The sequence below is a fragment of the Streptomyces sp. CA2R106 genome (genome assembly GCF_037034245.1).
GTDB lineage: Bacteria > Actinomycetota > Actinomycetes > Streptomycetales > Streptomycetaceae > Actinacidiphila.
Window position 1 is genome coordinate 57672 of record NZ_JBAGKC010000005.1, and the last position, 56921, is coordinate 114592.

General features: G+C 73.5%; 48 protein-coding genes and 1 riboswitch (1 of these 49 only partly in view). Of the genes, 26 read left to right on the plus strand and 22 right to left on the minus strand.

Translation table 11 applies throughout. The features are described 5' to 3' along the window. The 4 genes from WA788_RS09675 to WA788_RS09690 all read right to left on the minus strand — a co-directional run. Nucleotides 1-151, minus strand: partial view of an ABC transporter ATP-binding protein gene (locus WA788_RS09675; protein ID WP_335974306.1) — the 5' end (the start) only. The gene continues 920 nt to the left of window position 1, outside the view; 151 of the gene's 1071 nt are visible here — the first part of the coding sequence; it begins with the start codon at nt 149-151; the stop codon falls past the left edge of the window. After that, entirely contained in the window at nt 148-1161 is a 1014-nt protein-coding gene (locus WA788_RS09680; RefSeq protein WP_335974309.1) for an ABC transporter permease, read from the minus strand. The genes WA788_RS09675 and WA788_RS09680 overlap by 4 nt, the downstream gene beginning before the upstream one ends. Before the next feature lie 97 nt (nt 1162-1258). Continuing rightward, nucleotides 1259-3001 (minus strand): ABC transporter substrate-binding protein, encoded by a 1743-nt coding sequence (locus tag WA788_RS09685; protein WP_335974312.1) that lies wholly within the window; start codon nt 2999-3001, stop codon nt 1259-1261. Nucleotides 3002-3104: 103 nt separating this feature from the next. Beyond that, nucleotides 3105-4103 carry an ABC transporter permease gene (locus tag WA788_RS09690; RefSeq protein ID WP_335974315.1) on the minus strand — a complete coding sequence of 333 codons (999 nt, stop codon included), beginning with the start codon at nt 4101-4103 and terminating at the stop codon, nt 3105-3107. A 325-nt stretch (nt 4104-4428) separates the two neighbouring features. Here WA788_RS09690 and WA788_RS09695 point away from each other — a divergent pair, with 325 nt between their 5' ends. Beyond that, on the plus strand, nt 4429-5961 hold the full coding sequence (locus tag WA788_RS09695; RefSeq protein ID WP_335974318.1) for a DUF885 family protein: 1533 nt from the start codon (nt 4429-4431) through the stop codon (nt 5959-5961). A 51-nt stretch (nt 5962-6012) separates the two neighbouring features. On the opposite strand, the gene WA788_RS09700 is transcribed toward WA788_RS09695, so the two are convergent. After that, entirely contained in the window at nt 6013-6741 is a 729-nt protein-coding gene (locus tag WA788_RS09700; protein ID WP_335974322.1) for an enhanced serine sensitivity protein SseB C-terminal domain-containing protein, read from the minus strand. A gap of 185 nt (nt 6742-6926) precedes the next feature. Beyond that, complete coding sequence (locus WA788_RS09705) at nt 6927-7697, minus strand: enhanced serine sensitivity protein SseB (protein ID WP_335974325.1); 771 nt, start codon at nt 7695-7697, stop codon at nt 6927-6929. 123 nt (nt 7698-7820) lie between these two features. Further along, nucleotides 7821-7939: riboswitch (glycine riboswitch) on the plus strand. A gap of 197 nt (nt 7940-8136) precedes the next feature. Here WA788_RS09705 and gcvT point away from each other — a divergent pair. The 4 genes from gcvT to WA788_RS09725 all read left to right on the plus strand — a co-directional run bounded on the left by gcvT (nt 8137) and on the right by WA788_RS09725 (nt 12635). Further along, a complete protein-coding gene (gcvT, locus tag WA788_RS09710) occupies nt 8137-9252 on the plus strand; it encodes a glycine cleavage system aminomethyltransferase GcvT (RefSeq protein WP_335974328.1) in 1116 nt (371 codons plus the stop codon). 184 nt (nt 9253-9436) lie between these two features. Next, nucleotides 9437-9817, plus strand: coding sequence for a glycine cleavage system protein GcvH (gene gcvH, locus WA788_RS09715; protein WP_335974330.1), 381 nt, complete (start codon nt 9437-9439; stop codon nt 9815-9817). Nucleotides 9818-9829: 12 nt separating this feature from the next. Beyond that, on the plus strand, nt 9830-11104 hold the full coding sequence (gene glyA / locus WA788_RS09720) for a serine hydroxymethyltransferase (protein ID WP_335974334.1): 1275 nt from the start codon (nt 9830-9832) through the stop codon (nt 11102-11104). Nucleotides 11105-11249: 145 nt separating this feature from the next. Beyond that, nucleotides 11250-12635, plus strand: a complete 1386-nt coding sequence (locus WA788_RS09725) for an L-serine ammonia-lyase (protein ID WP_335974338.1) — start codon at nt 11250-11252, stop codon at nt 12633-12635. Between the two features lie 104 nt (nt 12636-12739). On the opposite strand, the gene WA788_RS09730 is transcribed toward WA788_RS09725, so the two are convergent. Next, complete coding sequence (locus WA788_RS09730; protein ID WP_335974343.1) at nt 12740-13123, minus strand: MerR family transcriptional regulator; 384 nt, start codon at nt 13121-13123, stop codon at nt 12740-12742. 63 nt (nt 13124-13186) lie between these two features. Between WA788_RS09730 and WA788_RS09735 the strand changes: the two genes are divergently transcribed. Beyond that, nucleotides 13187-13981: an SDR family NAD(P)-dependent oxidoreductase gene (locus WA788_RS09735; protein ID WP_335974348.1), complete on the plus strand. Its 795-nt coding sequence runs from the start codon at nt 13187-13189 to the stop codon at nt 13979-13981. 344 nt (nt 13982-14325) lie between these two features. On the opposite strand, the gene WA788_RS09740 is transcribed toward WA788_RS09735, so the two are convergent. Beyond that, nucleotides 14326-15099 carry a glycosyltransferase family 2 protein gene (locus WA788_RS09740; RefSeq protein WP_335974352.1) on the minus strand — a complete coding sequence of 258 codons (774 nt, stop codon included), beginning with the start codon at nt 15097-15099 and terminating at the stop codon, nt 14326-14328. Between the two features lie 569 nt (nt 15100-15668). Here WA788_RS09740 and WA788_RS09745 point away from each other — a divergent pair. Then, nucleotides 15669-18857 carry a ricin-type beta-trefoil lectin domain protein gene (locus WA788_RS09745; protein WP_335974355.1) on the plus strand — a complete coding sequence of 1063 codons (3189 nt, stop codon included), beginning with the start codon at nt 15669-15671 and terminating at the stop codon, nt 18855-18857. 78 nt (nt 18858-18935) lie between these two features. Here WA788_RS09745 and WA788_RS09750 read toward each other — a convergent pair whose 3' ends face one another. Continuing rightward, nucleotides 18936-19841, minus strand: coding sequence for a LysR family transcriptional regulator (locus WA788_RS09750; RefSeq protein WP_335974361.1), 906 nt, complete (start codon nt 19839-19841; stop codon nt 18936-18938). 354 nt (nt 19842-20195) lie between these two features. Between WA788_RS09750 and WA788_RS09755 the strand changes: the two genes are divergently transcribed. The 5 genes from WA788_RS09755 (at nt 20196) to WA788_RS09775 (ending at nt 24865) form a co-directional block, all read left to right on the plus strand. Further along, nucleotides 20196-21242 (plus strand): ABC transporter substrate-binding protein, encoded by a 1047-nt coding sequence (locus tag WA788_RS09755; protein WP_335974365.1) that lies wholly within the window; start codon nt 20196-20198, stop codon nt 21240-21242. Between the two features lie 211 nt (nt 21243-21453). After that, nucleotides 21454-22005 carry an NADPH-dependent FMN reductase gene (locus WA788_RS09760; protein ID WP_335974367.1) on the plus strand — a complete coding sequence of 184 codons (552 nt, stop codon included), beginning with the start codon at nt 21454-21456 and terminating at the stop codon, nt 22003-22005. Between the two features lie 2 nt (nt 22006-22007). Continuing rightward, the gene (locus WA788_RS09765) at nt 22008-22787 is read left to right on the plus strand and encodes an SDR family oxidoreductase (protein ID WP_335974369.1); all 780 of its coding nucleotides are present in this window, start codon (nt 22008-22010) and stop codon (nt 22785-22787) included. A gap of 41 nt (nt 22788-22828) precedes the next feature. Further along, a complete protein-coding gene (locus tag WA788_RS09770; protein ID WP_335974371.1) occupies nt 22829-23998 on the plus strand; it encodes a DUF3500 domain-containing protein in 1170 nt (389 codons plus the stop codon). A gap of 9 nt (nt 23999-24007) precedes the next feature. After that, nucleotides 24008-24865, plus strand: a complete 858-nt coding sequence (locus WA788_RS09775) for a fumarylacetoacetate hydrolase family protein (protein ID WP_335974373.1) — start codon at nt 24008-24010, stop codon at nt 24863-24865. 23 nt (nt 24866-24888) lie between these two features. Here WA788_RS09775 and WA788_RS09780 read toward each other — a convergent pair whose 3' ends face one another. Next, nucleotides 24889-25830, minus strand: coding sequence for an SDR family oxidoreductase (locus WA788_RS09780; RefSeq protein ID WP_335974376.1), 942 nt, complete (start codon nt 25828-25830; stop codon nt 24889-24891). Between the two features lie 234 nt (nt 25831-26064). On the opposite strand from WA788_RS09780, the gene WA788_RS09785 reads away from it, so the two are divergent. Continuing rightward, nucleotides 26065-26907 (plus strand): helix-turn-helix transcriptional regulator, encoded by an 843-nt coding sequence (locus WA788_RS09785; RefSeq protein WP_335974381.1) that lies wholly within the window; start codon nt 26065-26067, stop codon nt 26905-26907. 54 nt (nt 26908-26961) lie between these two features. Here the strand turns inward: WA788_RS09785 and WA788_RS09790 are convergent, their stop codons facing one another. After that, nucleotides 26962-27855: a LysR family transcriptional regulator gene (locus tag WA788_RS09790; protein ID WP_335974385.1), complete on the minus strand. Its 894-nt coding sequence runs from the start codon at nt 27853-27855 to the stop codon at nt 26962-26964. A gap of 145 nt (nt 27856-28000) precedes the next feature. On the opposite strand from WA788_RS09790, the gene WA788_RS09795 reads away from it, so the two are divergent. From WA788_RS09795 to WA788_RS09815, 5 genes are all read left to right on the plus strand, one after another. Beyond that, a complete protein-coding gene (locus WA788_RS09795; RefSeq protein WP_335974389.1) occupies nt 28001-28753 on the plus strand; it encodes an amino acid ABC transporter ATP-binding protein in 753 nt (250 codons plus the stop codon). Between the two features lie 205 nt (nt 28754-28958). Further along, a complete protein-coding gene (locus WA788_RS09800; RefSeq protein ID WP_335974392.1) occupies nt 28959-29933 on the plus strand; it encodes a glutamate ABC transporter substrate-binding protein in 975 nt (324 codons plus the stop codon). A 4-nt stretch (nt 29934-29937) separates the two neighbouring features. Continuing rightward, the gene (locus WA788_RS09805; protein ID WP_335974396.1) at nt 29938-30585 is read left to right on the plus strand and encodes an amino acid ABC transporter permease; all 648 of its coding nucleotides are present in this window, start codon (nt 29938-29940) and stop codon (nt 30583-30585) included. Beyond that, a complete protein-coding gene (locus WA788_RS09810; RefSeq protein WP_335974400.1) occupies nt 30582-31580 on the plus strand; it encodes an amino acid ABC transporter permease in 999 nt (332 codons plus the stop codon). The genes WA788_RS09805 and WA788_RS09810 overlap by 4 nt, the downstream gene beginning before the upstream one ends. Nucleotides 31581-31881: 301 nt before the next feature. After that, nucleotides 31882-32622 (plus strand): class II glutamine amidotransferase, encoded by a 741-nt coding sequence (locus WA788_RS09815; RefSeq protein ID WP_335974403.1) that lies wholly within the window; start codon nt 31882-31884, stop codon nt 32620-32622. Between the two features lie 91 nt (nt 32623-32713). Here the strand turns inward: WA788_RS09815 and WA788_RS09820 are convergent, their stop codons facing one another. From WA788_RS09820 to WA788_RS09855, 8 genes are all read right to left on the minus strand, one after another. After that, nucleotides 32714-33031 carry a hypothetical protein gene (locus WA788_RS09820; RefSeq protein ID WP_335974406.1) on the minus strand — a complete coding sequence of 106 codons (318 nt, stop codon included), beginning with the start codon at nt 33029-33031 and terminating at the stop codon, nt 32714-32716. An 83-nt stretch (nt 33032-33114) separates the two neighbouring features. Beyond that, nucleotides 33115-34464 (minus strand): protoporphyrinogen/coproporphyrinogen oxidase, encoded by a 1350-nt coding sequence (locus tag WA788_RS09825; protein ID WP_335974410.1) that lies wholly within the window; start codon nt 34462-34464, stop codon nt 33115-33117. Next, on the minus strand, nt 34461-36095 hold the full coding sequence (locus WA788_RS09830; RefSeq protein WP_335974414.1) for a class I adenylate-forming enzyme family protein: 1635 nt from the start codon (nt 36093-36095) through the stop codon (nt 34461-34463). Before WA788_RS09830 ends, WA788_RS09825 begins: the two co-directional genes overlap by 4 nt. Beyond that, nucleotides 36092-37156: a UbiA family prenyltransferase gene (locus WA788_RS09835; RefSeq protein WP_335974416.1), complete on the minus strand. Its 1065-nt coding sequence runs from the start codon at nt 37154-37156 to the stop codon at nt 36092-36094. The genes WA788_RS09830 and WA788_RS09835 overlap by 4 nt, the downstream gene beginning before the upstream one ends. Before the next feature lie 93 nt (nt 37157-37249). Beyond that, nucleotides 37250-39028 carry a class I adenylate-forming enzyme family protein gene (locus tag WA788_RS09840; protein WP_335974419.1) on the minus strand — a complete coding sequence of 593 codons (1779 nt, stop codon included), beginning with the start codon at nt 39026-39028 and terminating at the stop codon, nt 37250-37252. Beyond that, nucleotides 39025-40749 (minus strand): CoA transferase, encoded by a 1725-nt coding sequence (locus WA788_RS09845; RefSeq protein ID WP_335974424.1) that lies wholly within the window; start codon nt 40747-40749, stop codon nt 39025-39027. The genes WA788_RS09840 and WA788_RS09845 overlap by 4 nt, the downstream gene beginning before the upstream one ends. Next, on the minus strand, nt 40746-41591 hold the full coding sequence (locus tag WA788_RS09850; RefSeq protein ID WP_335974428.1) for a class I SAM-dependent methyltransferase: 846 nt from the start codon (nt 41589-41591) through the stop codon (nt 40746-40748). Before WA788_RS09850 ends, WA788_RS09845 begins: the two co-directional genes overlap by 4 nt. Before the next feature lie 78 nt (nt 41592-41669). Further along, on the minus strand, nt 41670-42173 hold the full coding sequence (locus tag WA788_RS09855) for a hypothetical protein (RefSeq protein WP_335974430.1): 504 nt from the start codon (nt 42171-42173) through the stop codon (nt 41670-41672). A 363-nt stretch (nt 42174-42536) separates the two neighbouring features. Here WA788_RS09855 and WA788_RS09860 point away from each other — a divergent pair, with 363 nt between their 5' ends. Further along, complete coding sequence (locus tag WA788_RS09860; RefSeq protein ID WP_335974438.1) at nt 42537-43787, plus strand: nucleotide sugar dehydrogenase; 1251 nt, start codon at nt 42537-42539, stop codon at nt 43785-43787. A 110-nt stretch (nt 43788-43897) separates the two neighbouring features. Here the strand turns inward: WA788_RS09860 and WA788_RS09865 are convergent, their stop codons facing one another. Continuing rightward, nucleotides 43898-45073, minus strand: a complete 1176-nt coding sequence (locus tag WA788_RS09865; protein WP_335974442.1) for a DegT/DnrJ/EryC1/StrS family aminotransferase — start codon at nt 45071-45073, stop codon at nt 43898-43900. Next, nucleotides 45070-46365 carry a DegT/DnrJ/EryC1/StrS family aminotransferase gene (locus WA788_RS09870; RefSeq protein ID WP_335974446.1) on the minus strand — a complete coding sequence of 432 codons (1296 nt, stop codon included), beginning with the start codon at nt 46363-46365 and terminating at the stop codon, nt 45070-45072. The genes WA788_RS09865 and WA788_RS09870 overlap by 4 nt, the downstream gene beginning before the upstream one ends. A 326-nt stretch (nt 46366-46691) precedes the next feature. Between WA788_RS09870 and WA788_RS09875 the strand changes: the two genes are divergently transcribed. Genes WA788_RS09875 through WA788_RS09900 form a run of 6 tightly spaced genes read left to right on the plus strand, consistent with a single transcriptional unit; the run spans nt 46692 to nt 53437 of the window. Then, nucleotides 46692-47870: a Gfo/Idh/MocA family oxidoreductase gene (locus tag WA788_RS09875; RefSeq protein ID WP_335974450.1), complete on the plus strand. Its 1179-nt coding sequence runs from the start codon at nt 46692-46694 to the stop codon at nt 47868-47870. Next, nucleotides 47860-48864 (plus strand): sugar phosphate isomerase/epimerase family protein, encoded by a 1005-nt coding sequence (locus WA788_RS09880; protein WP_335974454.1) that lies wholly within the window; start codon nt 47860-47862, stop codon nt 48862-48864. The genes WA788_RS09875 and WA788_RS09880 overlap by 11 nt, the downstream gene beginning before the upstream one ends. Next, on the plus strand, nt 48861-51515 hold the full coding sequence (locus WA788_RS09885) for an Ldh family oxidoreductase (protein WP_335974458.1): 2655 nt from the start codon (nt 48861-48863) through the stop codon (nt 51513-51515). Before WA788_RS09880 ends, WA788_RS09885 begins: the two co-directional genes overlap by 4 nt. Then, on the plus strand, nt 51515-52522 hold the full coding sequence (locus WA788_RS09890; RefSeq protein ID WP_335974462.1) for a Gfo/Idh/MocA family protein: 1008 nt from the start codon (nt 51515-51517) through the stop codon (nt 52520-52522). Before WA788_RS09885 ends, WA788_RS09890 begins: the two co-directional genes overlap by 1 nt. Then, nucleotides 52516-52980 (plus strand): DUF6917 domain-containing protein, encoded by a 465-nt coding sequence (locus WA788_RS09895; protein WP_335974464.1) that lies wholly within the window; start codon nt 52516-52518, stop codon nt 52978-52980. Before WA788_RS09890 ends, WA788_RS09895 begins: the two co-directional genes overlap by 7 nt. 25 nt (nt 52981-53005) lie before the next feature. Continuing rightward, nucleotides 53006-53437: a carboxymuconolactone decarboxylase family protein gene (locus tag WA788_RS09900; RefSeq protein ID WP_335974465.1), complete on the plus strand. Its 432-nt coding sequence runs from the start codon at nt 53006-53008 to the stop codon at nt 53435-53437. Nucleotides 53438-53465: 28 nt separating this feature from the next. Here the strand turns inward: WA788_RS09900 and WA788_RS09905 are convergent, their stop codons facing one another. After that, on the minus strand, nt 53466-55013 hold the full coding sequence (locus WA788_RS09905) for an FG-GAP-like repeat-containing protein (protein WP_335974468.1): 1548 nt from the start codon (nt 55011-55013) through the stop codon (nt 53466-53468). A 204-nt stretch (nt 55014-55217) separates the two neighbouring features. Between WA788_RS09905 and WA788_RS09910 the strand changes: the two genes are divergently transcribed. Beyond that, nucleotides 55218-56612, plus strand: coding sequence for a helix-turn-helix domain-containing protein (locus WA788_RS09910; protein WP_335974472.1), 1395 nt, complete (start codon nt 55218-55220; stop codon nt 56610-56612). The last annotated feature ends 309 nt before the right edge of the window (nt 56613-56921 follow it).

Here is a 56921-nt window from a genome sequence, read left to right on the forward strand (position 1 = left end):
CGCGCGGCAGGTCGAAGCTGATGCCGTCGACGGACTTCACCAGGCCGTCGTCGGTGTCGAAGTGGATGCGCAGGTCGCGCACCGACAGGTACGCGTCCTGCGCGGCGGGCGGCTCTTGCGGGGTTTTCAGCAGCCTGTCGGCGGAACTCACGAGTACCTCACGCGGGGGTCGAGAACGGCGTAGGCGAGGTCCACCAGCAGGTTGCAGACCACGACGAAGAAGGCGACCACCAAGGTCACGGCCATCACGATGGGCAGGTCGTTGGCGGTCACGCCCTGGATGGCGTAGGCGCCCATGCCCGGCAGCGAGAAGACCTGCTCGGTGATGACCGCGCCGCCGACCAACAGCCCGAAGTCCATGCCGAAGATGGTCACGATCGGGGTGAGCGTGGAGCGCAGCGCGTGCTTGACCACCACGTCCCGCTCGCGCAGGCCCTTGGCGCGCGCGGTGCGGATGTAGTCCTCGCCCATCGTCTCCAGCATGCCCGCCCGGGTCAGCCGGGCGTACAGCGCGGAGTACAGGAAGGCCAGGCTGCACCAGGGCACCAGCAGGTTCCACGCCCAGTCGGCGGGGTTGTCGGTGAACGACACGTAGCTCATGCCGTTGCTCCACAGCGGCCACTGCACGGTGAAGACGCTCAGCGCGAGGATGCCGGTGAAGAAGATCGGCAGCGACACGCCCATCAGGGCCACGCCCATCGACAGCCGGTCGATGATGGTGCCCCGCTTGAGCGCGGAGACCACGCCGACCGCGACACCGGTGATCACCCAGATCACCGCGGCGCCGATGGCCAGCGAGAACGTCACCGGGATACGGGACTTCAGCTGCGGCCACACCTCGACGTGGCTCTTGAAGGAGTAGCCGAAGCAGGGTGCGTGGCAGTGCACCGGGTCGGGGCCGTAGTGGTAGTCGGCGCCGGCCACCAGGCCCTTGAGGAAGTGCCAGTACTGCTCGTAGAGCGGCAGGTCGAAGCCGAGGTTCCTCTTGATCGCCGCGACGGCCGCCGGGTTGGCGTCCTTGCCCACGTACTGCGTGGCGAGCTGGGTGGTGGTCTGGCCGCCGATGCGGGGCACGAGGAAGAAGATCGCGAAGGTGATCATGCTGACCACCAGCAGGAGCACGATCGCGGCGAACACGCGACGGATGAAGTAAGCGGTCACGGCCGTTCCGGCTGGCGTCCGCCCGGCCCGGATCGCGGGCCGGACCGGGCGGACGCCGGAGCCTTCACCTGCCTTTCGGTGCGTAGGAGCCTTGCGGCTACTTCGAGGAGCCCATCAGCAGGTAGTCGTACATGCCCAGGTACGCCTGGGTGACCGTCACGTTGGTGGCGGAACTCGGGCGGTAGAGCAGGTTCTTGCGGTAGATCAGCGGCACCACGGAGGCGTTCGCCATGACCATCTTGTCGATGTCGCCCCAGGCCTTGGTGCGGGCGGCGGCGTCGGTGTTGGAGATCGCCGCGGCCAGCGCCTGGTTGATCTTCGGGTCGTTCAGCTCCATCAGGTTGTTGCCGCCGGACGGCTTGATCGCGCCGCCGTCGACGATCTGGTCCAGGAAGCCGTAGCCGGTGGGCCAGTCGGCGCCCCACGCCATCATCATCATGCCGACGTCGTGCGAGTGCACGTAGTCCGGGACGCCCGCGTAGTTGGAGAAGTACTTGTCGGCGGGGAAGGTCTTGATGTTGACGGTGATGCCGACCTTCTTCAGCGCCGCCTGGATGGCGGTGGCGCCGTCCACCTCGGGCTGCCGGTCGCTGCGCGCGGTGAGCGTGGTGGTGAAGCCGCCTGGCTTGCCGCAGGCCGCGAGCGCCGCCTTGGCCTTGGCCACGTCGCCGTTGTTGCCGGCGGTCGGGTACTCGTCGAACTTGGTGTAGCCGTTCACCGACGGCGGCAGCAGCGTGGTGGCGACGTCGCCCTTGACCGCGCCGCCCTCGGCGTTGACCACGGAGGTCTTGTCCACCGCGTACTGCACGGCCTTGCGGCAGTTGATGTTGTCGAACGGCGCCACGTGCAGGTTGAGCGCCATGTACGAGGTGGCGCCGGCGATCGCGTCGTCGGTGTGCGAGAGCTGGTTCTTGTTGCCCAGGATCTTCGACTGCGTCTCGGCCTCGACGCCGGTGCCCTGGAGGTCGACGGTGGCGTTGTCGGCCATCAGGTCGTTGTCGATGGTGCGCTGGTTGATGTTGAACTTCAGCACGTACTTGTCGGGCAGCGCGGTGCGGATCGGGTCGGTGGCCTTGCTCCACTCCGGGTTGCGCACCAGCGTGGCGCCCTTGCCCTCGGAGTAGGAGGCGAACTTGTACGGGCCGGTCGACTGGATGTGCTGCACGTAGGTCGCGCCGGTGTCCTTGGACTGCTCGACCGGCGCGGTCTGCGAGAACGTCGCCAGGTAGTCGAAGTCGGCGAACGGCTTGGCCAGGTGGAAGATGATCGTCTGGTCATCAGGCGTCTCTATGGACTTCAGCCCGTCCGGGCTCTTGTCCTTGTACGGGCCCTGGTACGTGCTGTCGTCGGCCAGGTAGCTCTTGAAGTACACCGGGCCGTTGGACATCACCTCGGGCGCGAAGTTGCTGCGCTCGATCGCGTACTTGACGTCCTTGGAGGTCACCGTGGTGCCGTCCTGGAACTTCACGCCGGTGCGCAGGTGGTACGTCCAGGTCTTGGCGTCGGCGCTGGCGGTGCCGAGCCCGGTCGCCAGGTCGGGGACCACCGTCAGGCCGGCCTTGCCGGCCGCCGGCTTGAAGGTCAGCAGCGAACGGGCGTAGAGCCGGGAGAAGTCCTGCACCCAGCCGTAGTAGGTGTTGCCCGGGTCGAGCGAGTCGGGGCCGCTGGAGTGGTCGGCCGTGACCGTCCCGCCCTTCTTCGTCGACGCGTTGACGATCGACGTGAGCGCCTGGTCCTTCTTGCCGGAGCTCTTGCTGCCGCCCGAGCCGCCGCAGGCGGACACACCGAGTGCCATCGCCAGACCGAGCGCGATGGCGGAGGTCACCTTTCTGGTGTTCATACCGGGTTACGCCCCTCACTTCCTATGGAGTCGCCGGGTCGGTCGCGGTGCGCCGCACGGCACACGGGGTGCCACCCGGGGTTCGATGGGTGTCCCTGCGGGATCACTTGCTGCGCGGGTCCAGGGCGTCCCGCAACCCGTCGCCGAACAGGTTGAAGGCCAGCACCGTGATGAAGATCGCCAGGCCGGGCACGAACATGTACTGCGGGTCGGACTGGTAGACGTCGACCGCGCTGGTCAGCATGCCGCCCCAGGACGCCTGCGGCGGCGCGATGCCGACCCCGAGGAAGCTCAGCGCGGCCTCGAACAGGATGTTGGTGGGGATCAGCAGGGTGGAGTAGACCAGGATCGGCGCCACCAGGTTCGGCAGCAGCTCGCGGAAGAGGATGAACGGCCCGCGCGCGCCCATGCCGCGGGCGGCGTCGACGAACTCGCGCTCGCGCAGGCTGAGGGTCTGGCCGCGGACGATCCGCCCCATGTAGGGCCAGTTGAAGAAGCCGATCACGAAGATCAGCACGCAGATCCGCAGCGGCAGCCCGCTCAGCCCGAAGGCGCCGTCCTGGAGCGAGGCGGAGATGGAGATCGCGAAGAGCAGCAGCGGGAAGGCGAGGAACACGTCCATCAGCCGGCTGATCAGGCTGTCCACCCAGCCGCCGTAGTAGCCGGCGATGATGCCGAGCACGGTGCCGATCACGTTGGACAGCACGGTGGCGCCGGTGGCCACCAGCATGGAGATCCAGGAGCCCTCGACGATCCGGGCGAGGATGTCGCGGCCGAACTTCGGGTCCACGCCCAACGGGTGGGACCAGCTCATCCCGCCCCAGCCGCCCTTGGGCGCCAGCAGTTCGGGGTCGACCAGGTTCTGGTGGAAGGCGTTCGGGTCGAGGTTGAAGACCATCTCGATCGGCTTGGCGAGGATCGCCAGCAGCACCAGCAGCACCACCACGACACCGCCGGCCATCGCGACCTTGTCGCGTCTGAGCCGGCGCCAGGCTATCTGCCCGAGCGAACGGCCCTCGATCATGCCTCGCCCGGCCCCGCTCAGGACGGCCTCCGGGTCTGCCGCCGCCTGTCCGGAGGTGGTCTCGATAGGTGCGGTCATGGCGTTTTTGCCGACCCCTCTCGCCGGTGGTGACCGGCGCGCGCCCGCCGCGGTAGCGGCTTCCTCGTCACTTGGTGCCTGTGGTGCTTCGGTTGCGTACGAAACGGCCGTCACCCGCAGTGAACGCTCTTCGTGATCATGCGTGCGACGTGCGTATCCACTACGCGCATTGCGGTTGGGACATGTCAACGCCAAGGCGTCTTGCCGCTGGATTCTTCTTCCGGTCGGCGATCACCCGCCAGACCCCACGGAGAAGGGATGCGCAACTGTGATGTGGGTGGTTCTTTCATCGTTACCGACGCGTACCTCGGGGTACGGTCACCAGATGGACGAACGGCTGCGCGCGGTCTGCGACCTGATGGTGCCCCAGGCCCGCGAGATGTCGGGCCTGCACGAGTACGACGGACAGGTGCAGGACCTCTCCCCCCAGGGGGTGCGCGCCGGCCTGGCCGCGATGGCCCGCGCCGCCCGGAGCGCCGGACCGCTCCAGGACCCGCACGACGAGGCCCACTTGGCTGTCTTCGAGGAGTCACTGCGGGTGCAGTACGGCGAGTTGGAGCTGCACCGCCGCGACCCCTACCCGCACCTGTCCAACCTCGAACTCGCCTGCTACGACCGCGAGTACGCCCCGCGCGCCGACCGCAGGAAGGCCCGCAAGGCGCATCTGGCGCGGTGGCCGGACGCGGTGGACGCCGCGCTGGCCTCGCTGGACCGGGTACGGGCCCCGGTCGCCGAGGCGCTGCTCGGGCCGGTGCTGGGACTGGCCGCCGACCTCGACCCGGACGGCGGCAAGGTGGAGCGGTCCGCACTGCGCGCGCACGCCCGGCTGGAGGGCCACCTGCGGCACGTCGCCGAGCACGGCGACCCCGACCCGCGGCTCGGCGGGCGGGCCCTGGCTGCCTTGATGGGAGCTCAGGAGGGCCTTCGGGTGGATCTGACCGAGCTGGCCGGGCAGGCCGACAAGGAGCGCGTCCGGCTCACCGAACTGCTCACCGACGCCTGCCGCGTCCTCGACCCGGGCCGCGGCGTGGACGAACTCCTGCCGGGGCTGCTCGCCGACCACCCGGGCGCCGACGGCGTCATCGCCGAGGCGGCCCGGCTCACCGAGGAGGCCGTGGAGTTCACCCGGGAACGGGGCCTTGCGCCCTACGTCGACGGCGAGTGCCTGGTCGGCCCGGCACCCGCCTCCCGGCGCTGGGCGATGGCCATGATGACCTGGTCCGCGCCCGCCGAGGCCGACGCGCCCTCCTGGTACCACGTCACCCCGCCCGAGCCGGACTGGCCGGCCGACGAGCGCGAGGAGTGGCTGACCGTCTTCAGCCGCACCAGCCTGCCGTCCATCACCCTCCACGAGGTCGCGCCCGGCCACTTCGCGCACGGCCGCGCCCTGCGCCGCGCCCCCTCCCCGGTGCGGCGGCTCCTGCACAGCCTGTCCTTCGCCGAGGGCTGGGCGCACTACGTCGAGGAGGTCTGCCTCGACGAGGGCTTCCGCGCCCGCGACCCGCGCTTCGCGATCGGCGTCGCCCTCGAAGCGCTGGTCCGCGTCACCCGGCTCACCTGCGCGATCGGATTGCACACCGGGGCGCTGTCGCTGGAGGAGGCCGCGCGGTACTTCGTGCGCGACGCCCACCTGTCGCCGGCGGCCGCCGCCGCGGAGGCGCGGCGCGGCACCTTCGACGCCGGGTACGGCCGCTACACCTGGGGCAAGCTGGAGATCCTGCGCACCCGCGCCCGCGCGCAGCGCGCCTGGGGCGCCGAGTTCACCCTGCCCCGCTTCCACGCCGCCCTGCTGCACCTGGGCAGCCCGCCCCTGGGCCTGCTGGACGCGGCGGTCCACCCGCCCGGCCCGGCCGCGTGATCGCCGCTGTACAGCCGCCGCACAGCCGCCGCTTGATCGCCGCGCAGTCGCCTAGCGGTCGAAGAAGGGCCGGCCGAACGTACGCATCCACAGCGCGACCGGGTCGTACGGGTCGGCCATGGCGACCGTGGAGACGGCCACCGAGTCGGGCACCCCGCCGACGGCCTGCTGCATCATCAGCCGGACGGACTCCACGGCCTGCCCGGCCCCCTCGTAGAGCTCGACGCCGATCGCGAGGTAGGGCTCGCCGAGCACCGGCTGCACCCACGCCTGGCGCAGCGCGCGCACCGCGGAGGTGCGGTGCGCCGCCTGGGCGAGCAGCGCGTAGAACTGGGGCATCTGGAGCGAGGGTTCGCCGATCTGGAGCGGCCCGGCGGGCAGCAGGTCCAGGCCGACCGCGATCCGGCGCAGGTCGGCCCAGGGGATGCCGAGGCCGCCGCCGGCGCTGTGCGGGTTGAGCCAGAGTCCGGACCGGTCCGGGAAGAGGGTCTGGGCGATGTCCCGCCCGGAGACCACTTCGTGCTCGCGGTTCCACCCGCTGGCGGCCAGTTCCCGCGGCGAGGTGAAGCACGGCGCGTAGCCGTAGCCGCCGATCTCCATCGTGCCGTACTGCGCGTCGGGCGTGCCGGGGGCGCCCTGCCACAGCAGCATCCACACCTGGCCCTCGGCGAGTGACGCGAGCAGGTTCTCGTATGCGTCGAACCGGCCGGGTGCCACCTGGAGCAGCATCTGCTCCACATGGCCGGCCTGCGCCGCACCGCCTTGCGCGCCCGCGATCACGTGGGACCGCCCCTTTCCCTTCGTACTGCTCTTCGCACGACATCAAACCAGGTCGAGTGTGCCCAGCGGTATGCCCGCCGACTCAAACCGAACCGGCTATAGACGCGGTATACGACCGCTGAACGCGTGCGCCGAGCCGCACCTGCCGTGGCCCTGCCCCGTGCCGTGCCGTGCCGTGCCCGGGCTCAGTCGCGGGCGAAGAACGGCCGCACCGTCTCCAGCATCCAGTCCCCCACCGGGTCCTGCGCCACGTCCAGCAGGATCAGGTGCACCGGCCACGGCGGCTGGGCCGCACCCATCGCCCGGCCGAGCGCGTCCATCGCGGCCGACCGGTCCGCCTCGGTCCAGCGGTCCAGCTCCACGCCGACGAACAGCGCCGGCGGCTCCTCCTCCACCACCGCCAGGGCCCGCCGGCCGCTCAGCACCACCGAGGTGACCGCGAACTCGCCGGCCGCGGCGGCCAGGAAGTCCACCGGCTCCTCGTCGTGGTCCGGCTCCCACAGCCGCACCCGGGCGCCGGGCGGCGCGTCGCCGCCGCGCACCCCGGCGAACGCCGCCTGGCGCTCGCCCTGCGCCGGGCGGCACAGCTCGGCCACCGCGGCCGGCGGCAGCGGCACACCGACCGCGCCCCCGGGGTTGACGGCGATCCCGACCAGCGGCGGCAGCCCGCGGGCGAACTCGTGCACCGGCGCGACCGTGCAGGGCATGCCGTCCGCGGCCTGCCGGAACTGCTGCTCGGAGCTGAACACCGGCACGTAGGGCGCGCCGCCCAGCACGACCGTCGGCAGGTCCAGGCCGGCCGCCTCGCGCGAGCCGCCGTTCGGCAGCGGCACCCACACCCGGGACCGGCCGAGCACCTCCAGCAGCCTGGGCGTGGCCGAGGGGTTGCCGAGGCTGGCGCTCAGCACCTCTTCCAGCTCGTTCGCCGGCCATGTGTACGGCGCCGGATTCTCCATGTCCACCCTTGTCCGCCCGAGTACCGCGTCTGTAGCGTCGTGCCCCGGAAACCCTAACGGCTGCCGGGGGCCGCGCACCCTGGGCATGCAATGATGAAGCCGACAACTTGCATACCGGCCGTTCGAGGCCGCGCGGGAGAGTCCCGGACCGGTGCACGCGACCTGCTCGCGGGCGGCGGGCCGGGCGCCGAAGGAGCAAGTCCTCCCTTGAATCTCTCAGGCACAGATACCGCGCGGGCGAGGCAGATCTGAAAAGCGGCGGAGCCGTCGGCGCACCCCTGGGGGTGCCCGCCCGGCCCCGCCCACCCAAGGTGCAAACCGTGACCCGCCGGTGCGGGGTTCACGGTGAACCTCTCAGGTTCCGATGACAGATGGGGAGCATCCGATCCGTCGTCCCCTTTCTCTCTTCACCGAGACCGAGCCTGGGAGCCCGTCACCGATGAGCGAACCCCGCCGTACCGCGCTCGACGCCCTGCACCGCGCCCTCGGCGCGACCATGACCGACTTCGCCGGCTGGGACATGCCGCTGCGGTACGCCAGCGAGCGCGAGGAGCACCAGGCGGTGCGCACCCGCGCCGGCCTGTTCGACCTGTCGCACATGGGCGAGATCACCGTGACCGGCCCGCAGGCGGGCGAGGCGCTGGACCACGCCCTGGTCGGCCACCTGTCCGCGCTGGCGGTGGGCCGGGCCCGCTACACGATGATCTGCGCGCCCGACGGCGGCATCCTCGACGACCTGATCGTCTACCGGCTGGGCGCGCAGGAGTTCATGATCGTCGCCAACGCCTCCAACGCGCAGACCGTGCTCGACGCGGTCGCGCTGCGGGCGGCGGGGTACGACGCGCAGGTCCGCGACGACCGCGAGGCGTACGCGCTGCTGGCCGTCCAGGGCCCGCAGGCCCCGGCGATCATGAAGGCGGTGACCGACGCCGACCTGGACGGGCTGAAGTACTACGCCGGGCTGCCCGGCACCGTGGCCGGGGTGCCGGCGCTGATCGCCCGTACCGGCTACACCGGCGAGGACGGCTTCGAGCTGTTCGTGGCGCCGGGCGACGCCGAGCGGCTGTGGCAGGCGCTCACCGAGGCCGGCGCGCCCGCGGGCCTGGTGCCGTGCGGGCTGTCCTGCCGGGACACGCTGCGCCTGGAGGCGGGCATGCCGCTGTACGGGCACGAGCTGACCGCCGCGGTGACGCCGTTCGACGCGGGGCTGGGCCGGGTGGTCAAGTTCGACAAGCCCGGGGACTTCGTCGGGCGCGCCGCGCTGGGCGCCGCCGCCGAGCGGGCCGCCGACCTGCCGCCGCGCAAGCTGGTCGGGCTGGTGGCGCGGGGCCGCCGGGTGCCGCGGGCCGGCTACCCGGTGACCGACGCCTCGGGCACGGTGATCGGCGAGGTCACCTCGGGGGCGCCGTCGCCGACCCTGGGCAAGCCGATCGCGATGGCGTACGTGGACGCGGCGCACGCGGCGCCCGGCACACCGGACGTCGCGGTGGACATCCGCGGGACGCGGGAGCCGTACGACGTCGTGGCACTGCCGTTCTACAAGCGCGAGCGCTGAGCGCGGGGCACCGGCGCGAGCCGGGGCCCCGGCACTGACCGCGGGGCTCCGGCACCGGCTGGCGCCCGAACCGGCCGGGACCCTGGCGCCCCGCCCCCGCCCCCGCCCCCGCACCCCCACCCTTACCTTTCCGTTTGCCGTGCCGCGCACGCGAGCACCCCTGCCGATCCGGGAGAATCCACCCATGAGCATCAACCCTGAGCAGCTTCGCTACAGCAAGGAGCACGAGTGGCTGTCGGCCCCCGCCGACGGCGCGGCCACCGTGGGCATCACCTCGCACGCCGCCGACGCGCTCGGTGACGTGGTCTTCGTCCAGCTCCCCGAGGTGGGCGCGACGGTGACCGCGGGCGAGACCTGCGGCGAGCTGGAGTCCACCAAGTCCGTCAGCGACCTGTACTCGCCGGTCGGCGGGGAGGTCACCGAGGTGAACCAGGACGTGGTGGAGGACCCGTCGCTGGTGAACTCCGCCCCCTTCGAGGGCGGCTGGCTGTTCAAGGTGAAGGTGGCCGAGGAGCCGTCCGACCTGCTGTCCGCCGCCGAGTACGACGCTTTCATCGAGAGCTGAGGGAACCCCGCGATGTCGCTGCTGAACCAGTCCCTGCACGCGTTCGACCCCGACGTGGCCGCGGCGGTCGACGCCGAGCTGCGCCGCCAGCAGTCCACGCTGGAGATGATCGCGTCCGAGAACTTCGCGCCGGTCGCCGTGCTGGAGGCGCAGGGCTCGGTGCTGACCAACAAGTACGCGGAGGGCTACCCGGGCCGCCGCTACTACGGCGGCTGCGAGCACGTCGACGTGATCGAGCAGCTCGCGATCGACCGGGTCAAGGCGCTGTTCGGTGCCGAGAGCGCCAACGTGCAGCCGCACTCCGGTGCCCAGGCGAACGCCGCCGCGATGTTCGCCCTGCTCAAGCCGGGCGACACCATCCTCGGCCTGGACCTGGCGCACGGCGGGCACCTGACCCACGGGATGAAGATCAACTTCTCCGGCAAGCTGTACCAGGTCGCGGCCTACCACGTGGACGCCGAGACCAACCTCGTCGACATGGCCGAGGTGGAGCGGCTGGCCAAGGAGCACCGCCCGCAGCTGATCGTGGCGGGCTGGTCGGCCTACCCGCGGCAGCTGGACTTCGCGGAGTTCCGCCGGATCGCCGACGAGGTCGGCGGGTACCTGATGGTGGACATGGCGCACTTCGCCGGGCTGGTCGCGGCCGGGCTGCACCCCTCCCCCGTGCCGTACGCCGACGTGGTCACCACCACGACCCACAAGACGCTCGGCGGCCCGCGCGGCGGGGTGATCCTGGCCAGGGCGGGCCTGGCGAAGAAGATCAACTCGGCGGTCTTCCCCGGGCAGCAGGGCGGCCCGCTGGAGCACGTGATCGCGGCGAAGGCGGTGGCGTTCAAGGCCGCGGCGACCGACGAGTTCAAGGACCGCCAGACCCGTACCCTGGAAGGTGCGAAGATCCTCGCCGACCGGCTGACCCGGCCCGACGTGGCGGAGCTGGGTGTGTCGGTGCTGTCCGGCGGCACCGACGTGCACCTGGTCCTGGTGGACCTGCGCAACTCCGCCCTCGACGGCCAGCAGGCCGAGGACCGGCTGCACGCGGTCGGCATCACCGTCAACCGCAACGCGGTCCCGAACGACCCGCGGCCGCCGATGGTGACCTCGGGGCTGCGGATCGGTACGCCCGCGCTGGCCACGCGGGGCTTTCGCGCCGACGACTTCCGCGAGGTCGCCGACATCATCGCGGCGACGCTCACCGCGTCGCCGGCCTTCCCGCCGTCGGAGGTGGAGCCGCTGCGCAAGCGGGTCACCGCGCTGGCGGAGAAGCACCCGCTGTACCCGGCGCTGTAGCCGGGCCGGCCGGGGTGGCGGGCGGCCGTGCCCGCCACCCCGGCAGCAGCACCCCGCCGTCCCGGCGGCAGCACCGCCCGCCGCGCGCGGCCGCAGCACCACCCTGCGGACAACGGCGTCCGCGAACCCCAGGAGCAATGACACCGTGGCTATCTCCGTCTTCGACCTGTTCTCCATCGGCATAGGGCCCTCCAGCTCGCACACCGTCGGCCCGATGCGGGCGGCGAACATCTTCGTGCACCGCCTGAAGAACGAGGCGCTGCTCACCCACACCGCGTCCGTGCGCGCCGAGCTGTTCGGCTCGCTCGGCGCGACCGGGCACGGCCACGGCACCCCGAAGGCCGTGCTGCTGGGCCTGTCCGGCCATGCGCCGCGCACCGTGGACGTCGAGACCGCCGACGACGAGGTGGCCCGTATCCGCGCCGAGCGGCGGCTGCCGCTGCTGGGCACCCACGAGGTGCCCTTCGACCCCGACGCCGACCTGGTGCTGCACCGGCGCCGCTCCCTGCCGTACCACGCCAACGGAATGACGCTGGCGGCGTACGACGCGGCGGGCGCGACGCTGCTGGCGAAGACGTACTACTCGGTGGGCGGCGGCTTCGTGGTGGACGAGGACGCGGTCGGCGAGGACCGGATCAAGCTGGACGACACGGTGCTGCGGCACCCCTTCCGCACCGGCGACGAGCTGCTGCGGTTGTCCCGGGAGACCGGGCTGTCGATCTCCGCGCTGATGCTGGAGAACGAGAAGGCGTGGCGTGGCGAGGCGGAGATCCGGGCCGGGCTGCTGGAGATCTGGGAGGTGATGCGGGCGTGCGTGGAGCGGGGCATGACGCGTGAGGGCATCCTGCCCGGGGGGCTGAAGGTGCGGCGCCGCGCGGCGCAGTCCGCCCGGCAGTTGCGGGCCGAGGGCGACCCGTCCACCCGGGCGATGGAGTGGATCACGCTGTACGCGATGGCGGTCAACGAGGAGAACGCGGCGGGCGGCCGCGTGGTGACCGCGCCCACGAACGGCGCCGCCGGGATCATCCCGGCCGTCCTGCACTACTACCTGCAGTTCGTCTGCTCGCCGTCCACGTCCGCCGCGGACCGGGACGACGCGGTGGTGCGCTTCCTGCTGGCCGCCGGCGCGATCGGCATGCTCTTCAAGGAGAACGCCTCCATCTCCGGCGCCGAGGTCGGCTGCCAGGGCGAGGTCGGCTCCGCCTGCTCCATGGCCGCGGGCGGCCTCGCCGAGGTCCTGGGGCTCACCCCGGAGCAGGTCGAGAACGCGGCGGAGATCGGCATGGAGCACAACCTCGGGCTGACCTGCGACCCGGTGGGCGGGCTGGTCCAGATCCCCTGCATCGAGCGCAACGGCATGGCCGCGGTCAAGGCGGTCACCGCCGCCCGTATGGCGATGCGCGGCGACGGCCGCCACCACGTCTCGCTCGACAAGGTCATCAAGACCATGAAGCAGACCGGCGCGGACATGAAGGTCAAATACAAGGAGACCGCCCGCGGCGGCCTGGCCGTCAACGTCATCGAGTGCTGACGGCGTAGGCCCTGACCTGCGGGTTCCCTCCTATCAGCCCTGTCGGAGCCTTCCGGGCTGGTACGTCGGAAAGTCCCTCGGAAGTCCCCCGCCGCGCCGTCGTGTCATGCGGAGCAGGGAGGTTGGGCGCCGAGGCCGACGGGGGTCGCGGCACCGGAGAGGTAGCGGTCGAGCATCTCTCGGCGCTGGGCGATCTGCTGCTCCTGGCGGGTGAGTTCGTCCCGGACCTCGCGGACGCGGGCCAGGAGCCGGGTGCAGTCGCCCGCGGGCGGCACCGGGGCGGTGCAGGGCAGGATGTCCCGGATGAGCTGGGAAGGCAGTCCGGCGCGGTAGAGGTCCTGGATGAAGGCCACCTGGCCCACCGCGTCGTCGCCGTACTCCCGGTAACCGTTGGAGCGGCGGTCGCTGGAGAGCAGCCCCTGGCCCTCGTAGTAGCGCAGCGAGCGGGCGCTGACCCCGGTGGCCCTGCTCAGTTCCCCGATGCGCATGCCCTTCCCTCCATCCGGCTCAGCTTGACATTGACGTTAATGTCAAAGTTTACCGTTCCGGACATGAAGAGCAACGCAGACGAAGAGGCCACGCGGCGCACCGCGGTCGTGACCGGCGCCGCGACGGGCATCGGGGCCGCGATCACCGAGCGGCTGGCGGCACAGGGCACGCGGCTGGTCCTGGTCGCGCGGGACGGGGCCCGCCTGGAGGCGGCAGCCGGGCGACTGCGCGCCGAGCACGGCGCCGAGGTGTCGGCGCTCGCGCTTGACCTGTCGCGGCCCGGTGGGCCTTCCCGGCTGGCGGAGTGGCTGGCGGGTGCGGGCCTCGACGTGGACGTCCTGGTCAACAATGCCGGCGCGAGCCTGCTGGGGCCGGTCGCTGGCAGCGATCCCGCGCGGCTTCGGAGCCTGGTCGACCTCAACGCCGGAGCGGTGGCGGAGCTGACGGCGCTCCTGCTGCCCGCCATGGTCTCCCGGGGAACAGGAGCGGTCGTCAACGTCGCGAGCACCGGTGCGTACGCGCCCGCCCCGTACCTGGCGGCCTACGCGGCCTCGAAGGCGTTCGTCCTGTCCTTCACCCAGGCGGTGTGGGCCGAGACGAAGGAGACGGGCGTACGGGTCGTGGCGGTCAGCCCCGGGCCGACCGAGACCGCGATGAACCCGCGGCGCATACCGGGCAAGCGCGAGCCGGGTTCCGTGGCGGACACGGTCATGACCGCCCTGGCAGGCCGGGGCCCCGCAGTCGTCGACGGCCGCCTCAACGCGTTCCAGACCTTCGTCTTCGGCCGCCTGCTGTCCGCGTCGGCAGCCGCCCGGATCGCGGAACGCTCCCTGCGCAAGGCGGCACTCGGGACCTGAGGCACGTCGCCCACCGCGGATCGCCGGCGCCCACGGGCAGCAGCACGACGGGCCGCTCTCCGAGCAGGTCACAGCCGTGAGGCCGCCGGCCGGAAACGGCGTGGCACGGGCAGGCCCCGCGCTGCGGAGGAGACGGACGCGATCCCGGAACTCCGGCACGTCCCCTAGGCAGCCGCAGCCGTCCGGCGGGGTCCCTCGGTCAGCCAGGACACGTCCACATCGGCTCGAGGGGTCGCGTGCTGGGCGGGCCTGCGGGGCGGCGCTTCAGCGAAAGAGCGGGCGGAGTCGTTCGGGCTCGACACGTTGCCCGGGCGGTTGGCCGGGGGGCTGGCGGGGCCCTGGGGTCAGATGCGGGATTTGCGCAGGGAGTGCCAGGCCGCGCCGGTCAGGGAGCGGACGGAGCGGGAGACGGAGAGCTGCTCGTGGTCCCGGTAGAGGGACCAGTTGTAGGGGACCAGCGCCATCTTGTTGGAGGAGAGCGATCCGGCGCGGCCGGCCCGGTAGAGGGCCAGGGGCTCCTGGAGGCCGCGGGCGGGGGTGCCGTCGCGCATGATGGACAGCCACAGCGCGTAGTCCTGGCGCTTGGGCATGTCCGGCATCAGCCGGGCGCCCAGGACGTTGCGGTCGTACATCGCGGTCAGGGCGCCGATGTGGTCCTGGGTGAGCATCGCGCGGTAGTCGACCTGCTCGCGGGCCCGGACCACGCGGTCGGTCGGGGTGAAGTCCGCGGCTTCACCGTCGTACTCGGCGTCCACCTTGTAGTACGAGGTGAAGGTCAGGGGCGTCCCCGCGGTCGCCGCGAAGGCGACTTGCCGCTCGGCCTTGGTCGGCAGCCACATGTCGTCGCTGTCGAGGAAGGCGATGTAGTCGCCGCGGGCCCGGGCGATGGCCTGGTTGCGGGCGCGGGCCGCGCCCCCGCGGCCTTCCGACGCCTCCGGGCGGACCCGCTCGTCCTGCCGGGCGAAGTCCTGGAGCAGGTCCATCGACTCGTCGTCGGACGCGTCGTCGGTCGCCAGCAGTTCCAGATCCGTGTGCGTCTGCGCGAGCACCGACCGGATCGAGGCGCCGAGCGTGGCTGCCGAGTTGTACACGGGCATCACGACGGACACCAAGGGCATGGGTGCCCCCTTCTTCTCAGGCAACAACGACGTGCGTCCAGGCAGGGGAAGTGTAGTCCGCGGCCCATGCCCGCCCGCAGCCGGACCGTACCCCGGGGGTGGAGCCGGGCGGGCAGCCCGGCGCGGCCGCGTGTGTCCGGTGCGCTGCGCCCGGCCTTGGTCGCGCTCGGTCACCGCCGAGGGCGGGAGGGGGCCGGCGGACCCTCCCCCGCCCAGCACCGCGGCCGTGCCGTTTCCACCGCTCGGAGGAGCAGGAGAGGAGCAAGAGAGGAGCAGGAGAGGAGCAAGACGCGTGCCGTTCCGGTCTCTTGACGGTCTTCATCGGCAGGACATAGCGTGAGCGTCCGCCGGGCTCCGGCGCCCCCAGCAGGCCGTTCGACCTCCCGCCGGAACCGGACGGGACGGCCCGCAGAGTGACGCTCCGTCAGCGAAGGACTCCTGAGCCCTGCTCAGCGCGACTGTCTCGCCGCGTCCGCACGCGGCACCGATGTGCGGCCCGGGCGCCGCCGTCCGCCGGCCGGCCCGTGCCCCGTCTCTCAGGGCGTACCTCATTCCAGAGGAGCATTCCTATGGGCATCAGACCCAGCCGTTCCGCCCGGCCTGCCCGTCCGCCCGCGCTCAGAAGGAGCGCGGGCTTCGTGCTGGCCCTCGGATGTCTGCTCGGCGGCATGGTGGCCGCACCGGCGTCCTCCGTCGCGAAGTCGGCCGACGGCGGCAATGGCAACGGCAACGGCAACGGCAGCAGCAGCTGGGTACTGAGCACCACCGACACCGCGGACAACTACTCCCCCACCTTCGTCGGCAACGGCTACCTCGCCGCACGCGTGCCCGCGGCCGGCGAGGGCTACTCCAGCGCTCCCGTGGTCACGCAGTCCGAACTCGCCGGCCTCTACGCCGCCCCCGCGGGCCAGTACGAGCGGCGGGCGAGCCTGCCGACCTGGACCACGCTCGGCTTCGGCCGCGCCTCGGCCGCCTCGGACGCCTCGGACGTCTACGGGGTGCCCGGCGCATGGTCCTGCGCGTTCGACCAGATCTGCCCGGCCAGGGACGGCGCGATCTCCGGCGGGGCGTTCGTCGAGACCTCGCACGGCGGATCGGTGGCCGGCGGCTACCTGGCCGGCCTGAACACCGACAACACCCCGACGGTCGGCGCGACCGACACCCTCACCGTCCGCGACGCCCCGGCCGGACCGGCCGTGCTGGACGTGCGCTACTCCAACGGCAGCGGCAGCCCGCAGACGGTCCACCTCGGGGTGAACGGCACCCTCCAGCAGCTGACCCTGCCGCCCACCGCCGACTGGGACACCTGGTCGACGGCCCAGGTCCCGGTGGCGCTGACCGCGGGCACCGACACGCTGGAGATCGCCGTCGCGCAGGGCGACACGGCGCGCGTCAACGTCGACTACCTGGCCGCGTACCCGGACGGCGCGCAACCGCCGACGGACATCGCCTCCGCCACCAACGGCACCACCAGCGGCTACCGGCAGTCGCTCGACATCCGTACCGGGGTGATCACCACCTCCTTCGACTGGACGTCCCCGGCGGGCGACCGGACGAGCTTCGTCTACGCGGTGAACGCCAACCGCGCGCAGGGCCACCTGGGTACGGTCACCGTGCGGGCCGTGCCGCACTGGAGCGGGACCGCCACCGCAGTGGACGAGTTCGACGGCCGGGGCCTGGACAACGCCACCGCCGCGGACCCGGCCGTGGACGGCAGGACCGGCACACTGTCGGAGACCGTGGTGACCGACGGGAAACTGGTGACCGCCGGCCTGAGCTCCGTACTGAAGGTCGACGGGAGGACCGAGCGCACCGAGCCGGTCGCGGCACGCGGGGACGGCAGCGCGGGGCAGAGCGCCGGCTTCCCGGTCAGGGCCGGGCGGACGTACGAGATCACGAAGTACGTCGGGGCGGCCTCCAGCGTCGACACCGACCGGTCGCTGACGGCCGCGACGCCCCAGCAGGCCGCCGCGAGGACCGCGGCCGACGCCGCAAGGAGTGGATACCAGGACACGCTCGCCCGCAACGACCGCGCCTGGTCGGCCCTGTGGCAGTCCGGCATCTCGGTCCCCGGCGACACCGCCATGACCGCGCAGATCCACGCGTCGATGTTCTACCTGCTGGCCAGCATGCGCGCCGGGGTCACCTGGAGCACCAGCCCGGGCGGGCTGTCCTCCGACGGCTACAGCGGCCACGTGTTCTGGGACATGGAGACCTGGATGTACCCGGCGCTCCTGGCGCAGTACCCCGGCATCGCGCAGACCGCGGACACCTACCGGCAGAAGCTGCTGCCCGCGGCGGAGGCCGCGGCCGCCGCGGCGTCCACCCCGGCGCAGCCGCTCAAGGGCGCGAAGTTCCCCTGGGAGAGCTCCCTCACCGGCAAGGAGTCGATCCCGCCGGGCAACAACGAGGGCAACGACGAGATCCACATCGACTCCGACATCGCCCTCGCGCAGTGGCAGTACTACGAGGCCAGCGGCGACACCGCGTGGCTGCGGACCAAAGCGTGGCCGGTGCTGAAGGACATCGCCGACTACTGGGCCGCCCGCGCCGTGCCCGACCCGGCCGGCGGGTACGACATCGACGACGTGCTCGGCCCCGACGAGTACCACGACCACGTGGACGACAGCGCGAGCACCAACGCCGGTGCGCAGGCGTCGCTACGGATCGCGATCCAGGCGGCCGGCATCCTCGGCAAGTCCGCCGACCCGGCGTGGCGCGCGGTCAGCGACGGGCTGAAGATCCCGGTCGACACCGCGGCCGGCATCCACCCCGAGTTCCAGGGCTACGCCGGCCAGCAGGTCAAGCAGGCCGACGTCACGCTGTTGCAGTACCCGTGGAACGTGCAGATGCCCGCCGGCCTGGCGCAGAACGACCTGGACTACTACACCCAGCACTCCGACCCCGGCGGGCCGTCGATGACCGACTCCATCGCCGCCATCGACGCCGCCGCCCTCGGCTCGCCGGGCTGCACGGCCTACGACCATCTGCGCAGCAGCGTCGACCCGTTCGTCGCCGGGCCGTTCGACCAGTTCAACGAGACCCGCACGGGCGGGGCGTTCACCTTCACCACCGGTGAGGGCGGTTACCTCCAGGAGTTCCTGTACGGCTTCACCGGGCTGCGCTGGGGCACGGACGCGGTCACCCTCGACCCGTTCCTGCCGCAGCAGCTGCCGGGGGTGGACATCACCGGCGTCAAGTGGCAGGGCAGGACGTTCGACGTCTCCGTCGGACCGGAGACCACGACGCTGACCCTGCGCTCGGGACCGCCGCTGACGGTGCGGGACGGCGGCGGCGCGTCGCACAAGGTCACCCGGGGGGCGGCGCTGCACCTGCCGACCCGGCACCCGGCGGCCACGGCGCAGCCGTCGACCTGCGACAGCCCGATCGTCGGCGCCGCGAGCAGCCGCTGCGTGGACGTCACCGGCGGCAACAGCAGCGACGGGACGGCGCTCCAGCTGTACGACTGCAACGGCACCGTGTCCCAGACCTGGTCCATGCCCGGTGACGGCACCCTGCGGGCGATGGGCAAGTGCATGGACGTCCGCGGCGGCTCCGGCGCCGACGGGACGCCGGCGCGCCTCTACACCTGCGACGGTTCGCCCACCCAGCAGTGGACGCTCGACCAGAAGGCGGGCACGCTTCTCTCCGCCGGGAAGTGCCTCACCGCGGCCGGCGGCGCGACCGCGAACGGCACGCACCTCCAACTCCAGGAGTGCCAGGGCGGCACCGACCAGCAGTGGAAGCTCACTTCCTGACCTGGCGGCACCCGGGTCCGCGCGGGCGGGGCACCACGACCGCCCGCGCAGGCCACCCGGTCCGGCTCCCGTGCCGGCTCAGCGCACCCGTACGGCCGGGGGCTGGTCGAGGCTCGCGATGAGATGGCCGAGGTCCCGGCGGTGGGAGCCGGCGTTCCACACCGCCCAGGTGCGCCGCACGATCGGGTGGCCGGCGAGCGGGAACCAGGCGACCGTCTCGGGCAGCGGCTGGGACCAGCCGGGCGGGGCGAGGGTGAAGGACTTGCCGACGCTCAGCGAGGCGAGCTTCACCTCGGCGATCAGCGGCGGCCCGTCGGGCGGTACGGGGCCGGGGTCGACGCCGTGGCTGCGCAGGATGGCGGTGACCTCGTCATGCCAGGCGGGGCTGCCCGCGCGGGGGAAGCCGAGCCAGTCCAGTCCGATCAGGGCGTCCAGGCGGATGCCGTCGGGCCCGGCCAGCCCCGTGGCGTGCTCCGCCACCAGCACCACGCCCAGCGGCTCCTGCGCGACGAGCATCGCGTCGAACTCCTGGCCGGCGGGGCGCATCCGCAGCAGGCCGAGGTCGAGGTCGTTCGCGTGCAGCGCCGTCAGCTGGTCGGCGGTCGACAGGTGCCGGGCCTGGACCCGGGTACTGGGATACGCCACCGCGAGGTCGAGTAGCGCCTTCGACAGCAGGTCCGGCGGCAGCTCCACGGGGATGCCGATCCGCAGGGTGGCCGCGGCCGCGGCGCGCGCGTCCATGGTCGCCAGCGCCTGGTCGTAGCGGGCCAGGATGGCGCGGGCCTCGGCGAGCAGGGTGAGGCCGGACTCGGTGGCCTGGACACCGGTGGAGCTGCGGATCAGCAGCTGCACCCCGAACTCCCGCTCCAGCGCGCCGATGGTCTGGGACACGGCGGGCTGGCTGATGTGCAGCCGCCGCGCGGCCGCGGACAGGCCCTGCTCCTCGACGACCGCGACGAACGCGCGCATTGCTCGCATCTCCATGTGCCTATGGCATCACAGGTGTACGGGCCGCGGCCCGCCGGCATGGACGTCAGCGCGGCCGTGGGGGCGGTGGCGGTAGCGGTAGCGGTAGCGGTAGCGGGCGGAGCCACGGCCCGGCGGCGGGCACGGACTTCGGCTCGCCCGCGCGCACGGCCGGACGAGTATGCGCCGGGGCCCCGGCCGATGGCAAGACATCCCGCCGGCAGGCCATTCCCGGCGCTTATGACGGCTCTCACCAGCCGCTCTGTCCGGCGGCTATGCACCGTACGGGGCTCGGGCGTTGGCTTGGGGACACCAGGGCGGCGGGACGTCCGGGCGTCGTACGGGGCAAGGGCGAAGGAGAGGGCATTGTCGATGCGAAGAGCAACGCGGCACCACCGACCGGGCCGCCGGGGAGCCGTGTCGGCGGCCGTACTGGCCGTCGGCCTGGTCGCCGCCGGCTGCGGGAACTCCTCGTCGGCACCGGGGTCGGGCACCAGCTCGGTGACCATCGGTGTCTCGGGGGCCAACGTCAACATCCTGCCGGTGTGGGTGGCGCAGAAGAAGAACTACTTCGCCGCACACGGCATCAAGGTCAAGCTGGAGGTGCTGACGCCGACCGTCACCAGCAGCGCGCTCACGTCCGGCTCGGTGCAGTTCCTCGCCGGCAGCGCGAAGAACTTCCTGGACGCCGTGGACAAGGGCACCGGTGAGCTGACCGTGGCGCAGACCTCGGTCGGGGTCCCGCTGGGCCTGGTCATCAGCACGCACTTCGCGAAAGCGCACCACCTCACCAAGGACTCCTCGCCGGCCGCGGTCGCCAAGGCGCTGGTCGGCTCGACCGGCGGGTCGTCGTCGGAGTCGACCACCGCCGAGGTGAACCTCTTCCTGCACGAACACGGCGTCGACACCGGCCGGATGAAGGTCGCGTCGCTGTCGAGCCCGACGATCTACGAGACCGCGCTGAAGACCAACCGGATCGACTGGTTCTGCACGTCGGAGCCGACGCCGCTCCAGGCGCAGGCGGCGGGCACCGGCATCGTGGTCGCGAGCTCCGCCAACGTGCCCGCCTGGGCGCCACAGAACATGGGCCCGGGCAACATCACGGTCACCACGCGCAGCTACGCCGAGAAGCACCCCGACACCGTCAAGCAGTTCGCGCAGGCGATGCAGGAGGCGGTGAAGTACATCCACGACAACGAGGGCTCCACCGCGCTGACCGACATCGCGGCGGCGGAGAGCCCCGGCATCCCGCGCGACGTACTCAAGAAGTCGATCTCGGAGATCGACTGGCCGGCGGACGGCCGGATGACGGCGGCGCAGTGGGCCACCGCCGTGAAGTTCACCTCGCAGATCGACGTCATCAAACCGGACATGAAGGTGACCGAGGGCGACGACTGGACGAACGCGTACCTCGGCTGAGGCCCGCGTCCGAGCCCGAGCCCACGTCCACGTCCGGGCCCGAGCCCGCGTCCGGGCCCGCGCTCACACCCACGCTCACGCCGAGGCGCTCCGTCCAGGACCCCGGCCCCATCCCCACAGGAGAGACGACACCATGGTGCACGAAGCCCGTCCGCCCGCGGACGGACCCGGTACGGCCCCACCGCCGCGACACCCCCGCGGACGGGTGGGCGTGATCGTCGGCAGCACCCGGCCGACGCGGATCTGCGCGGACCTCGCCGAGGTGGCCGCCGGCCACCTCGGCGCGGCCGGCGCCCTGACCTACGAACTGGTCGACCTCGCCGCCATCGGCCTGCCGTTCCTCGACGAGCCCCGCAAGCCCGCGCTCGGCGGCTACGCGCACGCGCACACCCGCGCCTGGAGCGCCGTCGTCCGCTCCTTCGACGGCTTCGTCCTGGTCTTCCCGCAGTACAACTGGGGGTATCCGGCGGTGCTGAAGAACGCGCTGGACTTCCTGTACGAGGAGTGGCGGGGCAAACCGGCCGCGATCGTCAGCTACGGCAGCCGCGGGGGCTCCCGGGCCGCGGAGCAGATGCGGACGGTGCTCACGGGCCTGCACATGAACGTCGTCGCCGGGGACGTGCTGATCCGTACGTCCGCCGACGACGTCGACGACACCGGAGCGCTCGTCGACGCCAAGCGGACCCTGGCCCCGTACCGGGACGCGCTCGCGGCCGTCGACGCGGAGCTGTCCGCGCTGCTGGCCCCGACGGTGGAGGACTGACCATGGACCTGGGAATCGAGGGGCGCAGGGCCGTGGTCTGCGCGTCGAGCCGCGGCATCGGACGGGCGTGCGCGGCGGCGCTCGCGGCCGAGGGCGCGGAGGTGTGGCTGAACGGGCGCGACGAGGAGGCGCTCGCGCGGGCGGTGCGGGAGGTCGGCGACGCGGCCGCCCTCCCGGTGCACGGCGTGGTGGGAGACCTGACGACCGCTCAGGGGCGGGCCGCGCTGCTGGCGGCGTGCCCGGAGCCCGACATCCTCGTCACGAACAACCGCGGGCCGCGGCCCGGGCGCCTCGCCGAGCTGGCCGAGGCCGATCTCGCGGAAGCCCTCGACCTGCACTTCTCCGCGCCGATCCACCTGCTGCGCGCGGTGGTCGACGGGATGGCCGCACGGCGCTTCGGCCGGATCGTCAACGTCACGTCGGCGGTGGTGACCCGGCCCAGCCCGACGATGGTGGCGTCCAGCGGGGCGCGGGCCGGGCTGACCGCGGTGATGAAGGCCGTCTCGAAGGAGGTCGCCCGGTACAACGTGACGGTCAACAACATCCTGCCCGAGCGCATCGACTCCGGGCGGCAGCAGGAGCTGGCGCACCGCACGGCCGAGCGGGAGGGGATCAGCTTCGAGCAGGCGCGGCGGCGGCAGGCGGAGTCGGTCGCGGCGGGACGGCTCGGCGCACCCGCGGAGATCGCCGCGGCCTGCGTGTTCTTCTGCGCGGACCAGGCCGGCTACATCTCCGGCAACAACCTCCACGTCGACGGCGGAAGTTATGTCGGTCTCGTCTGAGGCGGCGCGAGGCGCGACCGAGGCAGGGGTGGGGAGCGGAGATGTCTGAGGTGTACGAGGCGCCCGAGGTGATCCGCCGGATGCTGGTGAACACCACCGCGCTGCTGAACTGCCTGAGTCCGGAGCAGCGCGCGCAGGCGTGGTTCCCGTTGGACAGCCCGCACCGCAAGGACTGGGACTTCGTGCCGAAGCCGGACCGGACCGGGGTCCCGCTGGCGGTGCTGGACCGCCATCAACGGGCCCTGGCACACTCCTTGTTGAGCGCCGGGCTGAGCACGCGCGGCTACTCGATGGCGTTGTCCGTCATGGCGATGGAGAACGTGCTGCGCGAGGTGGGGGCGCACCGGTTCGGGGTCGCGGCCGCGGACATGCGCAACCCGGACCTGTACTTCTTCTCGTTCTTCGGCCGCCCCAGCCACGAGGACACCTGGGGCTGGCGGGTGGTCGGCCACCACCTGTCGCTGAACTACACCATCGTCGACGAGCGCTTCCTGTCCGTCACCCCCTGCAACATGGGCAGCCAGCCGGCGTCCGCCGGCGTCATCGCCCCGCTCCAGGACGACGACCGGCTCGGCTTCGACCTGCTGCACGCCCTGTCGCCGCGGCAGCGGTCCACGGCGGTGATCCACCATGTCGCGCCGGCGGACTTCGTCACCCGGCAGGTGCCGCTCATCGGCAAGGTGGAGTATCCCGACTACTGGGACCTCGGCATCCCCTCGTACGTGATCACCGACGAGGACCGGGAGGCGCTGAAGTTCGAGAAGGACACCCCGCGCGGCATCGCGGTCAGCGACCTGGCGCCGGAACAGGCCGAGGTGTTCTGGTCCCTGGCGGCGAACCACCTGCACCGCATGCCGGCGGCCGTCGCCGAACGGCAGCTGGAGCGGCTGCGGGACGAGGGCGCGGACAACATCTTCTTCTGCTGGGCCGGCGGGGACCGGCAGGGGACGTCGCACTACTACCGGATTCAGAGCCAGCGCCTGCTCTTCGAGTTCGACAACGCCATCGACAACGGCAACCACATCCACTCGATGTGGCGGGACTACCGGAACGACTTCGGGCACGAGCTGCTCCTCGACCACTACGAGCGGGAGCGGCTGACCGGGCACCATCTGCGGACCCGGCTGACCTCCTCCGTTCCGGACGACGAGGATGCCCGGCGCGACACCGGCGGTACCCGGCCGGTGGGACCGAGTTCGCACACCACTTGAGGAGTTCCCTTGATTCTCTGCTTCTTCGACGGCGGCCGGCTCGGCGTCGTGGCCGGCGGCCGGGTGGCCGAGGTGCCCGAGTCGCTGGTGCCGGGCACGACCCGGCCGCAGGACCGCCTGGCCGCACTGATCGAGAGCTACGACGAGGTGCGCGACCGGCTGGCCGCGCTGCCCGGGGACGCCTCGCCCGCGCTGGCCGAGGTCGTACTCGAGGCGCCGGTCCCGTCCCCGCAGCAGCTGCTGTGCGCGGTGAAGAACTACGCCGACGACCGGCAGGGCGTGGCGGCGGACTTCTTCCTGAAGTCGCCGCTGTCGATCACCGGGACCGGTACGACGGTGACGCTGCCGCCGATCGAGGCACGGGTCTTCCACCACGAACCGGAACTGGCGGTCGTCATCGGCCGGGGCGGCCGCGACATCGGCGCCGCCGACGCGATGGGCCACGTCTTCGGCTACACCGGGTTCCTCGACCTGTCGGCGCGCGATGTCGGGCAGACCTACTACGTGAAGAAGTCGCTGGGCGGCTTCGGCCCGATGGGCCCCTTCCTGGTCACCGCCGACGCCGTCCCGGACCCGCACGACCTGGTGGTCGAGCTGTCGGTGAACGGCGAGGTGCGGCAGCGCTACTCGACCGGGCAGATGGCCAACCGGATCGACCGGCTCATCGAGGTGGCGTCCTCGGTCTCCGGCCTCGCCCCCGGCGACGTCATCGCCACCGGCACGCACCACATCGGCATGGGCCCGGTGCAGCACGGCGACCGCGTGACGCTGGCCATCGAGCGGATCGGCGAGCTGACCGTCGACATCGCGGACCCGCTGCGCCGCGTGTGGGACTCCGCCGGGCGGCGGCTGGACCCCGCGGTGTAGCGCGGGCGGCCCGGCCCGGCCGGTCAGTCCTCGAAGCGGACCCCGGTGAGGTCCTCGGACAGCTGCCACAGGCGCTGCGCGTCGGCGGTGCCGCGCAGCCGGGAGTAGGGCGGGTGCTCGGCGGGGCGGCCGCCGAGCTGGCCGGGGCCGGCCGGGCCGTAGAAGCCGCCGGGCTTCGCGTCGGGGGAGGTCGCCGCGTACAGCGCGGGGAGCTGGGCGGTCTCGACGGTGCCGACGACGATGCCGCGCGCGGACAGGGCGCGGATGACGCGTACGCCCAGGGTGTCCTTGGCGCGGCCGACCTCGGGGCGGGCCGCGAGGAGGCTGGTGGGGGCGACGCCGGGGTGGGAGAGGTTGCTGCTGACGCCCCAGCCGCCGGCGTCGCTGCGCCGCTGGAGTTCGAGCCCGAAGAGGCCGAGGGCGATCTTCGAGTGGCTGTAGGCGCGCATGCCGTCGTAGGACCGTTCCCAGTCCGGGTCGTCCCAGTTCACGGAGTTGCGGTTCGCGGCCACGCTGACCTGCGAGGTCACCCGCGCGTGCCCGGCGCGCAGCAGGGGCAGCAGGTGGGCGGTCAGGGCGAAGTGGCCCAGGTGGTTGGTGCCGAACTGCAGCTCGTGGCCGTCGGCGGTGGTCTGCCGCTCCGGCGGGGTCATGACGCCGGCGTTGTTGACCAGGAGGTGGACGGGCCGGCCCTCCTCGCGCAGGGCCGCGCCGAGCGCGCCGACGGAGGCGAGCGAGGACAGGTCGAGGGTGCGCAGCGAGACCTGCGCGGCGGGGAGCTGCCGGCGGATCTCGGCGAGCGCCGCCTCGCCCTTGCGCGGGTTGCGGACCGGCAGGACGACCTCCGCGCCGGCTGCGGCGAGGCGGGTGGCGATGCCCAGTCCGATGCCGTCGCTGGCGCCGGTGACGACGGCGAGCTTTCCGGTCTGGTCGGGAACGGTGATGTCGATGGTCCTGCGCGGCATGTGGTCTCTCCCTGGTGGCGTCCTCTGCTGCCCACTGTGGCAACGATCGGCGGCGCCTTTCAGGGACTGCCGATCCGATGTTCCGCGGGGCGGGGGCCGCCGGGTGGGTCCGCGAAGGGGGGATCGGCGATCAGTGGATGGGGGCGGCCGGGGGCGTTAGAAAGGAGGGAGCCGCGCGGGACGCGGGCCACCGGGTGGGCCCGGTCGGCGGGTCCGGCGGGTGGGAGGAGAGCCGTGGAGATCGACCGGAGCGGGCTGGCCGCCTTCCTGCGCCGCCGCCGGGAGCTGCTGCAACCCGAGGACGTGGGCCTGCCGCGCGGGCAGCGCCGCCGGACCCGCGGGCTGCGCCGCGAGGAGGTCGCCGCGCTCTGCCACATGTCGGCCGACTACTACTCCCGGCTGGAGCGGGAGTGCGGCCCCCAGCCGTCGGAGCAGATGGCCGCCTCGATCGCCCAGGGCCTGCACCTGTCGCCGGCCGAACGCGACCACCTCTTCCGCCTCGCCGGCCACGCCCCGCCGGTCCGCGGCGCGGCGGGCGGGCACGTCGGCCCCGGCCTGCTGCGGGTCCTGGACCGCCTGGACGACACCCCCGCGGAGATCGTCACCGAGCTCGGGGAGACCCTGCGGCAGAGCCCGCTGGGCGTCGCCCTCACCGGCGACTCGACCCGCTACTCCGGCCCGGAGCGCAGCTTCGGCTTCCGGTGGTTCACCGACCCGGGCACCCGCGCGATGTACGTACCCGAGGACCACGCGCTGCTCTCCCGGGCGTTCGCGTCCGGGCTGCGCGAGATCGCCGCACTGCGCGGCCCGGGGTCCCGCGCGGACCGGTACGCCGAGCTGCTCCGGGCGCGCAGCGCGGAGTTCCGCGAGCTGTGGGAGCGGCACGAGGTCGGGGTCCGCCTGCACCGCGTGAAGCGCTTCGTCCACCCCGAGGTCGGCACGCTGGAGCTGAACTGCCAGACGCTGCTGGACCCGGACCAGTCGCACCGGCTGCTCGTCTACACCGCCGAGCCCGGCAGCGAGAGCCACGACAAGCTGCGGCTGCTGGCGCTCACCGCGCCCCGCGCCGCCGTCTGACCGCGCCGCCCGGAACGCCCCCGGGCTCCCCCGGGATGTCGCGTGCGGGCGGTGTCAGTACGCCCGGGCGGCCGCGCGGATCGCCCGCAGGACGGTCGCGACCGCCGCCACGTCCGCCATGTCCGGCCACAGCAGCGCGTACGTGCGGCGCAACGGCCAGTCCCGCAGCGGGCGGTGGACGAGCGACGGGACGACCGGGCCGCGCAGCGCCATCTCGCCCATCAGGGTGATGCCCAGCCCGGCGGCCACCAGCGCCTGGATGGCGTGCGCGTCGTCGACGGTCGCGCTGATCTGCGGCTGGAACCCCGCACTGGTGCAGGCCGCGGCGAACCGGTCCCGGTGGCTCTCCATCACCCAGCGCTGGTCGGCCAGTTCGTCCAGGCCGATCGCCGGGCGGTCGGCGAGCGGGTGGTCCTCGCGCATCACCACGCAGCGCCGGTCGGTCATCAACGGGACGCGCAGCATGGCCGATTCGCCCTCGGGGGTGTCCTCGTTCTCCCAGTTGCACAGCAGGCCGAGGTCGGCCTCGCCGGTACGGATGAGGCGGCGGGCCTCGACGGGTTCGGCCTGGGTGACGGTGACCCGCACATCGGGGTGGCCGGCCGCCAGCGAGGTGATCACCTGCGGCAGCAGCGTCAGACAGCTGCTCTGGAAGGCGACCATGCGCACCAGCCCGCCGCCCCTGGCCACCAGGGAGGCGATGTCCTGGTCGGCGGCGCGCAGCACCGAGAAGATCGTGTCGGCGTGCCGGACCAGGCTCTCCCCGGTCGGCGTCAGTTGCAGCCCGCGCCCGACGCGGGTGAACAGCGGTGTGCCGACGGACTGTTGCAGCCGCCGCATCTGGTAGCTGACCGCGGGCTGGGTGAAGCCGAGGGAGGAGGCGGCGGCGGTGTAGGAGCCCGTGCGCGCGATCTCGGCCAGCACCTCCAACTGGCGTACGTCCAACATCCGCAAAGGATAAGCGTCATTGATGGAGAGGTGAAAAAACTCTCGTTGGACCCGGCGGCCGGCGTCCGCTGCAATAGAGGCCGCGAACCCGCGGAGCCCCGGAACCGTCGTTTCGGGCCCGCTTCCCGGCCCCCAGGAGTTCCCCGTGAGCGCGTCCGCCGAACCGCTGGTGAGGATCGCCGGAGTCAACAAGCACTTCGGCCGCACCCAGGTACTGCACGATATCGACCTGGATGTCGCGGCCGGTGAAGTCGTCGTGGTGATCGGCCCTTCCGGGTCCGGGAAATCGACGCTCTGCCGCTGCGTCAACCGGCTGGAGACGATCACGTCGGGCACCATCGCCATCGACGGCGTGCCGCTGCCGGCCGAGGGGCGGCGGCTGGCGGAGCTGCGCGCGGACGCGGGGATGGTCTTCCAGTCCTTCAACCTCTTCGCCCACCTGACGGCGCTGCAGAACGTGGTGCTGGCGCCGGTCAAGGTGCGCAGGCGGGCGCGGGCCGACGCGGAGCGCGCGGGCCGGCAGCTGCTGGCGCGGGTCGGGCTGGCCGACAAGGCGGACGCCTACCCCGCCGAACTCTCCGGCGGCCAGCAGCAGCGCGTCGCGATCGCCCGGGCGCTGGCGATGGACCCGAAGGTGCTGCTCTTCGACGAGCCGACGTCCGCGCTCGACCCGGAGATGATCCAGGAGGTGCTGGAGGTCCTGGTCGAGCTGGCCGCCGAGGGCATGACGATGATCGTGGTCACCCACGAGATGGGCTTCGCCCGCAAGGCCGCCGACCGCGTGGTGTTCATGGACGGCGGCCGGATTCTGGAGGTCTCGCCGCCCGCCGAGTTCTTCACCTCCCCCCGCCACGAACGCGCCGCCGACTTCCTCGCGAAGGTGCTGCACCACGTATAGCCGCCGCCCCCAGCCGTCCACAAGCCACCCCCAAGTCACCCCCGGCCGCCCCGGCTCCGCATTCCGCACCAGCCGAATACTCCGCCCGCAGAATATTCCGACCACCGAACACTTCCGCCCCCGAACCGTCGAAACGGACTTTCCGCGCGCCCCTTTTCGGGGCTTTACCGGCGTCCTTTTCCGGTTTCCGTCCTTCAGGAGAGCCATGAATGTCCACCGAACGGCGTTCCGCCGCGCCCGCACGGGCAGCGGCCTCGCCACCGGCCTGATCGCCGCGACCGCGCTCGTCGTGAGCGGCTGCTCCAGCAGCTCCGGCAGCTCCTCGGCGGTGCCCGGCGCGCCCGGCGCGAAGAGCGGCTCGGCCGCCGCCTCGGCGAGCAAGACGGTCGACGCCCTGATCGCCGCCGAGCAGCCCGCCGACGCGTCACTGCTGCCCAGCGGCTCCACCGCGGCGAAGATCAAGGCCAAGGGCACCCTGGTCGTCGGCGGCACCCAGACCGCGGCGCTCTTCTCCCTGCTCGACCCCACCACCGGCAAGGTGGACGGCTTCGACGCGGCCATGTCCGAACTGCTGGCGAAGTACATCATCGGCAAGCCGTCCACGAAACTGGTGAACGTCACCTCCGCCACCCGCGAGGCACTGCTGAGGAGCCACCAGGTGGACACGGTCTTCGCCACCTACACCATCACGCCCGAGCGGGAGAAGTCCGTCGCCTTCGCCGGGCCCTACTACCAGGACGGCCTGGCCATCGAGGTGAAGAAGTCCACCTCCGGCATCGAGTCGGCCGCCGACCTCGCGGGCAAAACGGTGGTCACCGAGTCCGGCTCCACCGCCGCCGCAGCGGTCAAGAAGGCCGCGCCCACCGCCAAGGTGCAGCTCTTCGACACCAACACCGAGTGCCTCCAGGCCCTCCAGCAGGGCCGGGCCGACGCCTACGTCCTGGACCAGGGCATCCTGGCCGGCAACGCGTCGACCAACTCCGATGTCAAGGTGTCCTCCAGCACCTTCAGCCAGGAGCCCTACGGCATCGGACTCCCCCTCGACCAGCCGGACTTCAAGGTCTTCGTCAACAACTGGCTGAAGAAGGTCGAGGCCGACGGCACCTGGGCGAAGGTCTGGAAGGCCACCGTCGGCACCCAGGTCCCCGGCGACGCCCCGACCCCGCCGACAGTCAGCTGACGCCATGGACGTCATCACATCCCACCTGGGCGTCTTCGGCCGCGGTCTGCTGGTCTCCCTCGAACTGAGCGGCAGCACCTTCCTGTTCGCGGGGGTGCTCGGGCTGCTGCTGGCCTGCTGCCGGATCAGCCCGGTGCTCCCGCTGCGCCTGCTGGGCCGGGCCTATGTCGCGGTCCTGCGCAGCGTGCCGCTACTGGTGCTGCTGACGCTGTTCGTGTTCGGGCTGCCCGAGATCGGCATGGTCTACTCGCTGTTCTGGACCGCGGTCACGGCGATGAGCCTGTACTGGGCCGCGTTCTTCTGCGAGGCGGTCAGGTCGGGTGTGCGGTCGGTGCCGGCCGGCCAGATCGAGGCGGGACGGGCGCTGGGCCTGTCCTTCTTCCAGGTGCTGCGGCTGGTCGTGCTGCCGCAGTCCTTCCGGTCGATGGTCCAGCCGCTCGCGTCGCTGCTCATCGCGGTGACCCTCAACTCCTCGCTGGCCTCGGCCGTCGGGGTCACCCAGGAGCTGACCGGGCAGACCGAACTCCTCGACCAGCAGTACGCGCAGCCGCTGGTGACCTTCGGCGCCGCCGCGCTGTGCTACGTGGCGATCACCCTGCTGATCGGACGGCTGGCGGCCCTCACCGAGCGGAAGCTGATGGTGGTGCGATGAAGCAGAGCGCATCCGCCTCCCCCGGGCCCGCCTCCCCCGGGCCCGCCTCTCCCGGGCCGGACCCGGCTGCCGGGCCCCGGCTGTCGCTGCGCGAGCGGCTGGCGGCATGGAGCGACGCGGACGACGGCGTCCTCTTCGACCCGCCCGGCCCGCGCGGCCGGGTCCGGATCGCCGTCGCCACCGCCCTGTCGCTGCTGGTGTGTGCCGCGCTGGTCTGGCTGGCGGTACGGCAGTTCGCCCGGCACGGCCAGCTCGACGCGGCGAAGTGGAACCTCTTCACCCAGCAGGCCGTGATCCGCTACCTGCTCAAGGGGCTGTGGGCGACCGTCAGGGTCACCCTGGTCAGCGCGGCGATCGCGGTGCCTTGCGGCGCCCTGCTCGCGCTGGGCCGGCTGGCCCGCAACCGGCCCGTGAAGTGGCTGGCCGGGCTCTACGTCGAGACGATGCGGGCGGTGCCGCTGCTCCTGCTGATCTACGCCTTCCTGTTCGGCCTGCCCAGCGCCGGGGTGCGCCTGCCGCTGTTCTGGCAGCTGGTGTGGCCGATCGTGATCACCAACGCCGCGGTGTTCGCCGAGATCTTCCGGGCCGGGGTCCGGGCGCTGCCGCGCGGCCAGACCGAGGCCGCCCACGCGCTCGGGCTCGGCTACTGGCCGGCGATGCGGCTGGTGGTGCTGCCCCAGGCCGTCCGCGCCACCGCGCCCTCGCTGATCGGCCAGCTGGTCCGCCTGCTGAAGGACAGCACGCTGGGCTACGTCGTCAGCTTCCTCGAACTGCTCAACTCCGCGAAGGTCCTGGGCGAGTACGACCACACCATCGTCCAGAGCTACCTGGTGGTCGCGGCGATGTACGTCGTCGTGAACTCGCTGCTCGCCACCGCGGCCGGGCAGTGGGAACGGCGGCTGGGCCCCGCCCGGCGGCGCAGGCGGCGGCGACGGCCCGCCGCCGGGCGCGGTTCAGCCCCTGCCGGTTCAGCACCTGCCGGTACGGCGGGCTGACCCCAAGTCCCCGGCCGGGTGGTGCGGTTCCCCGTCTTTGCACCGGAGCCCGGCCGGGCAGCGGCCGGGCGGACACGGCCCTCCCCTCGTGCACCGCCCGGCCCGCTCCTGCGGCGCCGCCCCGCCGGTTTGGCCCGCACCGCCTTCCGATCGGCCCCGCCGATCCGATCCGACCCGCGCCGCTTTCCGATCCGCACCCCGTCCTCGTTCCGCGCTGCCCGCGGCCGGGCTTCGCCGTGCCCGGACGGCCGGCCGGCGACGCCCTCCCCGAAGAGAGTTGGACCCGCAGATGTGTCGACTGATGGGCGTCGTCGCCCGCCGGCCCCAGCCGCTCGGCGACCTGTTCGCCGCGGACCTCGCCCCCTTCCTCGCACTCGCCTGCGAACACAGCCACGGCTGGGGCGCGGCCTTCCCCACCGGGCACGGCACCGTCGGATCGGTCAAGGAGCCGGTCCGCGCCGACGAGAGCGCCCGGTTCCGTTCGGTGCTGGCCGGCCGCGACTGCGACGCCGCCCTGCTGCACCTGCGGATGGCCAGCCCCCAGTTCCCGGTCACGGCCGGGAACACCCACCCGTTCGGCGACGAGCGGATGGCGTTCGTCCACAACGGCGACTTCCACCCGCCCGGCTGCCTGGACGACGTGATCGGCGCGCCCGCGCTGGGCGCGGCGGAGGGCGACACCGACAGCGAGCGCTTCTACCTGGCGGTCCGCCGCCGCATCGACGACGGGGTGCGGCCGCCCGAGGCGATCGCGGAGACCGCGGCCCTCATCCGCGGCCGGGCCGCCCGCTTCGCCAGCCTGAACTGCATGCTGCTCACCCCCGAGGCGGTGTACGCCTACACCGCGCACGACCCGCACTCCGAGGTGGTCGGCCGCCGCGGACCGGGCTACTTCGCGCTCAGCTACCGCGTCGACGACGACAAGGTCCTCGTCGCGTCCGAGGGCTGGCCGCAGGACCCGCCGCGGTGGTCGGTCCTGCCCGAAGGCCATGTCCTCGAGGTCGCCCGCGGCAGCCTCTCCGTTACGGTCCACCCCTTCTGACCGTTGACCGCTGACCGTGCCGTGCCGGGCCGGGCCGCCGGGCGCGCCGTCGTACGCGGACGAGGGGCGCCCGGCGGGAGGGGCGGGCTCGTCAGGCGGAGAAGCTGCCGACACCGGAGACGTGGGTGCCGTAGCCGGGGGCGAGGACGCCGATGCCGGAGCTGGGGAGGGTGGCGGGGATGGTGCAGAAGGGGTCGGCGTAGACCTTGATGGGCGCGTCGGTGAGGTTGTCCAGCACGTGGGCCAGCGGCGGCAGTTGCTGGCAGCCGCTCGGGTCCTGGTAGGTGTCGAGCGGCTGGACCTCGGTGGAGAAGACGACGACCTGGCCGCTCGCCGCCTGGGCGGGCGCGGACGCGAGGCCGACGACGGCGGCGGCGGCGAGTGCGGCCGCGGTGGTGATCAGACGCATGGGGGTTCCTCCGGTGGGTGGGATGTCACTGACGGGTGGGGCTTGCCGATCCGGACCGGCCGGGTGGGCCGGGTGGTGCCCGGTCACCGCGGAGTCCGGACGAGGGGGGCGGCCGTGCGCGCGGCGGCGCGGTGCACGGCCTGTTCCGCCGAGCGGACCGCGCCCTCGCTGTTGGGGCGCAGCAGCGTCCAGTCCCCGGCGTAGTCGATCGGGCCGGGCGGCCGGGCGGCGAAGCCGGCGCGCAGCCGCAGCGCGGCGGGCGTCGCCTCGGGCAGGCCGTGGCGGAAGCGGTGCACCAGGGTGCGGACGGTGGCGGCGCCGAGGCCGGGCAGGAAGCGCTCGGCCTCGGTGAGCAGGGTGCGGGTGATCTCGTGGTCGTCGGCGTCCAGCAGGCCGGGGCTGGTCCAGGGCGAGCCGAAGAGGCTGACCATGCCGCGGCCGGGCGGCACCCGCCCTTCGGCTTTGAGGTGGTCCAGCAGCAGCCCGGAGCAGATCCGGCTCTCCCCGACCGGCACGGACAGCGCGTAGCTGGGGGTGCGGGTCGGGCTGGGCAGCGGCCGGTCCAGCAGGCAGACGGCCTTGAGCATCGGCGCGAAGGTGCACGCTTCCAGGAAGGCCCGTTCCTCCGGCGGCGCGTCCGCGTACAGGGTCCGGGCGACGGGTGCGGGCACCGCCAGCACGATCTGCCGGGCGGTGAGGGTCTGCCCGTCGGCCAGGTGGAGGCGGGCCCCGCCCGGACCGGCGGGTTCGACCGCGGCCGCCGGGCTGTTCAGCCGGACCGGGACGTGCCGGGCCAGCGCGCGCGGGAGGGTGTCCATGCCGGTGGTGTAGGTGGTCCAGCTCGCGCCGGCGCCGCCGACGGAGAGCAGGGTGGCGAGCATGGGCGCGGCCGCGGAGCGCTCCGAGCGCCAGCCGAAGCAGTGGCCGGACAGCGGCTGGAGCAGGCAGTCGTGCAGGTCGGGGTGGTGGCGGGCGGCGTACTCGGCGACGGTCGCGCCCGCCGACGGTGCGAGTTCGGGCCGGTCGGGGTCGAACTCGGCGCGCTTGCGGACGAGTTGCGCGGTGAAGCGCAGCCAGGCCAGCCGGCCGGCCCACGACATGCCCGCGCCGGTGAGCAGCCCGGCCGGGTGGCCGAGGTGCGCGTGGGCGCGGCCACCGCGCCACAGCGCGAACCCGGCCCGGACCGGCACCACGTGTTCGGCCGGGACGTCGAGTTCGCGGATCAGCCGCCAAGTGGCCTGGTAGCCGTTCGCGGCGATGGTCTCCGCGCCCTCGTCGACGAGGTAGCCGTCCACGCGTGAGCTGGCCATGCGGCCGGCGACGCGCGGGCCGGCCTCGAAGACCGTCGCGGAGCGGCCCGCCTGCTGGAAGCGGTAGGCGGTGGTGAGGCCGCCGATGCCGGCGCCGACGACGGCGACGTCGAGGTCGGTCATGTCCACCTCCCCGACCCGTGGGCGGCGGCGCCGGCCAGGTAGCGGTCGCGCAGTTCGTGGCGGCGGACCTTGCCGGTGGCGGTGCGCGGCACGTCGTCCCACTCGATCACCAGCGGCGTGCCGAGCGCGGGCAGGTCGCGTACCGCCTGCCGCCAACGCTCCTCGTCCAGGGGGGCGTTGAGGACCAGCACGATCTGGGGCACGCGGTCCACGGCGCCGAGCACGACGGCCTCCTCGACCTCGGGCAGCCGGTCGTGCAGCACATCCTCCAGTTCCACGCAGCTGAGTCCGGGGATCATGTCCACCTCGCGGTCGAGCAGCAGCAGCGCGCCGCCCCGCGTGCGTACCGCGAGGTCGCCGGTGTTGAACCAGTCGCCGTGCGCCTTCTCCCGCCAGCGGTCGCCCTCGCCGAGGTAGCCGAGGCAGCGGGCCCTGGTGCGGGTCAGCACCAGGCCGGCCTGCCCGCGCGGCAGGGGCCGGAGGGTCTGCGGGTCCACCACCCGCAGGCCGACCCAACCGGGCACCGGGCGGCCGAGGTTGCGGGTGGTGGGGTGGCGCTCCGCGCGGCGGGCGAGCGCGCGGCGGGTGAGGAAGCGGAAGGTGAGCGGCCCGGTCTCGGTCTGCCCCCAGCCCTGCATCCACACCGGCCGGGCCCTACCGGTGGCGGTGAGGAAGGCCCGCACGGTGGGCGGGTGGATGGCGTCGAAGGTGGAGATGTACATGCGCACGGCGCGGAACGGGTTGTCCGGGCCGGTCGCCAGGCGCTGCCAGCGCACGTAGGTCGACGGCAGCGCCTCCAGGATCGTCGGCGGGTGGGCGCCCAGGGTGCGGCTCGCGGTGTCCGGGTCGGAGTCGGCGACGATCACGACCGCGCGGGGCCGGTGCCACAGGGTGCTGACCGTCCACGCCAGCGCGCGGCCGTGCACGAACGAGATGGCGCTCGCGACGGTGTCGGCGCGGCGCGCGGTGACCACCGGCCAGCGGCGCGCCTCGAATCCGGCGAGGCGGCGGATGAGCGTGGTGGTCGAGTGGACCACCAGCTTGGGCACGCCGGTGGTGCCTGAGGTGTGCAGGACCGCCAACGGGCCGTCGTCGGCGCGCTGTTGCGGCACGGCGGCGTCGGGACGTACGGGCAGGTCGTGGAAGGCGCGGACCTGGCGGGTGGCGGCGGGATCGGGGGCGGGGCGCCGGGAGTCGGCGCCGTGCTGGTCCAGCGTCACGGTGGCCGACGTGTGTCGGGTGAGGTCCACGCCCGCTTCCGCCGCGCCGCGCAGCACATGGTCCTGCGTGACGAGGACCGCGGGCCGCAGCCGCTCCAAAAGGGTGTCGAGGACCAGGGGTGCCAGGTGGTCGGACAGCAGCGCGGGGACCGCGCCGATCCGGGCCGCCGCGCAGGCGAGCAGCACGCAGTCCCAGTGGTTGCGCTTGACGACGGCGACGTGGTCGCCGCGGCCGGCGCCGGCGGCCGCGAGCCGGGCCGCGGTGTCGCGGACGAGGTCGGCCAGGCCGGGGATGTCCAGCCGGGTGCCCGCCTCGGGTGCCAGGTCGAGCGGGCGGCTGAGGTGGACCACGGTCGGTGAGCCGCGCCGGGCGAGGGCGTCGAAGACGACGCCGGGGTCGAGGGGTTTCACCGCCGGGTCACCGCCAGCAGCAGGTCGGCCGCGGCCATCAGCGCGGTGGCCAGGCGGTGCAGCCGGATGCCGCCGGTGCGGGCGGCCAGCACGTCGCCGCGCAGGTTGCCCTGGACCCACTGCCGGGCCCGCAGCGCCACCACGGGCGCCATGAGCACCGCGAACCACCACGGTGCGGTCCCGGTGCACGAGGGCACCACGATCAGCAGCGCCTCCAGCAGCGAAACCGCCGCGATGAAGGCGGAGTTGCCGCGTGCGGAGGCGACGGCGGCCACGGTGAGCCGGCCGACCGCGCGGTCCCCGGCCCGGTCGTTGATGTTGGAGTAGACGCCGAACAGCACCGGGCCGAGCCCGAAGACCAGCGCCTGCACCACCACGAACCCGGGGGCCCGCCCGGTCAGCAGCCCGAACAGCGGCAGCACATAGCCCCAGCCGAGCGCAGCGAGGAACAGCTCCTGGAAGCCGCGGTAGCTGAACTTCAGCCACCAGGAGTACTGGAACCCGAAGGCCACGCAGGCGGCCGTGCCGAGCACCGCCCACTTCGGCGACGCGGGCGCGGCGAGGATCGCGCCGCCCCAGAACAGCGCGCACAGCGCGACCGCCGCCGTGCCGAAGCGCAGGGCCTGCGGTTCGGTGAGGGTCCCGGCCACCAGCGGCTTGCGCGCGAGGCGGCGGGCGGCGGCGTCGGGACCGTAGTTGGCCGCGTCACTGCCGTCGCGGTAGCCGGTCACGTCGTCGAAGGCCACCATCCCGGCCACCATGGTGAGTTCGCCCAGGAAGAACAGGAGCAGCACCAGCGCGAGCCGGCCGGCGGACCCGGCGGAGGCCGCGGTCCCGTACGGGACGAACATCGCGGCGGCCAGCGGGATGCTCAGGTAGTAGTCGAGGATGTCGAGCTTGGCCAGCTTGGCGTAGGCGCGCCAGCTGCCGGGGGTGATCGGCGACGCTTCGGCGGCGGCCGGCACGGCTCTTTCCGGGACGGCCTGTTGGGGGACGGCCTGTTGGGGGACGGCTCGGTCCGTCGGCTGGGCCGCGGTGTCGAGTACGGGCGCGCGTTCCATGAGCGGGGTGGTCCTCCTGCGGTGCGGTACGACTTCGGTGCTGCTGAGTGCTGCTGGGTACTGCCGGGTGGTGCCGAGTGCTTTCGGGCGCCGCTACGCGCCTGCCGGGTACGGGCGTACGGCGGCCGGTCCGCCGCGGGCGGGCGGCTCGGCGAGGGCGGCGCGCGCGGCAACCGCCGCCTGCGCCGCGGCCGTCAGGGTGCGGCGGCAGACCTTTCCGGTGGCGCCGAGTGGCAACTGCTCCAGGTGCAGCACGAGTTCGGGCGCCTTGCGCCGGGCGAGGCCGCGCTCAACGGTCAGGTAGGCGGCCAGCGCGGCCGTGTCGAGCGGCACCGTGCCCGGGCGCTGCACCAGGCACGCGCACAGGCGTTCGCCCAGGTCCGGGTCGGGCACGGCCACGCACGCGGCCTCGGCGACGTACGGGTGCGCGTGCAGTTGCTCCTCCACCTCGGCGGGGCTGACGGTCCACCCGCCGCGGATCACCGTCTGCCGGAGCCGGTCCAGGACCCGCAGCGTGCCGTCCGGGTCGATCACGCCGAGGTCGCCGCTGCGCACCCAGCCGTCCGCGGTGCGGTAGCGGCGGTCCAGGTCGGGCGCGCCGACGTAGCACAGCGGGCTCATCGGGCCGCGGGCCTGGATCTCGCCGCGGTGCCCGTACGGCAGCGGCGTGTCGTCGCTGCCGCAGACGCGCAGTTCGGTGACGCGCGGGTCGGGGCGGCCCACGCGGCGCACGTCGTGGTCCGCGCCGGTCCATGTGGCGCGGCAGTTCACGCCGTCGCTGGAGCCGTAGACATTGGTGACCGGGCGGCCGAGCCGGGCCAGCGCGGCGGCGAGCACCGCGGAGGTGAGCTGGGCGCCGCTGGAGACGACGGCCCGCAGCGAGCTCAGGTCCTCCCCCGGCACGGGCAGGTGGCTCGCGATCCGGCCCAGCATCGTGGGCACCGCGAGCAGGTGGGTCGGGCGCCATTCGGTGACGGCGCGGAGGGCGGCGCCGGGGTCGAAGCGGTCCAGGAGGTGGAGGGTCGCGCCGCAGCGCGCGAGGGCGACCAGGGCGAGGGAGCCGTAGGAGGAGGCGAGCGGGGCGAGGACGAGGGCGGCCGGGACGCCGCGGGCAGGGGTGCCGTCGTCTTCGGGCGCGGGGCGGGGGCCGGGGGCTGGTCCGGATTCGGGGCCGGGTCCGGGGTCGGGGTCGCGCAGGACCGCGTCCACATAGGTGCCGCGGCCGCCGAGCAGTGCGTTGTGGCTGTAGGCGGCCATCTTCGGGGCCGCTTCGGAGCCCGAGGAGACCAGGATGCGCGCCGGGTCCTCCGGCTCGACCGCGGCCGGCACGAACCCGTCGGCGTCTCCCCCTTCGCGCAGCAACTCCTCGACGCTGACCTGGTGTTCGAGGTACGGCAGCGGGCCGTGCCGCAGGTCCGCCGGCGTGTCGGCGATCAGCAGCCGGGCCCGCGACCCGGCCAGCAGGGCGTGGCTCTCCCGGCTGCCCTGCCCGGCCGGCCAGGGCAGCGCCACCGCGCCGACGGCCGCCACGGCGAGGTCGGCGGCCAGCGCGGGCCAGCCGCTCGCCAGCCGGATGCCCACCACGTCGCCGGGCCCCGTGCCCAGCGCCCGCAGCCCGGACGCCATCTGCCGTGCCCGCGCGTCGAGTTCGCGGTAGTCGAGCACTGTGTCCGGGGTCCGTACGGCCGTCCGGCCGCCGTGCGCCCGTACCTGCGCGGCGAACGCCTCGTACACACCGCGGTCCGGGCAGTCGCCGCGCGCCACCCACTCCCGCCGTGTCCGCGCGGGCACCGCGTCGCGCAGGACCAGCCCGGCGCGGGACGTCCAGCTGCGGTGGCCGGTCTGCGGCGGTGTCGCCGTGCGGGCCGTCATCGGGCGAACTCCCAGGGGCCGCGCGGCCGTACGCACGGGCCGTGGTCGAGGACGGGCGCGAAGCGCGGGTCGGCGGCGAGGGCGGCCAGGTCGGTGCAGGCGGGCACGGTTGCCTCCTCGGGGGCGGTGCGGAACTCCGGGCGGCACAGCAGGCGGGCGGCCGAGAGCAGTGAGGTGGTGACGGCCCGCCCGCGTCCGGTCAGGCGGGCCGCGAGCAGCCCGGCGACGGCGCCTTCCGCGCAGGCGACGCCGCCCAGGACGTCGGTGAGGGTGAGCAGGGAGGGCGCCGGGGGCAGACCGGGCGGGGTGACGAGGGCGGCGAGCCCGGACCACGCCTGGACCGGGAAGTCGGTGCCGGTCGGCGGGCGCCGGCCGCGTTCGCCGCCCCAGCCGGACGCGGCGGCGTGCACCAAACCGGGCCGCAGCGCGATCAGCGACCGGGCGTCGAGGCCCGCCCGCAGGTCCTTCCCGGGGGCGAGGCTGTGCAGGAACACGTCGGCCGCCGCCACGCGTTCGCGTACCGCGGCGCGCCCGGCCGCCGTACCGAGGTCGGCCTCCAGGACGTCCTTGCCGTGGTTGAGTGCGGCGAAGCGGGCCGAGCAGTCGCCCGCGAGCGGCGGCATGCCGCGCATCGGGTCGCCGCCCGGCGGTTCGACGCGGACGACGCGCGCGCCCAGCAGCCGCAGCAGGTGGCCGGCCAGGGGGCCCTGGACCCGGCGGCACACCTCGACCACGCTCACCCCGTCCAGCGGTCCGGCCCCGCCGCGCCCCAACTCCGCGGGTGCCGGGCCGACTTCCCCGAGGGTGCGCAGCTGCCACGGCTGCTCGTCGGCGGCCTGCGCGGGCCGTGGCGCGACGGCCACGGCGGTGACGTCCACGCCCGTCCCGCGGGCCACGCGCCGCAGGTACGGCATCGCGTGGCGGGCGGTCGCCGCGAGCAGCGCGGGTGGGAGCGGGCACACGGCGGTGGCGTAGCGCTGCCCGAACGCGTGCCAGCCGTGCCCGGCGGCGGCGCGGTCCACGCCGAGCGCGGTCCAGAAGCGCAGCCACGCCCCCGGGTCCAGGGTCTCCAGCTCGAAGCGGCTGCCGTCGGCGGCCTGGAACGGCGGTCCGCCCGGCCCGGCGGGCTCGGTCCAGCCGTCGTCCCCGGCGGTCGCGGCGGCGAGGTACTGGCCGACGGACAGCAGCGCCGCCTCGGCGACCGACGTATGGACCGTGACCGCCGCGCGCGCACCCGTGCCCTTGCGGATCAGGTGTGTGCTGCCGCCGCGGCCTGCTGCGGCGGCCAGGGCGGCCAGTGTTCCGGTGGCGGCGAGCAGGCCGGCGACGCAGCTCGCGTAGGCGACGCCGAGGGCGGTGGGGCGGCCGTAGCGGCGGCCGTGGACGTGCGCCAGGCCGCAGGCGGCCTGTACGTCGGCCTCGCCGGCCAGCGGCAGGTCCACCGGTCCCGCCCAGCTCAGCACGCAGCTCGCCCGCGCCCCGCCGGCCCGGGCGGTGAACGCCGTACCGCTGCCGGGCGGCCCCGGTTCGACATGGCAGCCGGCCGCCCGCAGATGGGACGCCGCGAGCCGCAGCGCCGTGACCGGCGGCTCCTGCCGTCCACCAGCCGTACGGGCGGGCGGTGTTGGCGTGCCGGGAGCGGGCGCAACAGTGCCGCGCGTGGCGGCCGCGGCCGTCTCCGCGGGTCCGGGCGGCGCCCCGACCGTCACTCCCGTGGTCACTCCGGCCGCCTCGCCTGCACGCAGTACAGCACGCAGGACGCGGCCCGGAAGCCGGGATGCCGCATCGCGTCGCGCGCCGCGAGCAGCTCCTCCTCCGTCAGCCCGTGCTCCAGCAGCTGCGCGCGGAGGTGGTAGGTGTGGTGGAGCTGGAGTTGGAGCCCGGGCGAGTCCGCGCGCCAGGGCACGAGGTGGGGTACCGGGTCGATGGCGGTGAACCCGGCCGCGCGCAGGTCCTCCGCGCAGGTCCGCCCCCATGACGGGTCGGCGCCGGCTGCCCGCAGCGCGCGGCCCTTGGCGGCGCGGAACGCCTCGTAGCCGGCGCGGGTGCGCTCGTCGGGGGCGAGCAGCACCGGCGCGTAGTCGATGTCGAACTCCTCCAGTTGGAGGTGGCCGCCGGGGCGCAGCGCGCGCAGCAGGCGGCGCAGTACGGCCCGGCGTTCCGGCAGGTGGGTGAGGACCAGCCGGGAGTGCACGAGGTCGAACCCGCCGTCGGGCAGCGGGTCGCGCACGATGTCGTGGCGCCGCACCTCGAGGCCCGCCTGGGCGGGGATGTGCGCCGGCTTGACGTCCGTGGCGAGCACGCTGCCGCCCGGTGCGGTGCGCCGCGCCAGCCACCGGGCCACGCTGCCGCCGCCCGCGCCGGCTTCCAGGCAGTCCCAGCCCGGGCCGACCCCGGTCCGCGCGAGCGCGTCGGTGGTGATCCGGTCGTGTGCGGCGGCCAGGCAGCGGTGCTGCTCGGTCGCGTGGGGGCTGTCGTTGTCGAAGGCGTAGCCGCCTTCGGGGGCGGTGGCCGCCGCCGTCTCCTCGACGGTGGCGGTGGTGCTGCGGGTCGCGGCAGGCATGGGTTCTCCGGTACGGCGCGGTGGGGGCGGTGGGCCGCCGCCGGGGGCGGTGGCCCACCGGATGGTGGTGCGGGTCCGTCAGACGTCCCAGCTCACCGTGTAGACCGCGAGCGCGGTGTTGGTGAAGTGGGCCGCGCCGGTCAGGCCCTTGTAGGCGCCGGTGCCGCCGGTGACGACGCCGTCGAAGGACTGCGGGTAGGTCGCGGTGACCGGGTCCTGGATCGGGAAGACCACCGACAGCGCGACCTGGTCGCCGTTGTCGAAGACGACGTCGGCGTGGCAGAAGGCCGTGACCTGCTTGGCGCTGATGCCGTCCTTGTCGCACATGTCGTAGGCGGTGCCGACCGCCTTCCCGGCGGAGTCCGTGACCGTGGCGCTGCCGCCGAAGCCGGCGCCCAGGGCGTTGGCGGCGTTGGCCTCGTCGTTGTTCGCGCTGAAGTTGAGCGTCAGCGACGGCGGGGCGGTGGCCTCCTGGTGCGCGGCGGTGGCGGAACCGGTGGTGCCGGCCACGAGAGCGATCGCCGCGGCGCCGGTCGCGGTGGCGGCGACGGCCGCACGCTTCGCCGTGACAAAACGGGTCATGGATTCTCCTCGGACGGCCCGGGCCCACTGCCCGGGTTCGGACCGAAGTACACCATGTCCCCACATACTTCGCATCAACCCCATTCCGGTCATCACCCGACGGTGTCGCAGGGCGGCTCGGGCTGCCGAACCACCGCTCGGACCAGGGTTCTTGGGGCTGCCGGCGGTGCCGCGAACCCAACCCCGGCACGCGGTGCCGGACACGGGGCACGCGCCATTGGAGTGAAGAAATCACTCGCTTGAGCGCCGCGGTGCCGCGCCGTCCGCGGGCGGTCCGGGCCAATGGGCAGGATCGCTTCTGCGGCCCCGGGCGTTCCGGGCCGCCTTTCGCAACACGTGCCGCCCCAGGGGAGTTTCGGTCTGATGTCTTTCGATCTGCTGGTGGTCGGCCTGGGCTACGTGGGGCTGCCGCTGGCCCGCGCCGCGACCGGCGCCGGGCTCGCCGTGGCCGGCCTCGACATCGAGCCCTCCACCGTCGCCGCACTGCGCGCCGGCCGCTCCACCGTGCGGGACGTCAGCGACGCGGACGTGGCCGGGATGCTCGACGCCGGATTCACCGCCGGCACCGACCCCGAACTGGTCGCGCGGGCAAAGGCCGTGGCGATCTGCGTGCCCACCGGGCTCGCCGCGGACGGCCGGCCCGACCTCGGCCCGCTGCGCGCCGCGTGCCGCACCGTCGCCGGGCACCTGCGCGCCGGCATGCTGGTCGTCGTCGAGTCGACCTCCTTCCCGGGCACCACCGAGGAGTTGGCCGCGCCGCTGCTGGAGACCTCGGGGCTGGCCGCCGGGGTGGACTTCCACCTCGCCTACTCCCCCGAGCGGGTCGACCCGGGCAACACGCTCTACGGCATCGCCAACACGCCCAAGGTGGTCTCAGGGCTCACGCGGGTGTGCGCGAAGCAATGCGCGGCGCTGTACGAGCAGTTCGTGGACCACGTGGTGGTCGCGCGCGGCACCCGCGAGGCGGAGTTGGCCAAGCTGCTGGAGAACACCTACCGCAGCGTCAACATCGCCCTGGTCAACGAGTTCGCCCGGTACTGCCACCAGGTCGGCGCGGACATCTGGGACGTCGTCGCCTGCGCCGGGACGAAACCGTTCGGCTTCCAGTCCTTCCGGCCCGGTCCGGGCGTGGGCGGGCACTGCATCCCGGTCGACCCGGTCTACCTCCTGCACGGCGCGCCCGACGACGCCTTCCCGCTCGTCCGCGCCGCGCTGCACACCAACCGCGTCATGCCGGACCACGTGGTGGGGCGCGCGGCGCGCCTGCTGGCGGAGCAGGGGGTGGCGCTGCCCGGCGCCAGGATCACGCTGCTGGGCGTGTCGTACAAGCCCGACACCGAGGACGTACGCGAGTCGCCCGCCCTCCACGTGGCGCGCGGGCTGGCGGACTTGGGCGCCGAGGTCGGCTGGCACGACCCGCACGTGGCGGACCTGCCGCTGCACGGCGTACGGCTGCGGCGCCAGGCCGACCCGTACGCCGCCGCGGCCGACGCCGACCTGGTCGTGCTGCTCCAGGCGCACTCCGCTTACGACGTCGGGGCGTTGGCGAAGGGGGCGCGGCTGCTGTTCGACACGACCGGCCGGGCGAGCGGAGAGGGCGTCGTACGGCTCTGAGCGGCGGTGGTGCGGCTCTGAGCGGGGGGGACGGGTCGGGCGGTACGGTCGGGTCGGTCGGGCGGCGCGGTTCTGATGCGGGCGGTGGGGGCCGGTGCGGGGGCGGACGCTCAGGTGCCGACGGCGAACTCCCGTACCGCGTCGGCGATGTACTCCACCTGGTCGTCGGTGAGTTGGGGGTAGATCGGCAGGGACAGAATGCGCTCCCCGGCCCGTACGGCGGCCGGCCAGGAGTCGCCGGGCGCCGCGTACCGGGAGAAGGCCGGCTGGTGGGGCAGCGGCAGCGGGTAGTAGACGTGGCTGCCGATGCCGCGCTCGGCCAGGTGCGCCCGCAGCGCGTCGCGCCGGTCGGCCTGGAGCGTGTAGACGTAGAAGCAGCGTCCGTCGCGGCCGGGCGGCGGGGCGAGCACACCGCGCACGGCGAGGTCGGCGAAGCGCTCGGTGTAGCGGGCGGCGATGCGCGCGCGGCGTTCGAGGCGGTCGGCCAGCCCCGGCAGCCGGTGCAACTGGAAGGCCGCCAGGACCTCGTCGAAGCGGCTGTTCCAGCCGATCCGGTGGTGCACGAAGCGGTGCACGCCGTCCTGCCCGTGGTTGCGCAACATCCTCACCGTGCGGCCGAGTTCAGGGTCACGGGTGACCACCGCCCCGCCCTCGCCGGCCGTGCCGAAGGTCTTCACCTGCACGAAGGAGTAGACGCCCGCCTCGCCCGACAGCCCGGCCGGCACCCCGCGCAGCACACCGCCCTGGGCGACGGCCGAGTCCTCCACCAGCCGCAGCCCGCGGTCCCGGGCGAGCGCGGCGAACCGCGGCATGTCGGCCATCACCGAGAACATGTGCGCGGGCATCAGGGCTTTGGTGCGCGGGGTGATCCGGCGCTCCACGTCGTCGGGGTCCACCACCATCGTCCAGGGGTCGATGTCCGCGAAGACCGGCGCCGCGCCGAGCGCCACGGCCGAACTGGCCAGCGGCGCGCAGCCGAACGCGGGGACGACCACCTCGTCCCCCGCGCCGATCCCCATGGCCGCCAGCACCAGGGTGAGCGCGCTGGTGCCGCTGCCGCAGGCGACCACGTCCGCGGCGCCGAGCCGCTCGCGCAGCACGTGCTCGAAGCGGGCCGTCTGCTCGCCGAGGATGAACTTCTGGGCCGCTCCGGTGCCGGTCTCCCGCACCAGGCGCAGCAGGTGGGCGCTGTCGGCGCCGAACTGGTCCGGAGGGAAGAAGGGGAGGCGCGTGCCGTGCGCGGGCTGGGGTTGGGGTTGGGGCTGGGTGGTGGCGGTCGTCGTCACGGGCGGGCTCCGGCGTAGAAGTCCTGGATCACGTCGCAGACCCGGTCCACGGCGTCGGGCGGCAGGTCGGGGTAGAGGGGCAGCGCCAGGGTGCGCGTGCAGGCGGCCTCGGCCGCCGGGAAGTCGCCCGGGCGGTGGCCGAGTTCGGCGAAGCAGGGCTGGAGGTGCAGGGGGCTCGGGTAGTACGTCTCGGTCTGCACGCCGAAGTCGGCGAGGTGGCGGGCGAGTTCGTCGCGCCGCTCGAACTCGGCGACGTAGACGTAGAAGACCGGCTCGGCCCGCGCCCCGCGGTCCACCGCCGTCGGCAGCCGCAGCACTCCCGGCATCCCCGCCAGCCGCCGGTCGTACGCCGCGGCCAGTTCGGCGCGGCGGGCGATGTCCGCGTCCAGGCGGGTGAGCTTCGCCAGCAGCACGGCCGCCTGGATGTCGTCCATCTTGCTGTTGCACCCCGGCAGCGTGCTGCCGGTGTTGATCGTGGTGAAGTCCCCGAGGGTGCGCCCGAACCGGCCGTGGTGGCGCAGGGCGCCCGCCGTCTCCGCGATCCCGTCGTCGTCCGTGAGCACCGCCCCGGCGTCGCCGATCGCGCCGAGCGTCTTCGTCGGGAAGAACGACAGCACCCCGCCGGCGCCGAGCAGCCCGGCGTGAACTCCCCCCAGGCGCATCCCGATCGCCTCCGCGCTGTCCTCGACGACGGTGAGCCCGTGCCGCCCGGCCAGTTCGCCGAGCCGGGTCATGTCCGCCAGCTGGCAGAACAGGTGCACCGGCATCAGGAAGCGGCAGCGCGGGGTGAGCACCCGCTCCACCGACTCCGGGCACAGGGCGTACGTCACCGGGTCGATGTCCGCGAACACCGGCCGCCCGCCGGCCAATACCACCGACGAGGCGGTGGCGACGAAGCTGAACGCGGGGACGACGACCTCGTCCCCGGGCCGCAGTCCGGCCGCACGCAGCAGCAGGACCAGCGCGTCCGTACCGCTGTTGACGCCGATGACGTGCCGGGCGCCGGTGTACTCGGCGAGGGCGCGCTCCAGCTCTCCGACCTTGGCGCCGTGGGAGAACTTGCCGTCGGCGAGCACTTCGCCGAGGTGCTGCTCGATGCGCGGCCAGAGGGAGGTGAAGGAGGCGGCCTGGGTGAAGAAGGGTACGGGGTCGGCGTGTTGGGGGTCGGCTGGTCGGCGGTCGGCTGGTCGGTGTCCGGCTGCGGAGCGGGGCAGGCCCGCGGGCTGGTGCGGTGCTGGTTGCGGGGCCTGGTCCGGCGCCTGTCGCGGGTCCGCGGTCTGCTGGAGGTCCATCTCCGCCTTTCTGCCTTGTCGGCGCTGCCCCGGCACTTGGGCCGGGCGCACCGGGCGCACCTGGCGGATGGGTCAGGCGCTTGCGCCGGCGCGTGTTCGGCGCCCCGGACCTCGCGCCCCGGACGAACCGCTCCCGACGGTAGGGCAGCCGCTCCAACGAATCGCGGTGGACTGCGCGTTCGTTCGGGGTATTCACGCGAAAAGGGAGTGATCGGCGCGTTTCGTTGACTTCATCCGGTTCGTACGCGCAGGCTGACCGGCGTTGCCCCGCCCCCGCTTGATCCGTTTCCCGCACGAAACGTTCCCCCGCTGTCGACAGAAGGCTGATGCTGGAGATGCTGCGCACGTTGGTCGTCGGCCTCGGCCGGGCGGGGGCGGGTCTGCACCTGCCGGTCCTCGCCAAGGCCCGGGCGCGGCAGGATCGTTGCTTCGCCCCTGAACCGGTGGTCGGCTACGACCAGGACCCCGCCGCGCGGGCCCGGCAGGCCGGGGCGGGGCGGCACCTGGTGGCCTCGCTCGCGGCGGCCCGGCGGGAGCTGGACCCGGAGCGGACCGTCGTCCACGTCTGCACGCCTCCGGTCGCGCGGGTCGAGGTCGTATCGGAGCTGCTCCGACTCGGCTTCCGCAAGCTGCTGCTGGAGAAGCCGCTCGCCGCGGGACCGGACGACCTGGCACGGCTGCTGGCGTCGCTGCGGCAGGAGGGCCTCCGGCCGGACCTGCGAACGGCCGTGGTGGCACCGTGGTTGGCGAGCACCCTGACCGACCGGCTGGCCGCGCTCGTGGCGGGCCGAGGTGCCGAGGAGACGGAGGGCCACCGGTCTGCGGTGGGTGCCGCCGCGGGTGCGCTGGATACGCTGGGCGCGCTGCGGCAGATCTCCGTCGTCCAGGACAAGCCGCGTTTCCAGCGCTCGCTGGCCACCTCGGGGCACCCGACGGCGTTCGACGTGGAGGTCCCGCACGCGCTGGGCGTCCTGCTCAGGCTGGCCGGCGACGCCGAGGTGGTCTCCGCCGACTGTACCGACCTCCGGGTGGACGGGCGGTGCCTGCCCCGGCTCGGTGGCGCCACCCTCGCCCTCGCCCACCGCGGCGGCGTACGCAGCGTCGTACGCTCCGACCTCACCTCGCCGGTGCGGGAGCGGCGGATCACGCTGCTGTTCGAGCACGGCACCGCCGTCGGCCACTACCCGGCCGACTCCTACGACCGGTACGCCCAACTCCGGCTCACCGCCGCGGACTCGGCCACCGAGCGGCGGGAGGTGTTCCGCGACGAGGCCCTGACGGAGTTCATGCTGCGCGCCTACGCGTACTTCGGCGGCGACGGTCCCTGCCCCGCCACCGTCGAGCAGCAAGCACGGGTGGTCGAGCTGCTCGGCCGGGCGAAGGAGTTGGCCGCTGCCCCTGGCGCTGCCGCTTCCCCTTCCGCTGCCCCCTCCGTCGCCGCTGCCGCTGCCGCTGCCGCTGCGGAGATTCCGCTCCAGGGAAGGGAGTTGACCGGTGTCCGCTGAAGCCGTGCGCCCTGGGTCCGTGCCGCGCCCCGGGCCGCGCGTCGACATGTCCACCGCCACGTCCACTGCCGCGTCCGGCGGCGTCGCGCTGACCGGGATCGGCGACGAGGCCGCACTCGGCATCGAGGGCCAGATCGAGGCCGTCACCGCGCTCGGTTGGCGCTCGGTCGAGCTGCGGACCGTGGACGGGACACCGCTCGCCGAGCTGTCCGCGGCCGCGTTCGACCGGGCCGCCGGGGCGCTCCTGGACGCCGGGCTGTCCGTCGTCGCGGTGGACGCCCGGATCGGCGGCTGGGCCCGGCCGGTGACCGGCGACTTCGCCGCGGACCTGGCCGAACTCGACGTCCTGGCCCGGCGTTGCGCCCGCCTCGGCACCCGCTACGTGCGGGTGATGTCGTACCCGAACCCCGCCGACCCGTCCGACGGCGGCCTCGACGCCGCCGCGTGGGAACGGGAAGTGCTGTTTCGCGTACGGGAGTTGTCCGCCCGCGCGGCCGCCTCCGGGCTGACGCTGCTGCACGAGAACTGCGCCGGCTGGGCGGGCAGCGACCCGCACCGCATGGTCCGCCTGCTGGAGGCGGCCGGCCCGGGCCTCGCCCTGCTCTTCGACACCGGCAACGGTCCCGCCTACGGCTACGACGGCCACCGGCTGCTGACCGACCTGCTGCCGTACGCCGACCGGATTCACCACGTGCACATCAAGGACGCCGTCCTGTCCCCCGGCGGCGCCGTCCGCTACTGCGTGCCCGGCACCGGTGACCTGCGGGTCGCCGACAGCGTGCGGCTGCTGCTGGCCCACGGCTACCGGGGCGCGCTGTCGCTCGAACCGCACATCGCGGTGCGGCCGCACGAGGACCACCGCGACCCGGCCGAGGAGTGCCGCGCCGCGTTCGTCCGGTGCGGCCTTGCGCTGCGGCGCCTGCTCGACGAGGCCCTCGCGCCCCCGACCGCCGCCGTGGCGAAGGATCTTGAGCGGCAGGAGTCCGCCCGGTGAACCTGCTCAGCCCCGCCGACCATACCTTGCTGCTCGACCTGCTCGCCCTGCCCACGGCAGGCCCGCTCGAGTGCGGCCCCGGCGCGCCCGCCCCCGAGCTGTGGGCCGCGGGACGGCGCTACGCCGAGGCCGCCGCCGCGCTCGGCTTCCACGTGCTCCACCACGCCGCGGCGCCGCCCGACTGCCTTGCCCGCGACGACGTGCCGGTCCTCGTCCGCCGAACCGCCGCCGCGCAGCCGGAGTTCCTCGCCTGCCAGCCCAGCCTGGTGCTGGCGCTCGGCCCGGCGGACGCGCCGCACGAGCGCACCGTGATGTTCAACGTCCACCTCGACACCGTCGCCGGCGTCGAACCGGTCTCCTTCGACGGCGCGCGCTTCCACGGCCGCGGCGCCATCGACGCGAAGGGACCGGCCGTCGCGCTGCTGGCCGGACTGCGGCGCGCGCTCGGGGAGTTGCCCGGTCTCGCCCGGGACACCCGGGTGCTGATCCAGGCCGTCGCCGGCGAGGAGGGCGGCGCGCTCGGCACCTTCGGCACCCGCCCGCTGGTCGAAGCCGGGCACCACGGGCGGCTGAACGTCTTCTGCGAACCCACCGGCGGCCGCGCCCTGACGCGCTGCACCGCCGCGATGACCGCGCTCCTCAGCGTCCACGGCGACGACGCGATCGACGACCGCCCCGCGGCCGGCCACAACGCCACCGTCCTGCTCGGCTTCCTCGCCCAGCACCTCGCCGCCGTACTCGACCCGGAACTGGCCCCGGCCGACGGCCAGTTGTGTGTCGCCGGCCTGCACACCGGCACTCTCCACAATCGTGTGCACGGGCGCGGGCAGCTGCTCCTCAACCTCTCCTACGGTGCGCCCGCCACCGCGCGGCGGCTGGAGCGTTTGGTGCGCGAGGCCGTCGACGACGGCCTGCGCGCCTTCGCCGCCGTCTTCGGCCGGACCCGCCGGTTCGCCCGGACCGCCCGCGACGCGCCGGGCATCGTACGGCTGGAGTGGCTCAAGCGCGGCCTGCCCGTCCTCGGCGGCGACGCGTCCCCCTGGCTCGGGGCGCTCCTGGAGCGCGCCGCGATCCCGCCGTGGCCGGCCGAGGAGCCCGGGTTCACCTGCGACGCGATCTGGACGTCCGGTGTGGCGGGCGCGCACTGCGTCGTACTCGGCCCCGGGAGTCTCGACGCCAACCGGGCACACGCGGAAGGGGAGTTCGCGGACCTCGCGGAGCTGGAGGGGTTCGCGGCAACGGTGCCGCGGCTGCTCGGCGCCTTCCGTACGTCCGCGCCTCCCGCGCCGCCCGCTGCGTGCCCACCGCCGTCCGCCCCGTATGCCCCCTTCTCGTCCAGCCCGTCCAGCCCTTCCGCCCCGTCCAGCCTGTCAGGAGAAGACTTCCCGATGCCGTTGCCCAACCCACCGTTGTCCGGCTTCCCCGCGCAGGCACAAGCGCAGGCGCGGGCGCAGACGTCCGACGGCACGGTGCGCCTCGCGTACGACGACCTGCTGGCGTTCGTCACCGACGTGTTCGTACGCTGCGGCGTGCCCGCGCCGCGCGCCGCCACCGCCGCCGAAGCGCTGTGCTACGGCGACCTGTCGGGCATGGACTCCCATGGGCTGGCCAACCTCACCCGCCAGTACCTGCCGCTGTTCGAGCAGCGCCGGACCGATCCGGCGGCCGAACCGGAGCCCGTCACCGACCTCGGCGCCGCGCTGCGGGTGGACGCGCACCGGGCGCTCGGCCTGTGGGCGGCGGCGGAGGCGATGGACCTCGCCGTCGAGCGCGCCGAGCAGTTCGGCATCGGCCTGGTCAGCGTGTACGGCGCCACCCACTTCGGCTGCGCCGGCTATCACGCGGCGCGCGCGGCCCACCGCGGTCTGGTCGGCCTGGTGGCCTCCAACTGCGGCGGCCAGCGCATCGCCCGCCCGCCGGGCGGCCAGGTCACGATGCTCGGCACCAACCCGCTGGCCGTCGCCGCGCCCGCCGGGCCGCACCACCCGTTCGTCCTCGACATGAGCACCACCGTCGTGCCCACCGGCCGCGTCCGCGCCGCCGCTCGCGCCGGACGGCAGGTGCCGGAAGGCTGGCTGACCGGCGACGACGGCCTGCCCGTCACCGACCCCGCGGCCTTCGACCTCGGCCGCGCGCACCTCGGCTGGCTCGGCGGGACTGCCGAGACCGGCGTGTACAAGGGGTACGGGCTCGGGCTCGCGGTGGAGGTGCTGGCCGGGCTGGTGAGTGGTTCCGGCCTCGGTCCGGCGCCGGCGGCGCTGAACGGCGACGGCCGCCCGTCCGGCCGCGACGACGACATCGGCTACCTGGTCGCCGCGATCGCCCCCGCGCTGCTGCGCCCGAAGGAGGAGTTCGCGGCGGACGCGGGCGCGCTGTTCGGCAGCCTGCTGGACTGCCCGCCCCTCGATGTGGCTTCCCCCGTGCGCTACCCGGGGTGGCCCGAGGGCGAGCGGGCCCGCACCCGCCGCGCCACCGGGGTGCCGATCAGCTGCCGCCAGTACCGGGAACTCGCGGACGTGGCCGAGAAGTTCGGGCTGACCACGCCGGTGCCGCTGAACCGTACGGGTACGGGTACGGGTACGGACGAGCGCGCGGGCGCGGACGAGCGTGCCGGTGCGGACCGCGCCGCGCACCTGGACGGTGTGCGCTGATGGCCCGCCCCTCCGTCGCCGTGGTCGGCCTCGGCGTCATCTCCCGCTTCTACCTCGCCGCGCTCGACGCCTCCCCCGCCATGCAGCTCACCGCCGTCTGCGACCGCGACCCGGCCGCATTGGCGCCCTGGACGGCAACGGGTCCGGGAACGCGTACGGCCGAGGACCCGTCCGGCCCGGTCCTCGGCTACCGGGACCACCACGAACTCCTCGCCGCACACCCTTCCCTCGACGGCGTCATCGTCACCGTCCCCAACGACGCCCACGCCCCGGTCTGCGCCGACTTCCTCCGCGCGGGCGTGTCCGTCTGCGTGGAGAAGCCCCTCGCCCTGACCAGCACCGCGGGCGCCGAACTCACCGCCCTCGCCGGGGAGTACGGCGCCACACTCCTCACCGCCTTCCACCGGCGCTACAACTCCGCCGTCGGCGCGCTCGTCGTCCGGCTGCCGCGGAACGTGCCCGTCGAGCAGGTCACGGTCCGCTACCTCGAACGCATCGAGGAGCATGTCGGGCCCGACCGCTGGTATCTGGACCCGGTCCGGTGCGGCGGCGGATGCGTCGCCGACAACGGTCCCAACGCCTTCGACCTCGTCCGCCTCCTGCTGGGCGAGGTGACCGTCGAACGCTCCCGCATCCGCCGCGACGCCTCCGGACTGGACCGCCAGGCCACGATCGCGCTGCGCTCCCCAGACGGCACCGCCCGCGCAACCGTCGAGCTCGACTGGTCCTATCCCGGCGAACTCAAGGACATCCAGGTCACGTTGGCCGACGGCTCCGTCCACCACGCCGACATGCTCGCCGGCCACCACGGTTTCAAAGCCTCGCTCCACCACGAGTACGAGGCGATCGTCGCCGACTTCGCCCGCCGGCTCGACGCCCCGCCCCGCCCCGACCGCGGCGGCGCCGCCGCCCTGCACCTCGTCGAAGCCGCCTACGACCGCGCCGAACCCTGGCCCCCCGGGCCCGTACCCTCCCACCCCCGACCGGCAGAGGCACCCGCATGCTGACCCCAGCCCCCACCCCACCACCGAGGCCGGCCACCGCGCCGACGGCCCTTCGCGAGAACGGCGCCAAGCGGACCGTCCACGGCAGCCTCGTCAAGATCCTCCTCCACCGCCGCGACGACCGCGGCATGACCCTGGAACCCCACGCCAGCCGCTGCGTCCGCGCGGGCGAGGTACACGAACTGGTCACCACCGACCACACCGACCCCGCGCCCGGTGCCCGGATCGACCGCGTCGGCTTCCTCGGCTTCGTCGAGCTGGAGCGCGGCGGCGTCATCGACCGCGGCGACACCGTACGCATCGGAGACCACACCGTCGGCACCGTCCTCGGCTTCGACGCCTGCCACTTCCCCAACCACTACAACATCCTCATCCGCACCGGCACCCCCGTGACCGGGCCCGACCTGGGGCTCGCCCCGGAGCAGCGGGTGAGCTTCGAACAAGCTGCCCCTGACCACTGACCCCCACCGTGGAAGGCCCACCCCCATGTCGAACCTCAACCCCACCGCCGCCGCCCCCGACGCCCTCCAGGCGCTGACCGACCTCAGCCGGATCGCCGGCGACGGCCTCGCCCCCGACCTCGCCGAACTCGTCAGCCTGCACGTCTCCCAACTCAACGGCTGCACCTACTGCACCGGCCTCCACCGCAAGGGCGCCCTCGCCGCCGGACAGTCCTCGGCCAAGCTCGCGGCACTGGACGGGTGGGCCGACTCGGCCGAGTTCACCCCCGCCGAGCGCGCCGGGCTCGCCCTCGCCGAACACCTCACCCGGCCGGTCGGGGGCACCGTCCCCGCCGATGTCCACGCCGAGGCCGCCCGCCACCTCGGTGACACCGCGACCGTCCGCCTGACCTGGACGATCGCGGCCACCAACGCCTGGAACCGCATCGGCATCGCCGCCACGAGCCTCAACCAGTAGCCCTCCCCGCGGCCCGACCGACCTCCCGTCAGGCGCTCTGGTCCAGGTCCAGATCGCGCGGCGTGGTGCTCAGTTCGTCACCGAAGTAGGCGCCGACACCGCTGGTGCCCATGGTGACGGACCCAAAGTTGACGGTCCCGGTGCCGGTCAGCCCGGTACCGGTGCCGTGCAGCACCCACACCGCGCCGTTCCCGCCGTTCTCGTCCGGGTCGCCGATCACCACCTGGGCCGGGTCGGACGACTCCGCGGGTATCACCCCCGTCACCGCCCCGAACCGGTCCCCACTCTCGGACACCCCCGGCACCCCGGCGGAGTTCTGGCTGAACACCTGCGAACCGGCCCCCGTCACCCCCTTCGCCGTCCCGCGCAGCAGGACGAACGAGCCGGCATCCGTCAACCCGTCGTAGTCCTCCCCGGGTATGCCCGCCACGATGTCGGCATACCCGTCCCCGTTCACATCCCCGACCGCAACGGACGCCCCCATCCGGTCCCCGGTCTCACTCACACCGGGCACCCCCGCGGTGTCCTGGTTGATCCACTGCGGCGCCAGCGTGCTGCTCTGCCCACCGGGCCCGCCGTACGCGACCGCCACCGCGCCGCCCTTCACCGGCAGGTCCTCGTCGCTGTCGTAGAAGTCGGTGCTGTGGCCGAAGACGATGTCGCCGTAGCCGTCCCCGTTCACATCACCGATCGCCACGCTCTGGCCGGGCAGCCGCTCCCCGCCCGCCTGCCTGGCATAGCCGGCTGACGTGAAGCCGTTCGCGCCGCCCAGCAGGATGTACCCGCGATACGCGTCGGACTCGTCCGTGTCCGTCACCAGCGCCACCAGGTCGCTGATGCCGTCCCCGTTGACGTCCCCGGCCGCGATGCTGTGCAGGATCACCGTGATCCCGCTCGCCACTTTCCACAGGTCGAGGTCCGACACCGAGGCGACCTTGCCGTCCCTGCCGATCCCGGACAGCGTCCACAACGACTGGTCACCGTGGGACGTGACCAGCTCCGGCCGGCCGTCGCCGTCGAAGTCCCCGGCCTGGAGGAACCCACCGACTCCCGCGCGGGCCGTGGCACCGGTGTCAACAGCGGTGGCGTCCCTCAGACCGGACGGACCGCCCCACAACACCGTCACCATGCCCGCGTCGACACCCGACGCACCACTGCCGACGTCCTCGCCCGACGCACCGACGACCAGATCCGTGTAGCCGTCCCCGTCGAGGTCCACCGGGACCACCGTGGACCCGAAACGGTCGCCCGTCTCCGACGCACCCGGTATCCCCGGGCTGTCCTGGCCGAACAGATAGTGCTTCGCCTGATCCACACCCCCGGCCGCTCCATACACGACCGACACATAGCCCGCCGCTGCCTTCCCGCTCGCCGTGCCGTTCGGCGAACCGACCGCCATGTCGGCGTGGCCGTCCCCGTTGAAGTCGACCACCGGCACCTTCCGCGCCGTCCCCGCCTCCACTCCCACCGCACCGGCGGGCACGGCCACCGCACCGGCCGCTCCCGCGGCAACAGTCATGACAACGGCGACCGCCGACGCGACCTTGCGTCTGCCACCGGAGATGCGTCGAGACATATGAGCTCCGTTCCACCGCCACCGGACCGACCGCCGCCCGTACTCCAGGCGAACTCCCGGCGAACACCGCACCGTACGACTCGCCACCCGCGCCAACAGTTGTACGGCCCGCCCCCGACGCACCCGCCCTCCCCCGCACCTGCTTTCGCCGTTCGGGTACCCGAGATGCTTGGATGAAGGCAACGGCGTCAAGGGGAGGAAGCGTTGTCGGATGCAGCAGAGCCCGGGGAGACCAACGAGTTCGCAACACTGTTGCTCGAACTCAAGAACCGCTCCGGCCTGAGCTACGGAGCCCTCGCCAAGCGGCTGCACATGAGCACCTCCACCCTGCACCGCTACTGCAACGGGACCGCGATCCCCACCGAGTACGCCCCGGTGGAACGCCTCGCCCGCGCCTGCCGCGCCACCCCGCAGGAACTCGTCGAACTCCACCGCCGCTGGGTGCTGGCCGACGCCATCCGGCGGGCCAAAGCCGCGCAACCCGGCCCGCCCCCACCCCCGGCCCCGAGCGCCCCGATCCCGGCACCGGAGCACCCCGGCCCCGACAGCCCGGAAGGCTCGGACACGCCGGACGACTCGGACCGCCCTACCACCGGCACGACCACCGCCCCACCGGACCAGCCGGGCGAACCGGCCCACCTCGCGGCACCGACCGCTCCGGACGAGCCCGTCGTCTCCAGCCTCCCGAGCAGCCCCACCTCCCCGCGCCGACGCCGCACCGCTCTGATCGCGTCCGCCGCAGCCGCCGTCATCCTCGCCACTGCCACGCTTGTCACCCACCCGTGGAGCGGCAACGACCACGACTCCCGGGACCAACAGGCGGTCGGCGCCACGGCGAACAGCACCGCGAACGACGCCGCGCCACCCTCCCCCACCTCCTCCCCAACCAGCCCTCACCGCACCCCCACCTCCTCCCCGTCGACCAACGGCTCCGGCGCAACCGGCACTCCGCATCCCAGCTCCACCCCCACGACAACCGCTCCTCCCGACACCCTCGGCAACGCCACTCCTGTCACGGTCGGCGTCCGTCCCTACGTCTACGACAGCCCGTGCAGCCAGCACTTCCTCGTCGACAGCGAACCCGCCCAGGTCGGCCCGCCGGCGGGCGAACAGGACGCCACTCGCTGGGCCGCGGCCTACGGCGCCGTCTCCTCCGACGAGCAGCGCGTCGCCCTCACCGTCCAGGGCACAGGCTCGGAAACCGTCGTCCTGGAGGCCCTGCACGTCCGCGCCCTCACCAAGAGCGCACCGCTCGCCTGGAACGACTACTCCATGGGCGTCGGCTGCGGCGGCGGCGTCGACTCCAAGTCCTTCGACATCGACCTCGACAACGGCAGCCCCACCGTCACCGTCAAAAACGGCCAGCGCGACTTCCCCTACAAAGTCAGCGAGTCCGATCCCGAGGTCTTCTACGTCACCGCCCACACCAAGGCACACGATGTCCGCTGGGACCTCACCCTGGACTGGTCCAGTGGCAGCCACCACGGCACCGTCCACATCGACAACAACGGCTCCCCGTTCCGCACCAGCGCCGATGTCGACCGCCCCGGCTACGACTACCCACTCGGCAGCAGCGACTGGATCACCCGCGACAGCTGACCAGCGCCGACCCGTACGCCCTCCGGGACGCCGGGGAGCAGCGCCGTGCCGCTCACGGCATCCGGCCACCCCGCTCATCTCCCGTTCGCTCCCCATCTCGCCCCTCCCTTCTGCCGTTTCACACCCTCTCCGTAACCCCTGCACCACGGACAGCATCGGACACCACCGCGCGCACAACGGGCTCAATCCCACCTCTCACACCTCCCGACCACCACCGAGGATTGGTCTGGACTATTGACAGGTTCAGACCATTTCCGTTTGAGTGCTGCTCCCGGTCCCACTTCGCACCCCCCACTAGGAGTGGTCACG

Coding starts and splice junctions, on each gene's coding strand:
- WA788_RS09815 (WP_335974403.1), top strand. CDS start 31,882: ATGGGCGTCGTCGCCCGCCGGCCCCAGCCGCTCGGCGACCTGTTCGCC.
- WA788_RS09765 (WP_335974369.1), top strand. CDS start 22,008: ATGGACCTGGGAATCGAGGGGCGCAGGGCCGTGGTCTGCGCGTCGAGC.
- gcvH (WP_335974330.1), top strand. CDS start 9,437: ATGAGCATCAACCCTGAGCAGCTTCGCTACAGCAAGGAGCACGAGTGG.
- WA788_RS09780 (WP_335974376.1), bottom strand. CDS start 25,830: ATGCCGCGCAGGACCATCGACATCACCGTTCCCGACCAGACCGGAAAG.
- WA788_RS09905 (WP_335974468.1), bottom strand. CDS start 55,013: ATGTCTCGACGCATCTCCGGTGGCAGACGCAAGGTCGCGTCGGCGGTC.
- WA788_RS09835 (WP_335974416.1), bottom strand. CDS start 37,156: ATGGAACGCGCGCCCGTACTCGACACCGCGGCCCAGCCGACGGACCGA.
- WA788_RS09810 (WP_335974400.1), top strand. CDS start 30,582: ATGAAGCAGAGCGCATCCGCCTCCCCCGGGCCCGCCTCCCCCGGGCCC.
- WA788_RS09890 (WP_335974462.1), top strand. CDS start 51,515: ATGGCCCGCCCCTCCGTCGCCGTGGTCGGCCTCGGCGTCATCTCCCGC.
- WA788_RS09730 (WP_335974343.1), bottom strand. CDS start 13,123: ATGCGCATCGGGGAACTGAGCAGGGCCACCGGGGTCAGCGCCCGCTCG.
- WA788_RS09800 (WP_335974392.1), top strand. CDS start 28,959: ATGAATGTCCACCGAACGGCGTTCCGCCGCGCCCGCACGGGCAGCGGC.
- WA788_RS09875 (WP_335974450.1), top strand. CDS start 46,692: ATGCTGGAGATGCTGCGCACGTTGGTCGTCGGCCTCGGCCGGGCGGGG.
- WA788_RS09740 (WP_335974352.1), bottom strand. CDS start 15,099: ATGCCCTTGGTGTCCGTCGTGATGCCCGTGTACAACTCGGCAGCCACG.
- WA788_RS09850 (WP_335974428.1), bottom strand. CDS start 41,591: ATGCCTGCCGCGACCCGCAGCACCACCGCCACCGTCGAGGAGACGGCG.
- WA788_RS09805 (WP_335974396.1), top strand. CDS start 29,938: ATGGACGTCATCACATCCCACCTGGGCGTCTTCGGCCGCGGTCTGCTG.
- WA788_RS09840 (WP_335974419.1), bottom strand. CDS start 39,028: ATGACGGCCCGCACGGCGACACCGCCGCAGACCGGCCACCGCAGCTGG.
- WA788_RS09685 (WP_335974312.1), bottom strand. CDS start 3,001: ATGAACACCAGAAAGGTGACCTCCGCCATCGCGCTCGGTCTGGCGATG.
- WA788_RS09705 (WP_335974325.1), bottom strand. CDS start 7,697: ATGGAGAATCCGGCGCCGTACACATGGCCGGCGAACGAGCTGGAAGAG.
- WA788_RS09860 (WP_335974438.1), top strand. CDS start 42,537: ATGTCTTTCGATCTGCTGGTGGTCGGCCTGGGCTACGTGGGGCTGCCG.
- WA788_RS09825 (WP_335974410.1), bottom strand. CDS start 34,464: ATGACCGACCTCGACGTCGCCGTCGTCGGCGCCGGCATCGGCGGCCTC.
- WA788_RS09855 (WP_335974430.1), bottom strand. CDS start 42,173: ATGACCCGTTTTGTCACGGCGAAGCGTGCGGCCGTCGCCGCCACCGCG.
- WA788_RS09735 (WP_335974348.1), top strand. CDS start 13,187: ATGAAGAGCAACGCAGACGAAGAGGCCACGCGGCGCACCGCGGTCGTG.
- WA788_RS09900 (WP_335974465.1), top strand. CDS start 53,006: ATGTCGAACCTCAACCCCACCGCCGCCGCCCCCGACGCCCTCCAGGCG.
- WA788_RS09750 (WP_335974361.1), bottom strand. CDS start 19,841: ATGGAGATGCGAGCAATGCGCGCGTTCGTCGCGGTCGTCGAGGAGCAG.
- gcvT (WP_335974328.1), top strand. CDS start 8,137: ATGAGCGAACCCCGCCGTACCGCGCTCGACGCCCTGCACCGCGCCCTC.
- WA788_RS09870 (WP_335974446.1), bottom strand. CDS start 46,365: ATGGACCTCCAGCAGACCGCGGACCCGCGACAGGCGCCGGACCAGGCC.
- glyA (WP_335974334.1), top strand. CDS start 9,830: ATGTCGCTGCTGAACCAGTCCCTGCACGCGTTCGACCCCGACGTGGCC.
- WA788_RS09790 (WP_335974385.1), bottom strand. CDS start 27,855: ATGTTGGACGTACGCCAGTTGGAGGTGCTGGCCGAGATCGCGCGCACG.
- WA788_RS09690 (WP_335974315.1), bottom strand. CDS start 4,103: ATGACCGCACCTATCGAGACCACCTCCGGACAGGCGGCGGCAGACCCG.
- WA788_RS09820 (WP_335974406.1), bottom strand. CDS start 33,031: ATGCGTCTGATCACCACCGCGGCCGCACTCGCCGCCGCCGCCGTCGTC.
- WA788_RS09695 (WP_335974318.1), top strand. CDS start 4,429: ATGGACGAACGGCTGCGCGCGGTCTGCGACCTGATGGTGCCCCAGGCC.
- WA788_RS09745 (WP_335974355.1), top strand. CDS start 15,669: ATGGGCATCAGACCCAGCCGTTCCGCCCGGCCTGCCCGTCCGCCCGCG.
- WA788_RS09770 (WP_335974371.1), top strand. CDS start 22,829: ATGTCTGAGGTGTACGAGGCGCCCGAGGTGATCCGCCGGATGCTGGTG.
- WA788_RS09895 (WP_335974464.1), top strand. CDS start 52,516: ATGCTGACCCCAGCCCCCACCCCACCACCGAGGCCGGCCACCGCGCCG.
- WA788_RS09755 (WP_335974365.1), top strand. CDS start 20,196: ATGCGAAGAGCAACGCGGCACCACCGACCGGGCCGCCGGGGAGCCGTG.